General features: G+C 68.5%; 57 protein-coding genes, 1 tRNA gene and 1 riboswitch (1 of these 59 running past the window's edge). Of the genes, 27 read left to right on the plus strand and 31 right to left on the minus strand.

Features of this window, described 5'->3' with window-relative positions; all coding sequences use genetic code 11:
* Both ACO07Z_RS00005 and ACO07Z_RS00010 read left to right on the plus strand, forming a co-directional pair.
* The coding region (locus tag ACO07Z_RS00005) for an electron transfer flavoprotein-ubiquinone oxidoreductase (RefSeq protein WP_421696804.1) at window positions 1–1610 on the plus strand (1610 nt) is incomplete at its 5' end.
* Window positions 1611–1619: 9 nt separating this feature from the next.
* On the plus strand, window positions 1620–2651 hold the full coding sequence (locus ACO07Z_RS00010) for a hypothetical protein (RefSeq protein ID WP_421696805.1): 1032 nt from the start codon (window positions 1620–1622) through the stop codon (window positions 2649–2651).
* Window positions 2652–2674: 23 nt separating this feature from the next.
* On the opposite strand, the gene ACO07Z_RS00015 is transcribed toward ACO07Z_RS00010, so the two are convergent.
* Together ACO07Z_RS00015 and ACO07Z_RS00020 are read right to left on the minus strand one after the other, a co-directional pair.
* The gene (locus ACO07Z_RS00015) at window positions 2675–3136 is read right to left on the minus strand and encodes a hypothetical protein (protein WP_421696806.1); all 462 of its coding nucleotides are present in this window, start codon (window positions 3134–3136) and stop codon (window positions 2675–2677) included.
* Between the two features lie 101 nt (window positions 3137–3237).
* On the minus strand, window positions 3238–4656 hold the full coding sequence (locus ACO07Z_RS00020) for a DUF1254 domain-containing protein (RefSeq protein WP_421696807.1): 1419 nt from the start codon (window positions 4654–4656) through the stop codon (window positions 3238–3240).
* A 194-nt stretch (window positions 4657–4850) separates the two neighbouring features.
* Here ACO07Z_RS00020 and phnC point away from each other — a divergent pair, with 194 nt between their 5' ends.
* The 4 genes from phnC (at window position 4851) to ACO07Z_RS00040 (ending at window position 9769) form a co-directional block, all read left to right on the plus strand.
* On the plus strand, window positions 4851–5693 hold the full coding sequence (phnC, locus tag ACO07Z_RS00025) for a phosphonate ABC transporter ATP-binding protein (protein WP_421696808.1): 843 nt from the start codon (window positions 4851–4853) through the stop codon (window positions 5691–5693).
* A 14-nt stretch (window positions 5694–5707) separates the two neighbouring features.
* Window positions 5708–6712, plus strand: a complete 1005-nt coding sequence (phnD, locus tag ACO07Z_RS00030) for a phosphonate ABC transporter substrate-binding protein (protein ID WP_421696809.1) — start codon at window positions 5708–5710, stop codon at window positions 6710–6712.
* A 167-nt stretch (window positions 6713–6879) separates the two neighbouring features.
* The gene (phnE, locus tag ACO07Z_RS00035) at window positions 6880–7704 is read left to right on the plus strand and encodes a phosphonate ABC transporter, permease protein PhnE (protein ID WP_421696810.1); all 825 of its coding nucleotides are present in this window, start codon (window positions 6880–6882) and stop codon (window positions 7702–7704) included.
* Between the two features lie 310 nt (window positions 7705–8014).
* The gene (locus ACO07Z_RS00040; RefSeq protein WP_421696811.1) at window positions 8015–9769 is read left to right on the plus strand and encodes an ABC transporter ATP-binding protein/permease; all 1755 of its coding nucleotides are present in this window, start codon (window positions 8015–8017) and stop codon (window positions 9767–9769) included.
* A gap of 4 nt (window positions 9770–9773) precedes the next feature.
* On the opposite strand, the gene clcA is transcribed toward ACO07Z_RS00040, so the two are convergent.
* From clcA to ACO07Z_RS00055, 3 genes are all read right to left on the minus strand, one after another.
* Window positions 9774–11075, minus strand: a complete 1302-nt coding sequence (gene clcA, locus ACO07Z_RS00045; RefSeq protein WP_421696812.1) for a H(+)/Cl(-) exchange transporter ClcA — start codon at window positions 11073–11075, stop codon at window positions 9774–9776.
* A 121-nt stretch (window positions 11076–11196) separates the two neighbouring features.
* Complete coding sequence (locus ACO07Z_RS00050) at window positions 11197–12147, minus strand: ABC transporter substrate-binding protein (RefSeq protein WP_421696813.1); 951 nt, start codon at window positions 12145–12147, stop codon at window positions 11197–11199.
* A gap of 88 nt (window positions 12148–12235) precedes the next feature.
* Window positions 12236–12332: riboswitch (TPP riboswitch) on the minus strand.
* A 347-nt stretch (window positions 12333–12679) separates the two neighbouring features.
* A complete protein-coding gene (locus ACO07Z_RS00055; protein WP_421696814.1) occupies window positions 12680–13867 on the minus strand; it encodes a winged helix-turn-helix domain-containing protein in 1188 nt (395 codons plus the stop codon).
* Window positions 13868–14148: 281 nt separating this feature from the next.
* On the opposite strand from ACO07Z_RS00055, the gene ACO07Z_RS00060 reads away from it, so the two are divergent.
* The gene (locus ACO07Z_RS00060; protein ID WP_421696815.1) at window positions 14149–14919 is read left to right on the plus strand and encodes a siderophore-interacting protein; all 771 of its coding nucleotides are present in this window, start codon (window positions 14149–14151) and stop codon (window positions 14917–14919) included.
* 26 nt (window positions 14920–14945) lie between these two features.
* On the opposite strand, the gene ACO07Z_RS00065 is transcribed toward ACO07Z_RS00060, so the two are convergent.
* Entirely contained in the window at window positions 14946–15710 is a 765-nt protein-coding gene (locus ACO07Z_RS00065; protein WP_421696816.1) for an ABC transporter permease, read from the minus strand.
* A gap of 180 nt (window positions 15711–15890) precedes the next feature.
* Here ACO07Z_RS00065 and ACO07Z_RS00070 point away from each other — a divergent pair, with 180 nt between their 5' ends.
* The 3 genes from ACO07Z_RS00070 (at window position 15891) to ACO07Z_RS00080 (ending at window position 18277) form a co-directional block, all read left to right on the plus strand.
* Complete coding sequence (locus ACO07Z_RS00070) at window positions 15891–16736, plus strand: universal stress protein (RefSeq protein WP_421696817.1); 846 nt, start codon at window positions 15891–15893, stop codon at window positions 16734–16736.
* A gap of 160 nt (window positions 16737–16896) precedes the next feature.
* Window positions 16897–17997, plus strand: coding sequence for a choloylglycine hydrolase family protein (locus ACO07Z_RS00075; RefSeq protein ID WP_421696818.1), 1101 nt, complete (start codon window positions 16897–16899; stop codon window positions 17995–17997).
* A gap of 76 nt (window positions 17998–18073) precedes the next feature.
* On the plus strand, window positions 18074–18277 hold the full coding sequence (locus ACO07Z_RS00080; protein WP_244377948.1) for a hypothetical protein: 204 nt from the start codon (window positions 18074–18076) through the stop codon (window positions 18275–18277).
* A 25-nt stretch (window positions 18278–18302) separates the two neighbouring features.
* On the opposite strand, the gene ACO07Z_RS00085 is transcribed toward ACO07Z_RS00080, so the two are convergent.
* Window positions 18303–18668, minus strand: a complete 366-nt coding sequence (locus tag ACO07Z_RS00085; RefSeq protein WP_244377946.1) for an A1S_2505 family phage non-structural protein — start codon at window positions 18666–18668, stop codon at window positions 18303–18305.
* A 127-nt stretch (window positions 18669–18795) separates the two neighbouring features.
* Window positions 18796–18872: transfer RNA gene (locus tag ACO07Z_RS00090), tRNA-His, on the minus strand.
* A gap of 176 nt (window positions 18873–19048) precedes the next feature.
* Here ACO07Z_RS00090 and ACO07Z_RS00095 point away from each other — a divergent pair.
* A complete protein-coding gene (locus ACO07Z_RS00095) occupies window positions 19049–19252 on the plus strand; it encodes a DUF4089 domain-containing protein (RefSeq protein WP_421696819.1) in 204 nt (67 codons plus the stop codon).
* Complete coding sequence (locus ACO07Z_RS00100) at window positions 19249–20670, plus strand: AtzE family amidohydrolase (RefSeq protein WP_421696820.1); 1422 nt, start codon at window positions 19249–19251, stop codon at window positions 20668–20670. Before ACO07Z_RS00095 ends, ACO07Z_RS00100 begins: the two co-directional genes overlap by 4 nt.
* A 3-nt stretch (window positions 20671–20673) precedes the next feature.
* Here the strand turns inward: ACO07Z_RS00100 and ACO07Z_RS00105 are convergent, their stop codons facing one another.
* Both ACO07Z_RS00105 and ACO07Z_RS00110 read right to left on the minus strand, forming a co-directional pair.
* Window positions 20674–21441: a TIGR02186 family protein gene (locus ACO07Z_RS00105; RefSeq protein WP_421696821.1), complete on the minus strand. Its 768-nt coding sequence runs from the start codon at window positions 21439–21441 to the stop codon at window positions 20674–20676.
* On the minus strand, window positions 21438–22364 hold the full coding sequence (locus ACO07Z_RS00110) for a sulfite exporter TauE/SafE family protein (RefSeq protein ID WP_421696822.1): 927 nt from the start codon (window positions 22362–22364) through the stop codon (window positions 21438–21440). The genes ACO07Z_RS00105 and ACO07Z_RS00110 overlap by 4 nt, the downstream gene beginning before the upstream one ends.
* Window positions 22365–22695: 331 nt before the next feature.
* On the opposite strand from ACO07Z_RS00110, the gene ACO07Z_RS00115 reads away from it, so the two are divergent.
* Complete coding sequence (locus ACO07Z_RS00115) at window positions 22696–23976, plus strand: PQQ-dependent sugar dehydrogenase (RefSeq protein WP_421696823.1); 1281 nt, start codon at window positions 22696–22698, stop codon at window positions 23974–23976.
* A 71-nt stretch (window positions 23977–24047) separates the two neighbouring features.
* A complete protein-coding gene (locus ACO07Z_RS00120; protein ID WP_421696824.1) occupies window positions 24048–24380 on the plus strand; it encodes a c-type cytochrome in 333 nt (110 codons plus the stop codon).
* A gap of 164 nt (window positions 24381–24544) precedes the next feature.
* On the opposite strand, the gene ACO07Z_RS00125 is transcribed toward ACO07Z_RS00120, so the two are convergent.
* The 7 genes from ACO07Z_RS00125 to ACO07Z_RS00155 all read right to left on the minus strand — a co-directional run bounded on the left by ACO07Z_RS00125 (window position 24545) and on the right by ACO07Z_RS00155 (window position 31251).
* Window positions 24545–24796, minus strand: a complete 252-nt coding sequence (locus ACO07Z_RS00125; protein ID WP_421696825.1) for a hypothetical protein — start codon at window positions 24794–24796, stop codon at window positions 24545–24547.
* A 388-nt stretch (window positions 24797–25184) separates the two neighbouring features.
* Window positions 25185–25835 (minus strand): peptidase C15, encoded by a 651-nt coding sequence (locus ACO07Z_RS00130; RefSeq protein WP_421696826.1) that lies wholly within the window; start codon window positions 25833–25835, stop codon window positions 25185–25187.
* Complete coding sequence (locus ACO07Z_RS00135) at window positions 25835–26221, minus strand: response regulator (RefSeq protein ID WP_421696827.1); 387 nt, start codon at window positions 26219–26221, stop codon at window positions 25835–25837. Before ACO07Z_RS00135 ends, ACO07Z_RS00130 begins: the two co-directional genes overlap by 1 nt.
* Window positions 26222–26328: 107 nt before the next feature.
* Complete coding sequence (gene meaB, locus ACO07Z_RS00140; RefSeq protein WP_421696828.1) at window positions 26329–27330, minus strand: methylmalonyl Co-A mutase-associated GTPase MeaB; 1002 nt, start codon at window positions 27328–27330, stop codon at window positions 26329–26331.
* A 1-nt stretch (window position 27331) separates the two neighbouring features.
* Window positions 27332–28192 carry a branched-chain amino acid aminotransferase gene (locus ACO07Z_RS00145; protein WP_421696829.1) on the minus strand — a complete coding sequence of 287 codons (861 nt, stop codon included), beginning with the start codon at window positions 28190–28192 and terminating at the stop codon, window positions 27332–27334.
* 5 nt (window positions 28193–28197) lie between these two features.
* The gene (locus tag ACO07Z_RS00150) at window positions 28198–29595 is read right to left on the minus strand and encodes a dipeptidase (RefSeq protein ID WP_421696830.1); all 1398 of its coding nucleotides are present in this window, start codon (window positions 29593–29595) and stop codon (window positions 28198–28200) included.
* Between the two features lie 135 nt (window positions 29596–29730).
* Entirely contained in the window at window positions 29731–31251 is a 1521-nt protein-coding gene (locus ACO07Z_RS00155) for a helicase HerA-like domain-containing protein (RefSeq protein ID WP_421696831.1), read from the minus strand.
* 171 nt (window positions 31252–31422) lie between these two features.
* On the opposite strand from ACO07Z_RS00155, the gene folP reads away from it, so the two are divergent.
* Both folP and folK read left to right on the plus strand, forming a co-directional pair.
* The gene (folP, locus tag ACO07Z_RS00160) at window positions 31423–32265 is read left to right on the plus strand and encodes a dihydropteroate synthase (RefSeq protein ID WP_421696832.1); all 843 of its coding nucleotides are present in this window, start codon (window positions 31423–31425) and stop codon (window positions 32263–32265) included.
* Window positions 32255–32806, plus strand: coding sequence for a 2-amino-4-hydroxy-6-hydroxymethyldihydropteridine diphosphokinase (gene folK, locus ACO07Z_RS00165; protein WP_421696833.1), 552 nt, complete (start codon window positions 32255–32257; stop codon window positions 32804–32806). The genes folP and folK overlap by 11 nt, the downstream gene beginning before the upstream one ends.
* An 81-nt stretch (window positions 32807–32887) precedes the next feature.
* Here folK and ACO07Z_RS00170 read toward each other — a convergent pair whose 3' ends face one another.
* Window positions 32888–33280 (minus strand): hypothetical protein, encoded by a 393-nt coding sequence (locus tag ACO07Z_RS00170; protein ID WP_421696834.1) that lies wholly within the window; start codon window positions 33278–33280, stop codon window positions 32888–32890.
* 169 nt (window positions 33281–33449) lie between these two features.
* Between ACO07Z_RS00170 and ACO07Z_RS00175 the strand changes: the two genes are divergently transcribed.
* Complete coding sequence (locus ACO07Z_RS00175; RefSeq protein ID WP_421696835.1) at window positions 33450–34439, plus strand: zinc transporter ZntB; 990 nt, start codon at window positions 33450–33452, stop codon at window positions 34437–34439.
* 92 nt (window positions 34440–34531) lie between these two features.
* On the plus strand, window positions 34532–34891 hold the full coding sequence (locus ACO07Z_RS00180; RefSeq protein WP_421696836.1) for a hypothetical protein: 360 nt from the start codon (window positions 34532–34534) through the stop codon (window positions 34889–34891).
* A gap of 68 nt (window positions 34892–34959) precedes the next feature.
* On the opposite strand, the gene ACO07Z_RS00185 is transcribed toward ACO07Z_RS00180, so the two are convergent.
* Window positions 34960–35556: a superoxide dismutase gene (locus tag ACO07Z_RS00185; protein ID WP_421696837.1), complete on the minus strand. Its 597-nt coding sequence runs from the start codon at window positions 35554–35556 to the stop codon at window positions 34960–34962.
* Between the two features lie 185 nt (window positions 35557–35741).
* On the opposite strand from ACO07Z_RS00185, the gene ACO07Z_RS00190 reads away from it, so the two are divergent.
* Complete coding sequence (locus ACO07Z_RS00190) at window positions 35742–37052, plus strand: hypothetical protein (protein WP_421696838.1); 1311 nt, start codon at window positions 35742–35744, stop codon at window positions 37050–37052.
* Window positions 37053–37125: 73 nt separating this feature from the next.
* Here ACO07Z_RS00190 and ACO07Z_RS00195 read toward each other — a convergent pair whose 3' ends face one another.
* Together ACO07Z_RS00195 and msrB are read right to left on the minus strand one after the other, a co-directional pair.
* Window positions 37126–39228: a S9 family peptidase gene (locus tag ACO07Z_RS00195; protein WP_421696839.1), complete on the minus strand. Its 2103-nt coding sequence runs from the start codon at window positions 39226–39228 to the stop codon at window positions 37126–37128.
* Window positions 39225–39662 (minus strand): peptide-methionine (R)-S-oxide reductase MsrB, encoded by a 438-nt coding sequence (msrB, locus tag ACO07Z_RS00200; protein ID WP_421696840.1) that lies wholly within the window; start codon window positions 39660–39662, stop codon window positions 39225–39227. The genes ACO07Z_RS00195 and msrB overlap by 4 nt, the downstream gene beginning before the upstream one ends.
* A gap of 366 nt (window positions 39663–40028) precedes the next feature.
* On the opposite strand from msrB, the gene ACO07Z_RS00205 reads away from it, so the two are divergent.
* Window positions 40029–40451 (plus strand): MucR family transcriptional regulator, encoded by a 423-nt coding sequence (locus tag ACO07Z_RS00205; protein ID WP_244377917.1) that lies wholly within the window; start codon window positions 40029–40031, stop codon window positions 40449–40451.
* Window positions 40452–40488: 37 nt separating this feature from the next.
* Here ACO07Z_RS00205 and ACO07Z_RS00210 read toward each other — a convergent pair whose 3' ends face one another.
* A complete protein-coding gene (locus ACO07Z_RS00210; protein ID WP_421696841.1) occupies window positions 40489–40809 on the minus strand; it encodes a hypothetical protein in 321 nt (106 codons plus the stop codon).
* A gap of 194 nt (window positions 40810–41003) precedes the next feature.
* On the opposite strand from ACO07Z_RS00210, the gene ACO07Z_RS00215 reads away from it, so the two are divergent.
* Window positions 41004–41381 carry a helix-turn-helix domain-containing protein gene (locus ACO07Z_RS00215; RefSeq protein ID WP_421696842.1) on the plus strand — a complete coding sequence of 126 codons (378 nt, stop codon included), beginning with the start codon at window positions 41004–41006 and terminating at the stop codon, window positions 41379–41381.
* Complete coding sequence (locus ACO07Z_RS00220; protein WP_421696843.1) at window positions 41374–41919, plus strand: DUF6456 domain-containing protein; 546 nt, start codon at window positions 41374–41376, stop codon at window positions 41917–41919. Before ACO07Z_RS00215 ends, ACO07Z_RS00220 begins: the two co-directional genes overlap by 8 nt.
* On the opposite strand, the gene ACO07Z_RS00225 is transcribed toward ACO07Z_RS00220, so the two are convergent.
* Together ACO07Z_RS00225 and ACO07Z_RS00230 are read right to left on the minus strand one after the other, a co-directional pair.
* The gene (locus tag ACO07Z_RS00225; RefSeq protein WP_421696844.1) at window positions 41916–42350 is read right to left on the minus strand and encodes a SufE family protein; all 435 of its coding nucleotides are present in this window, start codon (window positions 42348–42350) and stop codon (window positions 41916–41918) included. The two genes, ACO07Z_RS00220 and ACO07Z_RS00225, sit on opposite strands and share 4 nt — an antisense overlap.
* A 71-nt stretch (window positions 42351–42421) precedes the next feature.
* Complete coding sequence (locus ACO07Z_RS00230; protein WP_421696845.1) at window positions 42422–42976, minus strand: DUF5330 domain-containing protein; 555 nt, start codon at window positions 42974–42976, stop codon at window positions 42422–42424.
* A gap of 201 nt (window positions 42977–43177) precedes the next feature.
* Between ACO07Z_RS00230 and ACO07Z_RS00235 the strand changes: the two genes are divergently transcribed.
* Together ACO07Z_RS00235 and ACO07Z_RS00240 are read left to right on the plus strand one after the other, a co-directional pair.
* Entirely contained in the window at window positions 43178–43846 is a 669-nt protein-coding gene (locus ACO07Z_RS00235) for a peptidoglycan-binding domain-containing protein (RefSeq protein WP_421696846.1), read from the plus strand.
* A gap of 5 nt (window positions 43847–43851) precedes the next feature.
* A complete protein-coding gene (locus ACO07Z_RS00240; protein ID WP_421696847.1) occupies window positions 43852–44199 on the plus strand; it encodes a DUF1491 family protein in 348 nt (115 codons plus the stop codon).
* A gap of 23 nt (window positions 44200–44222) precedes the next feature.
* On the opposite strand, the gene ACO07Z_RS00245 is transcribed toward ACO07Z_RS00240, so the two are convergent.
* The gene (locus ACO07Z_RS00245; protein ID WP_421696848.1) at window positions 44223–45323 is read right to left on the minus strand and encodes a DUF2336 domain-containing protein; all 1101 of its coding nucleotides are present in this window, start codon (window positions 45321–45323) and stop codon (window positions 44223–44225) included.
* 144 nt (window positions 45324–45467) lie between these two features.
* On the opposite strand from ACO07Z_RS00245, the gene ACO07Z_RS00250 reads away from it, so the two are divergent.
* Window positions 45468–45650 carry a hypothetical protein gene (locus tag ACO07Z_RS00250; RefSeq protein ID WP_421696849.1) on the plus strand — a complete coding sequence of 61 codons (183 nt, stop codon included), beginning with the start codon at window positions 45468–45470 and terminating at the stop codon, window positions 45648–45650.
* A gap of 11 nt (window positions 45651–45661) precedes the next feature.
* Here ACO07Z_RS00250 and ACO07Z_RS00255 read toward each other — a convergent pair whose 3' ends face one another.
* The 3 genes from ACO07Z_RS00255 to ACO07Z_RS00265 form a co-directional block, all read right to left on the minus strand.
* Window positions 45662–46207 (minus strand): DUF1254 domain-containing protein, encoded by a 546-nt coding sequence (locus tag ACO07Z_RS00255; RefSeq protein WP_421696850.1) that lies wholly within the window; start codon window positions 46205–46207, stop codon window positions 45662–45664.
* Window positions 46208–46217: 10 nt separating this feature from the next.
* Window positions 46218–46808: a DUF1214 domain-containing protein gene (locus tag ACO07Z_RS00260; protein ID WP_421696851.1), complete on the minus strand. Its 591-nt coding sequence runs from the start codon at window positions 46806–46808 to the stop codon at window positions 46218–46220.
* A 72-nt stretch (window positions 46809–46880) separates the two neighbouring features.
* Window positions 46881–49103 carry a transglycosylase domain-containing protein gene (locus tag ACO07Z_RS00265; RefSeq protein ID WP_421696852.1) on the minus strand — a complete coding sequence of 741 codons (2223 nt, stop codon included), beginning with the start codon at window positions 49101–49103 and terminating at the stop codon, window positions 46881–46883.
* A gap of 170 nt (window positions 49104–49273) precedes the next feature.
* Here ACO07Z_RS00265 and ACO07Z_RS00270 point away from each other — a divergent pair, with 170 nt between their 5' ends.
* Complete coding sequence (locus ACO07Z_RS00270; protein ID WP_421696853.1) at window positions 49274–49783, plus strand: YcgN family cysteine cluster protein; 510 nt, start codon at window positions 49274–49276, stop codon at window positions 49781–49783.
* Between the two features lie 9 nt (window positions 49784–49792).
* On the opposite strand, the gene ACO07Z_RS00275 is transcribed toward ACO07Z_RS00270, so the two are convergent.
* The 3 genes from ACO07Z_RS00275 to ACO07Z_RS00285 all read right to left on the minus strand — a co-directional run bounded on the left by ACO07Z_RS00275 (window position 49793) and on the right by ACO07Z_RS00285 (window position 53330).
* Window positions 49793–50368 (minus strand): LysE family translocator, encoded by a 576-nt coding sequence (locus tag ACO07Z_RS00275; protein WP_421696854.1) that lies wholly within the window; start codon window positions 50366–50368, stop codon window positions 49793–49795.
* Window positions 50369–50441: 73 nt separating this feature from the next.
* Entirely contained in the window at window positions 50442–51578 is a 1137-nt protein-coding gene (locus ACO07Z_RS00280) for an alpha-hydroxy acid oxidase (RefSeq protein ID WP_244377895.1), read from the minus strand.
* A gap of 66 nt (window positions 51579–51644) precedes the next feature.
* On the minus strand, window positions 51645–53330 hold the full coding sequence (locus ACO07Z_RS00285) for an L-lactate permease (RefSeq protein ID WP_421696855.1): 1686 nt from the start codon (window positions 53328–53330) through the stop codon (window positions 51645–51647).
* A 202-nt stretch (window positions 53331–53532) separates the two neighbouring features.
* On the opposite strand from ACO07Z_RS00285, the gene ACO07Z_RS00290 reads away from it, so the two are divergent.
* Window positions 53533–54056: the 5' portion of an FCD domain-containing protein gene (locus tag ACO07Z_RS00290; protein WP_421696856.1), read on the plus strand. 256 nt of this gene lie beyond the right edge of the window; the window shows 524 of its 780 coding nt (coding positions 1–524); the start codon lies at window positions 53533–53535; the stop codon falls past the right edge of the window.

The following is a 54056-nucleotide window of genomic DNA, read 5'->3' on the forward strand; positions in this document are numbered from 1 at the left end:
TGGTCGTCGGCGCGGGACCGGCGGGGCTCGCGGCGGCGATCCGGCTCAAGCAGCTGGACGAGAACCTCTCGGTCGTGGTGGTCGAAAAGGGTTCGGAGGTCGGCGCGCACATCCTCTCCGGCGCGGTGGTGGACCCTTCCGGGCTCGACGTGCTGTTCCCGGACTGGCGCACGGAGGCCGACGCGCCGCTGAAGACCCGGGTGACGGATGACCGATTCTATTTCCTCGGCCCCGCCGGCTCGCTGCGCCTGCCCAATGCGCTGATGCCGCCGCTGATGAACAATCACGGCGCCTATATCGGCTCGCTCGGCACGGTGTGCCGCTGGCTGGCGGCCAAGGCGGAGGGGCTGGGCGTCGAGATCTATCCCGGCTTCGCCGCCGCCGAGGTGCTTTATGAAGACGGCGCGGTCGTCGGCATCGCCACCGGCGACATGGGGATCGGCCGCGACGGCGCGATCACCGACCGCTTCACCCGCGGCATGGAGCTTCGGGCGAAGTACACGCTGTTCGCGGAAGGCGCGCGCGGCCAGCTCTCCAAGCAGCTGATCGCCCATTACGGGCTCGACGCCGGGCGCGAGCCGCAGAAATACGGCATCGGCCTCAAGGAATTGTGGACCGTGCCGGCGGACAAGCACCGGCCGGGGCTGGTGCAGCATTCCTTCGGCTGGCCGCTCGACAACGCCACCGGGGGCGGCTCCTTCCTCTACCATATGGAGGACCGGCAGGTGATGGTGGGCTTCGTCGTCCACCTCAACTACGCCAATCCTTATCTCTCGCCCTTCGAGGAGTTCCAGCGCTTCAAGACGCATCCGCTGGTGCGCGAGACGCTGGAGGGCGGCAAGCGGATTTCCTATGGCGCCCGCGCCATCACCGAGGGCGGCTACCAGTCGGTGCCGAAGCTGGTGTTCCCCGGCGGGGCGCTGATCGGCTGCGCCGCCGGCTTCGTCAATGTGCCGCGCATCAAGGGCAGCCACAACGCCGTGCATTCCGGCATGCTCGCCGCCGACGAGGTGGTGAAGGCGCTTGGCGAGGGGCGCCAGCATGACGAACTCGCGGGCTATGAGGCCGGCTGGCGCCAGTCCGCCATCGGGCGCGATCTGTGGAAGGTGCGCAACGCCAAGCCGCTGTGGTCGAAGCTCGGCACCGCCATCGGTATCGCGCTGGGCGGGGTCGATATGTGGCTGAACACGCTGCTCGGTGTCTCGCCCTTCGGCACGCTGGGGCATGGCAAGCCGGATTCGGCGACGCTGGTGCCGGCCGCAAAGGCGAAGCGGATCGACTACCCCAAGCCGGACGGCGTCCTCTCCTTCGACCGGCTGTCCTCGGTGTTCCTGTCCAACACCAATCATGAGGAGGACCAGCCGATCCACCTCAAAGTCGCCGACATGGCGGTGCAGAAAGCCTCCGAGCACGATGTCTATGCCGGGCCTTCGGCGCGCTACTGCCCGGCGGGCGTCTATGAATGGGTGGAGGAGGGCGCCGGGCCGCGCTACGTGATCAACGCGCAGAACTGCGTCCACTGCAAGACGTGCGATATCAAGGACCCGAACCGCAACATCACCTGGGTGGCGCCGGAAGGCGGCGGTGGGCCGAACTATCCCAATATGTGAGGAACGACCATGCGGAGCCGTGTTCTCGCCGCCCTGGCGATCGGGGCCAGCCTGTTGATGGGGGCCGGCCTGCCGGCGCGGGCGCAGGAGCGGCCCGATTACGCCCCGTACCGGGAAGGGCTGTTCCTGCGCTACCTCAATGCCGAGCCGGGCGAGATCGACGGCGTGCCGCGCATCGGCCTCTCCTTCGGCGGCCGGCCGCTGCGGGCGGTGATCGATTCCGGCTCCACCGGCATCGTGGTGGCGTCCTCCTTCGTGCCGGGCTTCGAGACCATGCCCTCGCTGGGGCCGGCCAAGCTGACCTATTCCAGCTCCGGCCGGGTGATGCTGGGCCAATGGGTGGTGATGCCGGTCACGCTTTCCGGCCGCGAGGGCGCGAGCGTCACCACCGATCCGCTGCCGGTGCTTGTGGTCACCGAGGTGCAGTGCCTCGATTATGCCCGTGTCTGCCAGCCCACCACCTCGCCGCGCAACATCGCCATGGTCGGCGTCGGCTTCGCCCGCGAGGGCGACAGCCAGAGCCAGAGCACGCCGGACAAGAACCCGCTGCTGCACGTGACCGGCGGCGACCGGCGGCAGGGCTATATTCTCTCGCCCGAGGGGGTGCATGTCGGGCTCACCGCCGCCAATACGCGCGGCGCCTTCCGCTATGTGAAGCTCGCCCGCCGGCCCGACGGCACGGACTGGGCGCCACTGCCCGCCTGCATTTTGCTGAACGGCACCACGCCGCCGGCCTGCGGCACGGTGTTGGTCGATACCGGCGTCTCGGTGATGTACATGACGGTGCCGGAAGCGCAGGCGCAGGGCGCGCAAGGCACGCTGCCCCCGGGCACGCAGGTCGCCATCAGCATCGGCACGGAAGAGAGCGCGTTCCCGCTCTACAGCTTCAGCGCCGGCGATGGCGGGCCGGTGACGCCGAGCGCCATCCATCTGCGGGTGGCGGCGGACCGCACCTTCGTCAACACCAGCTACCACCTCCTGAACGGCTTCGACGTGCTGTTCGACGGCGAGGGCGGTTATGTCGGGTTCCGGCCGCGCTGAGGCGCGGCCCGGTCACTGCACCATCAGAACAGGCTGAACAGGAACACGGCGAGCAGGATGGCGGCGGCCCAGAGGTCGGTCACCATGGCGACGTTCTCGTGCATGGTGCGGTGCGGGCGCATCAGGTGATTGATGCCGGCGAGGCCGAGGAACAGCCCGCCAATGAAGGCCACCGGCAGCGCCCAGATCGAGAACAGGATCGACAGCAGACCGGCGAGGCCGAGGGAGACATTGGCGAAGCCGAGTTCCTGCACCACCACATGCGCGCCCGGCGCGTCGACGCCGAGAATGCCCTTGAGGGTGAATCCGGGCTTGAGGATCTGCGACAGGCCCGCCAGCAGCAGCCGCACGCCCACCGCCCAGAAGGCGAACCATTTGGTGGCGATGACGATGAAGGCGCCGAGCCCGGTGATGTTGGGGTATTCCGCCGCGATGCTCATCAGCGGCGCCACGACCATCGTCACCGCGACCAACACGTAATACATGCGCCCATTCCCCCATATGGCGGAAGAGCCTTCTCCCGCATCCCCGTTCCCCGGCGGCAGTTGGAGCCGGGGAACGGGGCGCTGTCAATCGCGGGCGGCGTTCACGGCGTGCCGAGCGGCAGCACCGCGCCGGCGCGCGTGACCGCGGGCGGATTCCAGCGCCCGGTCAGCGCGTCGGTGCGCGGGGCGTAGAGGCGCATGGTGAGGTTGAACGGGCCTTTCGGTGCCGGCAGCCAATTCGATTCGCGGTCCGCGCCCGGGCTGTCCGGCTGGATGTAGAGCACCAGCGTGCCATCCGGCTCGGTCTTCAGTGGCATCCAGCTCGACAGGGCGAAACGGTCGAGCGGGTTCGCCACCTGGTAGCCGGCCGCGTCATAGAGCGTGACCGACCAGAACGCGTCCGCCGGCGGCTGTTGGCCGGGCGGGAAGCGCAGCGTGTAGCGGTGCGTCCCGTCGAGCGGGTGCCCGCCGGCATCGACGAAGTTGAGCGGGTAGATGGCGTCTTCCGGCAGGTTGGCGCCGAGGCCCTGCTGCGCGACGATGGCGCGCTTGAGGTAGTAATTGCCATACACGCCCATCGTGTCGACATTCATGCTCCAGCCGTCGACCACGGCGGCGAGCTTCGGCACTTTCCACGCCATCAGTTCCTGCGCGCGGGCGGGGGCGGCGTCGATGGCGGCCTTCACCGCAGGCGACTGCGCGCTCGCGTCGAAGGAGGCGCCGGGCACGAGGCCGAGGCGCTTCATCTGGGCGAGGATGGGCTCGTCGGTGAGGTGCGGCGGGTGCAGCTTCAGCAACTCGGCCGCCTTGGCGAAGAAGGCGGGGCCGCTCATGCCGTCCACCTGCAGCTTGGGCGGGGTCTTCACATCGATGGCGGGGTCGATCTTCTGCACCGGCGGCGGCTCCGGCGCCCGGCCCCAGGCGGCGAGCGGGGTGACGCGGAAGCCCGCCTGCACCTTGTGCACGGCGGCGTAGTCGGCCGGCCCGTCGGTCTTGGTGCGGCCGATGATCCAGACAATGGGCGTCGGCGCGGCGATGCGGGTGAGGCCGGCGGGCACGTCGCCGGTCCAGCCGGGCGGGGTGACGAGATAATCCGCCGCCGCCGTGCCGGTGGTGCGCCAACCCGGCGAGGCGAACACGTCGGTCCACATGTCCAGCATCGGCAGCAGGTAGTAGCGGCCCTGCGTGTCGGGGGCGGAGACCACCAGCGGCCCGGCGGAGAGGTCGAGCCAGGCGGAGGAATAGAGCGTGTCGAAATTGGGCCGCACCACCGTCTTCATCTCGGCGGTGGGAAAGCCCGGCACGTTGACGAACACGTTCATCGGCCCGCCGAGACCGGAGGATGGCGGCAGGTTGATGAGCTGCTGGCGCGTCACCTCCATGGTGACGAGCGGGTAGAGATAGATATAGGCGTCGCGCGCAATCGTCGCTTCATCCGGGCCCTCGCTGGCGCGCGCGGAGCCGACGGCCGCCAGAGCCACCGCCGTCAGGGCGGCGGCGAGCCTTCCAATCGTCTTCATGCCTTCCTCCTCGCAGCGCCTTCACGGCGCTTGGCGGCTTCATTGTACCGCAGAGGCTGCCCATCGTTTTGAGGCGGCGCAAGGCCCTGCCGCAAGGGGATGGGGGCTGTCATGAAACTGTAACCCCGGTTTCATCCACCCGTCACCGGGGACGACTACCCCAAGCCGGTCTTCAACAGGCCGGCGGAGCTCCGATGGCGGCAGCCCTTCAACTCGACCGAGTGAGCAAGACCTACGGGCAGATGCGTGCGGTGGAGAATGTCTCGCTCACCATTCAGCCCGGCGAGCGAGTCGCCCTCATCGGCGCCTCGGGCTCCGGCAAGTCGACGCTGATCCGGCTCGCGTCCGGCCTCATCTTGGCCGACCGCAACGGCGCCGGTTCCGGGGCCGTGCATTCCTTCGGCGTCAAGGTGCAGGAAGGCGGCAAGCTGAGCGGCGAGGTGCGCAGCGCCCGCCGCCATATCGGCCTCGTCTTCCAGCAATTCGCGCTGTCCGGCCGGCTTTCCGTGCTGACCAATGTTCTGGTCGGCGCGCTGGGGCGGATGAACGCGCTGCGCGGCACGCTCGGCCTGTTCAATGCCGATGAGCGCCGCACCGCCTATGCCGCGCTCGCCGAGGTCGGCATCGCCCAGCACGCCGCCAAGCGTGCCCGCGAGCTGTCCGGTGGCCAGCAGCAGCGCGTCGCGATTGCCCGCGCGCTGGTGCAGGGCGCCAAGCTGGTGCTCGCCGACGAGCCCATCGCCTCGCTCGACCCCAAGAGCGCCAAGCGGGTGATGGACACGCTGGTGACGATGAGCCGCGACCACGGCATCGCGCTGGTCGTCTCGCTGCATCAGGTGGATTACGCCACCGCCTATTTCGACCGCGTCGTGGCGATGAACGCCGGCAAGGTCGTGTTCGATGGGCCCGCCTCGCAGATCAACGCGGCCTTTTTGACCGAACTCTACGGCGCCAGCGCCGAGGAGCTGATCCTGCCCAGCCAATTCGTGGTGCCGGCGCCCGCCGATGCCGCCCCCTCCACCCAGACCGTTTCCTGACAGGAGCAACCCCCATGAAGCGTCTCATCGCCGCCGGCCTCGCGCTGGCCGCTCTCGCGAGCACCCCGGTTCGCGCCGAAGAGATCAAGGAGCTGAATTTCGGCTTCATCTCCACCGAGTCCTCGGCCAACCTCGCCAAGAGCTTCGAGCCTCTGCTCAAGGACATGGAAAAGGCCATCGGCATTCCGGTGAAGCCGTTCTTCGTCGGCGACTATGCCGGCGTGATCGAAGGCATGCGCTTCAAGAAGGTCGATATCGGCTGGTTCGGCAACAAGTCGGCGATGGAAGCGGTGGACCGCGCCAATGGCGAAGTGTTCGTGAAGACCGCCAAGCCGGACGGTTCCTCGGGCTACTACGCTCTCATCGTCACCAATGCCGACCGCAAGGACCTGAACGAGCTCAAGGACGTGCTCGACTGCTCCAAGGGCTTCAACTTCGGCAATGGCGACCCGAACTCCACCTCGGGCTTCCTCGTCCCCAGCTACTACGTCTTCGCGCTCAACAATGTCGACCCGAACAAGTGCTACAAGCGCGTCGTGGCCGGCAACCATGAAGCCAACCTGCTCTCGGTCGCCAACAAGCAGGTCGACTTCGCCACCAACAACACCGAAAACATCACCCGCCTGCAGATGACCCGCCCGGAAGAAGCCGCCAAGGTCAAGGAAATCTGGCGCTCGCCGCTGATCGCCGGTGACCCGATCGTGTGGCGCAAGGACCTGCCGAACGATCTCAAGGCGAAGATCTACTACTTCTTCATGAGCTATGGCCGCCTCGGCACCGACGAGGAAGTTGCCCACGCCCGCGAAGTGCTCGCCAAGACCTCCGACGGCTGGGGCCCGTTCCTCGCGTCCTCCGACGCCCAGCTGCTGCCGATCCGCCAGCTTGAGCTGTTCAAGGCCAAGGTGAAGCTGCAGAACGACGACAAGCTCTCGGCCGACGAGAAGGCGAAGAAGATCAGCGAGATCGACGCCAAGCTCGCCGCGCTGGTGGAAGAGCAGAAGAAGTTCCCCGCCATGTGAGTGTGGCCCGTATCCCTCATGGCCGGGCTTGACCCGGCCATCCAGATGCCGGGGCTGAACCCCTCGGTTCCTGGGTGCCCGGGTCGAGCCCGGGCATGAGGAGGGACGGGTCATGAAACGTCTTATCCCCGGCATAAGGCCGGGGATTTTCACCCGGGGAACTCCACATGTTTGCCGCCGCCGACGCCGCCCACCGCACCGCCACGCGCACCATGCCCGCCCCGCCGGTGACCCCGCTCGGCACACGCCTGTTCCGTCTCGCGGTCGGGGCGCTCACCATCGTGGTGCTGGTCGCCGCCTGGTACGAGGCGGAGATGAACCCGGCGCAGCTCGTCCGCGACGCCGGCAACATGGCGACGCTCGGTGCCGACTTCCTGCGCCCCGATTTCACCGACTGGGATGTCTATGCCAACGCCATGCTGGAAACGCTGGCGATCGCGATCTGGGGCACGCTGCTCGCCGTCATCGCCGGCATTCCGCTCGGCATCCTCTCGGCCGAGAATGTCGCCCCGCACTGGCTGGCCTTCGTCATCCGCCGGCTGATGGACGCCTGCCGCGCCATCAACGAACTCGTCTTCGCGCTGATCTTCATCGCCGCCGTCGGCCTCGGCCCCTTCGCCGGTGTGCTGGCGCTGTTCATCCACACCACCGGCGTCGTCGCCAAGCTGTTCTCCGAGGCGGTGGAGGCCATCGACCCCGCGCCGGTGGAGGGCATTCGCGGCACCGGCGGCACCTGGTTGCAGGAGATCATCTATGGCGTGCTGCCGCAGGTGCTGCCGCTGTGGATTTCCTATGCGCTGTACCGCTTCGAATCCAATGTCCGCTCCGCCACCGTCCTCGGCATCGTCGGCGGCGGCGGCATCGGCATGACCTTCAACGAGACCATGCGCGGCTTCCTCTATTCGCAGGCCTCGGCGATCCTGATCATCGTCATCATCACGGTGACGGTGCTCGACATGGTGAGCCAGCGCATCCGCAAGAAGTTCATCTGACCCCGCGCCTTCGGGCACTGGGACCCATCCGAAGCGCGGGCGCCCGGCGTCCGCGCTTTTGCCGTTTCGCACGCTAGAGTGCGATCCGATCAGATTGAATCAATCTGCTCGGTAAATCGCCCTCTAACTCCACGATAGAGAACGCGTTATCCGATCAGCTTGCGATGCAAGCTGATCGGCGCGTGCTCTAGGGGCGGCGGTAGCCCGGCATGGTGTGCAAGCTCTCCAATCGGTAATGTGGCGGACACGGTCCCGCCAGCTTCGCCCGGCGTAGATGAGCGGATCGCGACCTCTGCCCGGAGTAGCCCCCTTGCACGCCCTTCGTTCCCTGCTCGCCGATGTCTGGCGGCTCTCCATCCCCTATTTCCGCGGCGAGGATCGCTGGCGCGGCGGCGCCCTGCTGGCGGCGATCATCGCGCTGGAGGTCGGCTGGGTCTATGTGATCGTGCTGCTCAACGAGTGGAACGCGGTTTTCTACAACGCGATCCAGGAAAAGAACTACCCCGCCTTCGTCCACCAGCTCTGGATCTTTGCCATGTATGCCGCGGTGGCCATCGCGGTGGCGGTGTATCAGGTCTATCTGCGCCAGTGGCTGCAGATACGCTGGCGCACCTGGATGACGGAGAAATACCTCACCGCCTGGCTGGCGGACGAGACCCATTACCGCATGCGGCTGAAGGGCGACGAGGCCGACAACCCCGACCAGCGTATCGCCGAAGACATCAGCTCCTATGTCAATCAGACCCTCGGACTTTTTCTCGGCCTGCTCAACGCGGTGATGACGCTCGCCTCCTTCGCGGTGATCCTGTGGGGGCTGTCGGGCGATTTCAGCTTCAACCTGTTCGGCGCCGACTGGGACATCCCCGGCTATCTCGTCTGGGCCGCCTTCGCCTATGCGGCGCTCGGCACCTATCTCGCCCATCTTATCGGGCGGGTGCTGATCAAGCTGAACTACGACCAGCAGCGCTTCGGGGCGAATTACCGCGTCGATCTGGTGCGGGTGCGCGAGAATGGCGAGCAGATCGCGCTGATGCAGGGCGGCCCGGTGGAGCGCACCCGCCTGCTCTCGCGCTTTGGCGATGTCGTGCACAATTACTGGGGCATCATGATCGCGCAGAAGCGGCTGACCTGGTTCACCTCGGGCTATGGCCAGCTCTCGACCGTGTTCCCCTTCGTGGTGGTCGCGCCCGCCTATTTCACCGGCGCGATCCAGCTCGGCCAGTTGATGCAGACCTCCTCGGCCTTCGGCCAGGTGCAGGGCTCGTTCTCCTTCTTCATCAACGCCTATACGGACCTGGCTCAGTGGAAGTCGGTGGTTGACCGTCTGGTCGGTTTCGAGCGCTCGGTGCAGGAGACGCAGGCCGAGGCGTTGCGCAGCGATTTCCGCCGCGTGCCGGCGCATGGCCCGGCGCCGCTGTCGGCGCAGGCCATGGAGGTGCGGCTGCCGGACGGGCGCGCGCTTGTCGAGGTGGCGGCACTGGATCTGGCGCGCGGCGAGCGGGTGCTGCTCACCGGCCCCTCGGGCAGCGGCAAGAGCTCGCTCCTGCGCGCCATCGCCGGCATCTGGCCGTACGGCCACGGCGAGGTGGGGATAGCGCCCGGCGCGCGGGTGCTGACTCTGCCGCAGCGGCCCTATCTCCCCTTCGGCACGCTGCGCGGCGCGCTCGCCTATCCCGACCCGCTGGAGAACTATGACGACGAGCGCCTGCGCGAGGCGCTGGAAGCAGTCGGCCTGCCGGCACTCGCGGCGCGGCTGGACGAGAGCGGGCCGTGGGCCTCCATCCTCTCCGGCGGCGAGCAGCAGCGGCTCGCCGTGGCGCGCGCGCTGCTGGTGGCACCCGACGTGCTGCTGCTGGACGAGGCGACCTCGGCGCTCGACGAGGCGAGCGAGGCGGCGCTCTACCGCCTGCTGCGCGCCCGGCTGCCCGACACCGCGCTGCTCTCCATCGGCCACCGTTCGACGCTGATTGAGCAGCATGAGCGCCAGCTGGTGCTGACCCGCGAGGGCGAGGGGCCGGCGCGGCTCGTCGATCTGCCGCCAGCACCGGCGCCGGCGGCGGCGTGAGCGTTCAGCGCGAGGCGGCGGCGCGGGCCTCCGCCTCGATGGCGAGGGTGCGCTCCAGCAGGATCTCGTAGATCGGCCGCCCGCCCAGCGCCAGAAACACCATATGGGCGAAGATGGCAGTGATCATGACCGGCACCAGCACCGCATAGGCGCTGGTGAGTTCCAGCACCAGCACCATGCCGACCAGTGGCGCGCCGATGGTGGCGGCGAACAGCCCGCCCATGGCGGCGATGGCGAAGGTGGTGTGCGCGAGGTCCGGCAGGGTGAAGAACAGGTCCAGCGTGGTGCCGTAGCACAGGCCGATCGTGGTCGCCAAAGCGAGGATCGGCGCGAAGATGCCGCCGGCGACGCCGGTGGAATAGCTCGCCATGGTCATGACGAAGCGCAGCAGCACCACGAACACCAGCATGGCCAGCGGCAGGTTCTCGCGGGTCAGCTGCACCGCCAGCAATTCGCCGCCCTGCGTCGCCTCCGGCCGCACGAACATCAGCACGCCGACGGTGAGGCCGACAAAGCTCGGGAAGATGTAGAACGAGCTGCGCTGGCCGAGCCGGCGCACATGGTCGAGCGACCAGACCAGCGTGCGGTTGAACACGAAGCCGGCGCCGCCGAGGATCACCCCCAGCACGACGAAGGCCGGTAGCCAGACGTAAGGAATGGTGGCGGCTTCCAGCAGCATATAGGGCCGGCTGCCGGTGAGATATTCGGTGACGATGGCGCTGGCGATGGAGGCCAACACCACCGCGATATAGGAGCGCGAGGAATAGGGGAACTGCCGCCGCGTTTCCTCGATGACGAACAGCACCGCGGCGAGCGGGGCATTGAAGGCGGCGGCAAGGCCGGCCGCGCCACCGGCGGCGAGCAGGGCGCGCATGTCCTCGCCCGACCATTTCATCAAATCGGAGGCCGCCTTGGCGACCGAGGCGCCGATATGGATGGTCGGCCCCTCGCGCCCCAGCACCATGCCGGAGGAGAGCGAGAGCAGGCCGGCGACGAACTTCACCGGCAGCACGCGATGCCAGCGCACCTCGCGCAGCCCTTCCATCGCCCCCTCGATCTCCGGCACGCCGGAGCCGCTGGCTTCCGGCGCGAAGCGGCGCACCAGCCAGAGCGAGACTAGCGTCATGGCGGCGGCGACCAGCGCGGCGGCGGCGTAGAGCGGGAAGCCGTCCAGCCCCAGCCCGGTGTCGAGATAGGCCGGCCAGGCGGCGGTGAGTTTTTCGACGCCGACATGAAAGGCCGAGCCGAGAACGCCGACGACGGCGCCCACGCCGATCGCCACGAGGTGATACGCCAGATTGCCCATGCTGCCCTTCCGCGTCCCAACGGCCCCCGCATCGGTTAGCATCGCCGGGCGGGGATCGGAAGGCATGATGCGGCCGTCATGACCGGGCCGCGCCCGGCCATGACGGTGTGACGCCTCCGCCTCAGGGCAAAGCGGGCGTGTAGACGCTGGCCGGCTCGACCGTGTCGATCAGCCCGTGGCTCTTCATGAATTCGCCGAAGCGGACATAGCGGCCCTCATCCCGGGCCGCCGGGGCATGGGCGAAGCGGCGCAGCGTGTCGGTCCAGGCGGTGCGGTTCAGCTCGTCGTCGAGCTTCGGATTGGCCTTGACGAACACGCCCCAGGCCTCCTCGGGGTGGTTGAGGATGTAGATCGTCGCCTCCTCCACCGCCGCGAGGAAACGCTTGAGCCGCGGATCGGCGATCTTGTCCTTGTGGGTGACGTAGATCAGCTCGTCGAACACCGGCACGCCATGCTCCTCGGGGAAGAAGGCGACGCCCTCCTTGCCTTCCAGCCGGATCTGGGTGAGTTCGAAATTGCGATAGGCGCCGATCACCGCATCGACCTTGCCGGCGACCAGAGCGGGGGAGAGGGCGAAATTGACGTTGATCATGGTTACGTCGGTGGGCTTCAGCCCGGCGCTCGCCAGCATGGTGCCGAGCAGCGCGTCTTCCAGCCCGGCGACGGAATAGCCGACCGTCTTGCCCTTGAGATCGGCGAGCGACTTCACCGGGCCGTCCTTGAGCGCCACCAGCGCGGTGAGGGGGGTGGAGATGAGCGTGCCGAAGCGCACCAGAGGCAGGCCTTCCTTCACCTGCAGATAGAGGCTCGGCTGGTAGCTCACCGCGACATCCGCCTGGCCGGCGGCGACGAGGCGCGGCGGGGCGGCGGGATCGGCCGGGGCGACCAGCTCGACATCGAGATCATGGGCTTTGAACAGCCCCTTTTCCTGCGCGATGATCAGCGGCGCGTGGTCGGGGTTCACATACCAGTCGAGCAGCACGGTGAGCTTGTCCGCCGCCGCGGCCGGGGCCAGCGAGAGCGACAGAGCGAGAATGAGGCCGCCGGTGCGGGCGGCGAGGTTCTTGAACATGGATCTCCTCCCAGTTGGAGACCCGGCGCGAGCTTTCGGGGGAAATCCGGCGCGGGAGTCACGCACCGCGTGAGGGCCCCGCCGTCGCTCCGTCCCTTCGCCGGCATGACCCGGATCAGGTTCAAAGGGTCTGGCGGCTGCCATCTCAGCCCCTTGGCCTTTCGGCCGGCGGGACACCCCTCGGACGCGGGAAGGCTAGCAGAACGGCCGGGCAGGGGCAAATGGGGGGCGACATCACCGCTCCCTCATGCCCGGGCTTGACCCGGTACCCAGTGACGGGGGCGCGATGAAAAGTCTGGGTCCCCGGGTCAAGCCCGGGGATGAGGAAGAGTGGGGTGGGCACCCAGCGGCCGGGGCGGCGACGAGAAAGCTCTTGCGGTCGGTCAGCGTCATCCTGAGGTGCCCGGCCGCAGGCCGGGCCTCGAATGATGCCCACTGCGTGAGTGATTAAAGAACCATCCTTCGAGGCTCGCTGCGCTCGCACCTCAGGATGACGGAGCGCTTGATTGAGCCCGGGAAAGAGGAGGGCGCCTCACTCCCCCCGCCAGCCCTCGGCATAGACGATGCGTTCCACCCCGGCGAAGCGGGCGTGGCGGGTGAGCTCAGTGTCGAGCGCGTCGAGCCGCCCCTTGGTGGCGCGCACGCCCGGCTCCAGCCACAGCCGGCGCACATCGAGCGTGCCGGCCTTGCGGTCCGCCTTCATGTCGAGGCGCCCGACCATCCGGTCGCCCTCAAGGATCGGGAAGACGTAATAGCCATAGACGCGCTTTTCCGCCGGTACGAACACCTCGATGCGGTAGGAGAAGCCGAACAGCCGTTCCGCCCGGGCGCGGTCGCGCAGCAGCGGGTCGAACGGGCTCAGCACCCTCAGCCGCGCCAGCGGGGCGGGCAGCGACGCGAACAGGGCAGCGCTGCCGGCGAAGGCGTGCGACGCGCGGGGCTTGCCGTCCACCCCCTCGATCAGCACCGGCTCCAGCCGGTCGCGGTTCGTCTCCACCCAGGCTTTCGCCTCGGCCGGCGTGACGAGGTCCCAGAAGGCGGCGATCTCGCCATGGGTGGCAAAGCCCAGCCGCTCCAGTGCCGACGCGCAGGCCCAGTCGATGAAGGCGGCCTCATCGACCTCGGCGTCGCGGTGCCGGGCGGGGATGACCCGCTCGGTGAGGTCATAGACCTTCTGGAAGCCCTCGCGCCCGGCAATGGCCAGCGCGCCGGTGCGCCAGTGATATTCCAGCGCGGTCTTCTCCGGGTGCCAGTTCCACCAGCCGCCGGGCGGGCGCTTCTCGGCCTCGAAGTGCCGCGCCATCAGCGGCCCTTCCCGGCGCACCCGTTCCAGCACATGGTCGACATAGGTCTCGAAGCCGTTCTCATGCCATGAGCGCCAGCGTTCGGCGAGCGTCGCTTTCGCGCGGGCGAAGCGGTGCTTCCAATAGGGGAAGAAGGTGCTGGGGATGATGGCCGCGTCATGCGTCCAGTGCTCGAACAGCGCGTGGTCCTTCTCCAGCAGCGCCGTGAGATGCTCGCGCCTGTAGCTCGGGTTGCGGGCGAACAGAATGTGATGGTGCGCCCGCTCCACCGTGGCGATGCTGTCCACCTGCACGAAGCCGATGGCTTCTATCAGTTCCAGCAGCCCGGCCTTGCTCAGCGCCCCGCGCGGGCGGCTGAGGCCCTGGGTGGCGAGGAAGACGCGGCGGGCATCGCTATTGGAGAGGCGAATCGTCATGCCCCGATCTTAGGACGCGGCGGGCGACGGGAACAGATGGAGTACGAAACGCGCGCGCTCGTGAGCCGGCGGCCGTTGCGGGAGGCGGCGGCGCAAACTAAAATGGCCGCCAACTGCACGCGGAGCGCGGTGCAGGCCGGGAGTGCCGACGGCATCCCCGGTGAACCGCGCGCGTGCACGTAAGCGTTAACGTCACTCAACGCGCATGATCGAACGGCCTTCGGGGCGTGATCGGCGCGGCTTTGTCCTGCCGGTGCGGCCATGGCCGGAGAGGACCTGAGATGAACGTTGCCAACCCTGTTTTCCCCGCCGCCCCCACGCTGAACCGCCTGCGCTTCGAGCCGAAGCGGCGCCGCCTCACCGTGCTCTCCACGGAACGGGTCACGCCTTCCATGCTGCGCCTCGTGCTCGGCGGCGACGATCTCGCCGATTTCGTCAGCGCCGCGCCTGACGACCATGTGAAACTCGCCATCACCCGCCCGGACGGGACCGAGGAGCGGCGCGACTACACGCCCCGGCGCTTCGATGCGGCGCGGCGCGAACTCACCCTCGACTTCGCGCTGCACGAGGCCGGGCCGGCCACGCTCTGGGCGCTGCATGCGCGGCCGGGCGACCGGCTCGACGTGCTCGGCCCGCGCGGCTCCGCCGTGGTCGAGGACGCCGCGGTGGCGCGCTGGCTGCTGATCGGCGATGAGACGGCGCTGCCGGCGATTGGCCGGCGCATCGAGGAGGCGGCCGCAGGCGTGCGCCTCACCAGCGTTGTCGCGGTGACGGGCGCCGCGGAGGAGCAGCGTTTCGCCACGGCGGCGACGCTCGATGCGCGCTGGATTCACCGCCCGGCCACCGCGCTGAGCGAGGCCGCACCGTTCATCGCCGCACTTGAGACGATGGAACTGGCGCCGGCCACCTATGTCTGGCTCGCGGCCGAGGCGGCCGTGGCGCGGGCAGTGCGGGCCTATCTGACCGAGCGGCGCGGCGTGCCGATCGGCTGGATCAAGGCCGCCGGCTACTGGGTGCTGGGCCAGGCCGACGCGCATGAGAAGATGGGGTGACGCCGAAGATGGGGGGAGGCGCCCGCTCAGGCGGGCGCGTTCGCGCCGGTGGTCTCCGGCGCCCAGGGCAGCAGCCGCGTGAGCCCGCGATCCACCAGCGTGAACAGGATCAGCGCCATGGCGAGCAGCACGGCGAGCGCGGCGAACACCATGTCGGTCTGCATGCGGGCATTGGAATAGATCATGAGATAGCCGAGCCCGGCCGAGGCGCCGACCCATTCGCCTACCACCGCGCCGATGGGGGCGACGGCGGTGGCGACCTTCAGCCCGGAGGCCAGCGCCGGCAGGGCGGCGGGAATGCGGATGAAGCGCAGCGTCTTCAGGATGCCGGCGCCGTTCAGCCGGGCGAGATCGACCAGCCCGGCTTCAGTGCGGGCCAGCCCGTCGTGAAAGGCCGAGGCGACGGGGAAGAAGATGATGAGGCTCGCCATCACGATCTTGGAGGCGAGGCCGAAGCCGAACCAGATGACCAGCAGCGGGGCGATGGCGAAGACCGGCAGCGCCTGCGCCACCAGCAGAACCGGGCGCATGGCGCGGCGGGCGAGCGGCGAGGCCGCCATGGCGAGCGCGCAGGCGATGCCGAGCAGCGAGCCGCAGGCGAGGCCGAGCAGCATCTCGCCCAGCGTGATGCCGGCATTATGGGCGAGGATGCCGGCATTGTCCCACGCTGTCATGCCGATGCGAAGCGGGCCGGGCAGGATATAGGCGGGCACGGCGAGAAGACGCACCGCGCCTTCCCACAGGCCCAGCAGAACGAGAGTGACGGCGAGCGCGCGCCCGATGGCGGCCATGAGGCACATTCCTGCATTCGTTGCAGCCCTTATAGCCGCCGCCGGCCAAATGCGCGACGTTTGCGCTCGCGGGGAGAGCGCAAGCAGCGCCGGCCGGCGCGGAAAGACTTGACGGCCGTCAATGCGACGTCACTTCTTTGAAGGCAAAAAAGTCATCACCGGATGCGTGGAGGAAAGCAGATGATCAAGGATATTCTCGTCAGCCTGCGGGTGGCCGACGTTGGGGAAGATGTCGCCGGCGATTATGCGGTGTCTGCCGCCGCCGCGCTCGATGCCCATCTGACGGGCGTGGCCGTGAGCTACGAGATCGACGTGCCGCCGGTCTATACGGAAGCCTTCTCCACCGATTTCATCGAAGCGCAGCGCGCGGAAGCCCAGCGCCTCGCCCGCACCTCCGTCGAGCGCTTCGGCGAGGCGGCGCGCTCGCTCGGCCTTACCGGCGAGGTCCGGCTGGTCGATGGCACGCCCGGCGGCGCGGCCGAGCAGATCGGCGTGATGGCGCGCCTCTATGACCTCACCATCGTCAACCAGGCCGACCCGGACAAGCTCGGCCCGGAAGACGTGGTCACCGAGGCGGTGCTGTTCGATTCCGGCCGGCCGGTGCTGGTGGTGCCGCGCAAGCAGCAGAAGCCGTTCTCGGCCAAGCGCATCATGGTCGCCTGGGATGGCAGCCGCACCTCGGCGCGCGCCGTGGCGGAAGCGCGGGCGCTGCTCGGCCATGCCCATCTGGTCGAGGCGGTGGTGGTCGATACCGGCAAGCCGCTGCGCAAGAAGGGCGTCGACCTGCCGGGCGCCGACCTCGCCCGCCATCTCGCGCGGCACGAGAAGACGGTGGAACTGCGCACGCTGGTGCCGAGCGGGGATGAGAGCATCGCCGACGTGCTGCTCAAGGAAGTGGCGGCGCGCGACATCGACATCGTGGTGATGGGTGGCTACGGCCATTCGCGGCTGCGCGAATTCGTGCTCGGCGGCGTCACCCGCGACATGCTGGAACGGATGACGGTGCCGCTGTTCCTCGCCCATTGAGGCTGGCCGGCACCCCCGCGACATCAAGGCCCGGCGTCCGCGCCGGGCTTTTCGCTTCAGGGCCGTCCGCATGCCGACTTCAACATGTGAACGGACAGGCCTGCCGGATGAGGTTACCTGTCCGCCATGGGCCGACGACACGGAGCCCGGAGGAAACACCATGAAAAGGCTGCTCGCGACCACGCTGGCGCTGCTCGCCACCGTCAACCTGTCTCTCGCCTGCACGGCGGTCGACATCGTCGCCAAGGACGGCACCGTCATTGCCGGGCGCACCATGGAATGGGCGTTCGACATGAAGTGGCAGCTGGTGAGCCAGCCCAAGGGCACCGAACTGACGCTGGTCGCCCCCGCCGCCCTTGGCCTGCCCGCGCACAAGGTGGCGACGAAATATGCGGTGGTGGGGGTGAATGCCGGCATCATCCCCGGCGGGGCGCTGCTCGACGGGCAGAACTCGGAAGGCCTGTCGATGAGCGGCAATTTCCTGCCGGGCTTCACCCAGTACCAGACGGTGACGAAGGAAGACACGCAGTACCAGACCGTGCTGACCTTCGGCTCCTGGGCGCTGGGCAGCTTCGCCACTGTCGCCGAACTGCGCGCGGCGCTGCCGGCGATGAAGGTGTGGGCGGATGACACGCTGCCGAGCGGCCCGACGCCGCCGACCATCCATTTCGTCTTTGTCGACCGCAGCGGCGCGGGCATGGTGGTGGAATATGTCGGCGGCGAGGTCCGCATCCACGACAATGTCGCGCATGTGCTGACCAATGCGCCGACCTATGACTGGCACCTGACCAATGTCCGCAACTATCTGAACCTCAGCACAGTCGGCGTGCCGAGCCGGATGATCGGCAACGTCAACGTGACCGAAATCGGCCAGGGCGGCGGGCTGATCGGGCTTCCCGGCGACTACACCCCGCCCTCGCGCTTTGTCCGCGCCGCTCTGCTGCGCCACGGCGTGGTGCCGCCGCAGGACGCCGGCGAGGCGGCGCAGGCGGTCGCCCATATTCTCAACAATGTCGATATCCCGCTCGGCATCGCGCAGTCCCGGCTGCCGGACGGGTCGACGGTCTCCGATTACACCCAGTGGGTGGTGGTGAAGGACCTGACCCATAACCGGCTGATGATCGCCGACTACGCCAACCGGCTGAACTATCTCAGCATCGACCTCGCGCCGCTGTTCGCGCAGACCACGCCGGCGGCGCGGCTGGTGACCGAGCTGCCCTATCCCAAGGCCAGCGCCGGCGCCGAGGTTCTGGCGCCCTGAGACCTTGCCGGTCGGCCCCCGTCCGGCTGGCCGGCGGCTTGCATGGCGCTTGTCCCCCCGTGAGGAGACCGCGCCGATGCTCTCCATGCCGCCGCCCACGCCGTCGCGCCCAATTCCGTCGCCCCAGCCGCTGACCGCCGAGCGGGTGCGTGCCGCCGAGGCGTTCGCCCTCGCTTATGCCCGCAAAAGGGGCGGGCGGGTGCGGGTGCGGCCGGATGTGTGGCTGGAATTGCGGGCGGCCGGGGCGGACATGTCGCTCTATATCTGCGACACGCGCTGAGCCGCCGATGGGCGGCGCGCGCCGTTCAGCTGCGCCCGAGCGCGGCCTTGAACTCGTCCGGCAGCAGCACGTTTTCGGACGCCTGCGCAAACATCGGCGCGATGTCGGCCGGGGTGTAGCCGGCATGGCCGCAGCCGATCGGCGTGAGCTGGAAGCTGAGATCCGGCCGCGCGGCGGCGAATTTCAGGAAGCGGCGGACATATTTCTGGATGTCGGCCAGCGGCAGCGTCTCGATGTCCCAATCCTTGGTGGGAATGGCGAAGGCGGTGCCGGTGAGGCCGAAGCCGACGCCCCATTCCGCGCCCCGGTTGTCATGCGCCCAGCGCGCCGCCCCGCCCGCATGGATGCCGGCGAGATTCGAGCCGAAGACGAAGATCGGGTTGCGCTCCATGCCGCCATTCCTTGCCTATGCCGCTGCCGCCCGGCGCAGGCCAGCGAAGCGTCGTGAACCACGACGGCCGCCCGGCGCGCCAGGCACCGGCGATAAGCGACGAAAATGACGGGGGCAAGGACGATTCTGGTACAGCTGGGTGGGCTCGAACCACCGACCTCCGGTTCCACAGACCGGCGCTCTAACCAACTGAGCTACAGCTGCGTGCCAGAACGGCGCGGAACCTACTTTGGTGGCCGGCGCTTTGCAAGGCCGCCGCGCACGCTTCCGCAAAGGAGGTGGACAACCTTTTTGCACCGCCCTTCCGAGAGACGCACGCACGGCCCTCGCATGGCACGCTTCCTGTATCATCGGCGGCAGAAAACAGCATGGAGGCAGCGATGCGGACAGAGGCGGACGGTGAGGGCGGGACACCCTGCGGGGCGCTGCTCGATGCGGGGCTCGCCGTGGCGCGCCTGCCGCTGGAGCCGGAATTGCGGCCGCGCGTGCTGATGCATCTGGAAACCGCCACGGCGATGGCGGCGCTGGTGATGGCGTTCGCCCTGCCTGATGAGGCAGAGCCCGCGCCGGTGTACCGGCCATGAGCGCGCCTGTGTCCCCTGATGCCGCCGCCGCGACGCTTCTCGCCGGACCCGCCACCGACCTCGCCGCCGCCGTGCGCGAGGGGCGGGTGAGCGCCCGCGCCGTCACGCAAGCGGCGCTGGCGCGAATCGACGCGGTCGACCCCGTGCTGAACGCCTTCACCGATGTCACGCCCGAGCGCGCGCTGGCGGAGGCTGACGCGCTCGATGCCGCCCGTGCCGCCGGGCAGGCGCTCGGCCCGCTCGCCGGCGTGCCGTTCGCGGCGAAGAACCTGTTCGATCTCAAGGGCCTGCCGACGCGGGCGGGGGCGAAGATCAACCGTGACCGCCCGCCCGCCGCGCGCGACGCGACGCTGGTGGAGCGGATGAACGCCGCCGGGGCGGTGTGCCTCGGCGGGCTCAACATGGGCGAATATGCCTATGACTTCACCGGCGAGAACCGGCATGACGGGCGTTCGGCCAATCCGCACGACCCCGCGCATATGTCCGGCGGCTCCTCCGGCGGCTCGGGTTCCGCGGTGGGCGGCAAGCTGGTGCCGCTGGCGCTCGGCTCCGACACCAACGGCTCGATCCGCGTGCCGTCCTCCTTCTGCGGCATTTTCGGGCTGAAGCCGACCTATGGGCGGCTGTCGCGGGCGCGCAGCTTTCCCTTTGTCGCCAGCCTCGACCATCTCGGCCCCTTCGCCCGCCATGTCGGCGACCTCGCCGCCACCTATGACGCGCTGCAGGGTCCGGATGCCGACGATCCGGCACTGGCCGACGCGCCCGTCACGCCGACGCTCGCCACCCTCGATTCGCCCGGCGATCTCAAGGTCGCGGTGCTCGGCGGCTGGTTCGCCCGGCAGGGCACGCCCCAGGCCTATACGGCGGTGGCGCGCGCGGCGAAGGCGCTGGGCGCGACGCGAACGGTGGAACTGCCGGAGGTGGAGCGGGCGCGGGCGGCGGCCTATCTCATCTCCATGGCGGAAGGGGCGGCGCTGCATGAGGGGCGGCTGCGCGCGCGGCCCGACGATTTCGACCCGGCGGTGCGCGAGCGCCTGCTGGCCGGGGCGGTGCTGCCGGCGATGTGGATCGCCCGGGCGCAAATCTTCCGCCGCTGGTTCCGCGACCGGGCGCTGGAACTGTTCGCCGATTGCGACGTGCTGATCGCGCCCTCGACCCCGGTGCCGGCGCCGCGCGGGGGGCAGACGACCTTCGTGCTCGACGGGCGGGAAATGCTGGTGCGGCCGAATATCGGCATCTACACCCAGCCCATCTCCTTCATCGGCCTGCCGGTGGCCGCCGCGCCGATCCCGACCGACGACCCGCTGCCGATCGGGGTGCAGCTCATCGCCGCCCCGTGGCGGGAGGACAAGGCGCTGCAGGCGGCGCGGGTGCTGGAGCGGGCGGGCGTCGCCCTCGCCCCCGAGCCGGTGCTGTGAGGCTCAATCCCGGCGGAAGGCTATATTGGCGATGAAGCCGACGGTGAGCGCCATCAGCGCGGTGGCGAGGCCGTAGAGCCAGGGATGATCCTGCGCCGTCGTGGCGACCGTCTGCTCGAAATCGACCTTCGCCACTTCCAGCGGCAGCGTTCCCCGGCCGACCAGGGCGCCGCCGCTGAAGGTCTTCACCACGACTTCATAGGTGCCGATGGGCGCGGTGCCGGGAATGGGGATGGTGGCGCGGAACACGTTCGGGGCGATGAACTCCACCCCGGCCGGGCGCTCGAAATACAGGCCCTGCGCCTGCTTGACCCGCAGAAAGGCCTGCCGGAACGGGTCCTGCGGCACCACATCGGCATAGTCCGAGCCGATGCGCTGCAGCAGCCGGTTATTGTCCAGCCCCGCCTGTTCCCAGCGCAGCGTCTCCGCATCGGCCATGTCCGCCGGGGGTCGGCTGGCGAGCACGGCGAGATAGGAGGGGGCGGCGAGGAAGCTGCGGCCGTCCACATTCACCCACAGGCCGAAGCGGCGCTCCTTGCGCCAGGTGGTGAAGCTCTCGCTCGGTCCGCGCACGGTGACGACGACATCCGGCGAAGCGGACGGCGGCACAGCGCCGGGATCTATGACGCCGAACAGCACCAGCGTGTCGCCGGTGAAGTTCGAGGTGATGGTGACGCGGGCTTTCGACAGCGACAGCACCAGATCCGCCCGCGCCGGCGTGCCGGCGACGAGCAGGAGCAGGGCGAGAAGCGATGCGGCCATCCCCCTCATCGCGCCGCCTCATTGATGGAGACGGCGTAGAGGTCTGCCGGGGTGACGATCTGGTCCACCGCCACGCGCAGGCCGACGGCGAGCACCAATAGGCCGAGCAGCAGGCGCAGCTTTTCCGCCCGCATCGCCTGCCCGGCACGGGCACCGAACTGCGCGCCGATGGTGCCGCCGACCATCAGCACCAGCCCCAGCACCGCATCGACCGTCTGGTTGAGCACGGCGTGCATGAGGATGGCGGCGGTCATCGTCACCAGCGTCAGCATCAGCGCGGTGGCGATGGAGGTGAGCGTCGGCACGCGCAGCAGATAAATCAGCGCCGGCACCAGCAGGAAGCCGCCGCCAATGCCCATCAGCGCGCCGAGAAAGCCGATGGCGAAGCCGATCGTCACCACGGGAATGACCGAGACATAGATGCGCGACTGGCGGAAGCGCACCTTGAACGGCATGCGCAGAAACCAGGGATGCGCTCCCGGCCGCTTCACCTGCGCCTTCTCGCCCCGCCATTCGCGCAGCAGTGCCCGCAGGCTTTCCGCCACCATGAGCGAGCCGATGGTGCCGAGCAGGACGATATAGGTGACGGCGATGACGAGATCGAGCTGGCCGAGCCGTCGCAGCAGCATGAAGCTGACGACGCCGGCCAGCGTGCCGGTGAGGCCGCCGGCCAGGAGCACAAGCCCCAGGCGGACATCCACCAGCCCCCGTCGCAAATAGGTGAGGGTGCCGGAAAAGGACGAGGCGGCCATGTGGGTGGACACGCTCGCCACCGCCACCGCCGGCGGCACGCCGAGGAAGATGAGCAGCGGCGTCATCAGGAAGCCACCGCCGACGCCGAACATGCCGGAGATGAAGCCGACCGCGATCCCCAGCGCCAGCAGCGTGAAGATGTTCACCGGCAGTTCCGCTATCGGCAGATAGATGGTCACGGGCAGATCCGGCAGCGTCGGGGGCGCACGACACCCATGCACAGCCCATAGCAGGATTCGGCCGGCAAGGGTTTAACGCCGGTGCGAACCGGCGGTGGCCATGGCGTGCGCGGGGCGGTTCTGTAATACATTATGTGCGATAATGCTTCATATCTGCCTGGCGAGACTGTAGTAGCGGGCTGTTGATCTCGTCTTCTTGGTAAAAAATTTTGGCCGCGAAGGTCATTTCGCGGGAGATGAGCCAGTATTGCTGACTTAACGTTCAGGGAGGTCGTGCTAGCGTGCCGTCGCAACGGACCCGAACGAGGTCCGGCACCCTAGGAGGAACCCCATGTCTCTTTTCCGGCGCGGTTCGCAGACCGCGGCGCTGCTCGCCACCACCATGTTCGCGGGCGCGGTGATGCTGTCGGCTTCGGCTCAGGCCCAGTCGACCGACAACATGCAGAAGCTCTCGAATTTCCAGCAGACCGGCGCCTCCATGGAAATGGAAACGGTGCCGCAGACCGGGCCGCGCGCCGAGGCGTTCAAGAAGACGCTGGCCGGCATCAAGCTGCCGGACGGCTTCAAGATCGCGCTTTACGCCATCGTGCCGGATGCACGCGAAATGGCGGTGGGGCCGACCACCGGCGCCGTCTTCGTCGGCACCCGCAAGTCGAAAGTGTGGGCGGTGACCGACCGAGACAAGGACCGCGTCGCTGATGAGGTGAAGGTCTTTGCGCCCTCGATCCAGTTCAAGCTGCCCAACGGCGTGTGCTTTTCCAAGGACGGCTTCCTGTTCGTCGCCGAGCAGAACCGCGTCCTGCTCTTCCCCGCCGCCGAATTCTTCTATGAGGGGCCGGATGTCGCCGCCTTCGAGGTGGTGAAGCAGGGCGAACTCATTCCGCCCTCGGAGGAATCCTACAACCACACCGCCCGCGTCTGCCGCATCGGGCCGGACGACAAGCTGTATATTACCCTGGGCCAGCCCTTCAACGTCTTCGCGCCGGAGAAATACGACCTCTACAAGAAGAACGGCATCGGCGGCATCGTGCGGATGGACCGCGACGGCAAGAACCGCGAAGTCTATGCGTGGGGCATCCGCAATTCGGTGGGCATGGACTTCAACCCGAAGGACAAGACCCTGTGGTTCACCGACAACCAGGTCGACGGCATGGGGGACACCATTCCGCCGGGTGAACTGAACCGCGCCACCAAGTCCGGCCAGACTTTCGGCTTCCCCTATTTCGGCGGCGGAAGTGTCCGTACCGTCGAATACAAGGACCAGACGCCGCCGGCCGATTCCGTGCCGCCCCAGGTGGAGATGGAAGCGCATGCCGCCGATCTCGGCATGACCTTCTACACCGGCAAGCAGTTCCCGGCGAAGTATCAGGGCGGCATCTTCTCGGTGCAGCACGGCTCGTGGAACCGCACCGATCCGGTCGGCGCGCGGGTGATGTTCACCACGCTGAACGAGGACGGCACCGCCGCCAAGACCGAGCCCTTCGCCGAGGGCTGGCTGGTGAACGGCGAATATCTCGGCCGTCCGGCCTCCGTGGCGCAGCTGAATGACGGCTCGCTCCTGGTGGCCGACGACACGTCGGGCGCGATCTACCGCATCTCCTACGAGAAGTAAGCGGCCGCGCCTCATCGCCCCTGCGCCGCAAGACCGGCGCGGGGGCCCTTATCTCTTGCCGGGAATCGTCAATGAAACGCATGTACTGCGTGCCGCTGCTTCTGACGGCGGCACTCGGCGTCACCCACGCTGTGGCGCAGGACGCCAAGGCGGGGCGCGCCAAGGCTTCGGCCCAATGCGCCGTCTGTCACGGCATGGACGGCATCGCCCAATTGCCGACGGCGGCCAATCTGGCGGGCCAGCAGGAAGTCTATCTCGCCAAGGCGCTGGAGGATTTCCGTGCCGGCCGCCGCGTCAACGAAATGATGACGGTGGTGTCGAAGGACCTGACCGACGCCGACATCGCCAATCTCGCGGCGTGGTACGGGTCAATCAAGATCACCGTGCAACTGCCGGAGCGTTGAGCGCCGGGTCGACCCGAGGGCGGATGCGGCGCGAGAGCGTTTTCGAGCGAAGTGGATACCGGTTCGCGTGAAGAAAACGCGAAGATCTAGGCGGTGTCCGCCCTTTCTTTATCCGTTGCTCAGAGCCTGTCCGAAAATTCGATAGTAGGATGGGGAACTGGCACCTAATTGTAAGTCAGCTCTTTTCGGGCTCGTTGCCACTCCTCCCAGCAATTTTCGGGATCGATATCGAGGTAACCTCTTGCCTCATCCATCTTCCGAGCAACGTCGGGCGGAACGGCAATCGCATGACAATTGTCGCGGATTTGGATCACCTCTTCCTCTGTCAAAGGGCTTCCCTTGGCTCGCTCCCGGTTAATTAGAGTGGAGACAAGACTGGGAACTGGATAGATAATGAGGTATTCGTCATTGCTCATGGAACACCTTTCAAAGCGGTGACTCATCTTGGCTTGAAGGCGGCTGTAGAGCCCTGAGCAAACAGCCCGTTTCTGCGAAAACAGCGAGGCTGAATTCAGAGGGGCGATCTCGCCCGCCAATGCAACACCGGAGAATAGCAATGCTATTCCGAGCAAAAGAAACCTCACATCCTACCTCTCCGCTGATTAACGCGACGATAGAACGCGCCTGAGCCTGACGTCAAATTCAGTCCGGCAACCGATGACATAGTTCTCCCGCAGATGGCCGGAATTGTCGCCTAACTACTGATTCCAGGACGAATTATGCTAAGGCGTTTTCTCTACGCTGCATCCATCATGACACTTGTCAGACGCATTGCTCGCGCAGCATGAATTATCGGACGGACTCTCAGGCGCGCAGCCGGCTCTGCCGGAACTGCGCCAGCAGCGCGGCGAGTAGCGTTTCCAGCCCTCGCGCCAGCTGCGGCAGCGCGAGCCGGCCGGGACGCGGCCGCGGCACATGCACGAACACCGCGAGCGGCGGCCCGCCATCGGCGCGACGGCCGGTGCGCGCCCAGCCATAGGCGCGGAAGGCCAGCGCATTGCAGACATAGCGGCCGGCATGGCGCGAGAGATGGGCGGGGACGCCAGCCGCGCGCAGCGCCGCCAGCAGCGGCGCCGGGCGGGCGGCCAGCGCCCTCTGCGCCGGTGCGCCGGGCTCCAGCACATGCGCGACCGGGCGATGGCCGGCGGCATCGGGAAACGCGCCGGTCGCATTCCGGCCGACGATTTCAATCGACACACGCCGGCGCCGGGCGGCAACGCCGAGCATCAGCACGATATCCGGCTGGGTCTGCGCGAGCAGGGCAGGGAAGGCGGCGGCCTCGTCCCAGCGCGTGGCGAGCAGGCGCAGCTCAGTTGCGGCGCCCCCGGCCGGGCGGCTGCGCGCGAGGTGGCGGGCCAGCTGGGCGGACGGATTGGTCGGCATGCCGGGAAAATGGCCGAAGCCGGTGATGAGCAGGCGCGGCAGAGCCAGTGCCTTCGCCTGCCCGGCGCGCATCAGGCCGCGCGCGCCTCCAGCGCCCGCGCCAGAGCGCCCTCGAGATCGGCCAGCTGGAACGGCTTGTTCAGCACCGGGCATGTGCGCCAGGCGGCGTCGATGGCGCTGTCGTTGTAGCCGGTGGAGAAAACGATGGGGATGCCGTGGCGGGCGATCGCCTCGGCGATGTCGTAGCTGTTGCGCGTGCCGAGATTGAGGTCGAGCATGGCGACATCGATCTCGTCATGGCGGGTGGCGACGAAATTCAGCGCATCGTCGAAGCGCGACTCATTGCCGACGACGGTGGCGCCCAGTTCCTCAAGCATGCCCTCGATCATCATCGCGACGAGCGTTTCGTCCTCGACCACGAAGACGCGCTGGCCCGACAGCGTGGGCTGATCCTGCATGATGATGTGTCACTCCTTCTGGTCGGGCTTGCCTGTTCGGTGCCGACCAGCAACCGTCGCCATTTTGAATATTCTTCCCTCATTTCGGCTTTTTTGCGAGTCCGGCCTCACAGATCCGGCCAGCCGAACAGATCGGCGATCTTCGCGGCGCCGAGCGTGGGGGAAAGCGCGCCCGCCGCCACCGCCTGTTCGATCGCCGGCAGCTGCGCCCGCAGCGCCGGTGCGCGGCGCAGCGCCTCGCGCACCCGCTCGTCGAACAGGGTCCACATCCATTTCACCTGCTGGCCGCTGCGGCGCGCGGTGAACGCGCCCGCTTGCGTCGCGCGGTCGCGATGCGCCTCAACCGTCGCCCACAGGGCATCGACCCCCTCGCCGGTGAGGCCGGAATAGGTAAGCACCGGCACCGACCAGAACGGCTCGCGCCCGCCCAGCACATGCAGCGCCGCGCGGTATTCGCCCGCCGCCGCCTTGGCACGGGCGAGATTGGCGCCGTCGGCCTTGTTCACCGCGACGATGTCGGCCAGCTCGATGATGCCCTTCTTGATGCCCTGCAACTCGTCGCCGGCGCCGGGCAGCATGAGCACGAGGAAGGTGTCGGTCATGTCCGCCACCGCGGTTTCCGACTGGCCGACGCCGACCGTCTCCACCAGCACGACGTCATAGCCCGCTGCCTCGCACAGCAGCATGGTCTCGCGGGTGCGCGCCGCGACCCCACCGAGCGTGCCGCCGGCCGGGGAGGGGCGGATGAAGGCGCGCTCTTCCAGCGACAGGCGGGCCATCCGCGTCTTGTCGCCGAGAATGGAGCCGCCGGTGCGGGTGGAGGAGGGGTCCACCGCCAGCACCGCCACGCGGTGCCCCCGGGCGATGAGATGGCTGCCGAGCGTGTCGATGGTGGTCGACTTGCCCACCCCCGGCACGCCGGTGATGCCGAGGCGCAGGGCGCGCCCGGTCTGCGGCAGCAGCGCCTGCAAGAGCTCGCCCGCCAGTGCGCGATGCGCCGGCTTGCGCGATTCCACCAGCGTGATCGCCCGGGCAAGCGTGGCGCGGTGGCCGGAGCGGACACCCTCGATGAGCGCGTCGAGGGCGGGCAGCGGGGCGGCGTGCGTCACTTCAGGAATGGGCGAACTCCCAGTAGAGGTCGCGGGCGCGGCGATAGACCGGGCCGGGCTGGAGATCGCGCGCCTCGATCCGCGTCACCGGCGTCACCTTGGAGTAGTTGCCGGTGGAGAAAATCTCATCCGCCTCCAGAAAGTCGCGCCAGGTGAGCGCAGCTTCCACCACCTCGATGCCCGCCTCCCGCAGCAGATTTGCCGTGCGGGTGCGGGTGATGCCGGCGAGGAAGGTGCCGTTCGGCGCCGGGGTGAAGGCGACGCCGTCCTTGGCGAGGAAGACATTGGCGGTGGCGAGCTCGGCGACATTGCCCAGCATGTCGCAGAGCACCGCATTGTCGAAGCCGCGCGCATGCGCCTCGACCAGCGCCCGGGCATTGTTGGGGTAGAGGCAGCCGGCCTTGGCGTCGGTGACGGCGCATTCGATGGTCGGCCGGCGGTAGCGCGACAGGGTGATCGCCGTGCCGTGGTCGGGGCTCGGCATGCCGGCCTCGTAAAGGCTGAGGCACCAGCGGGTGGATTCCGGGTCGGCGTCCACCGTGCGTGCGCCGGGATATTCCGCCCAGTACATCGGCCGGATGTAGAGCGCGGCGCCGGGCGGGAAGCGCTTCACGCCCTGATGCGCCAGCTCGACCCATTTCTCCACCGAGACCAGCGGCTTCAGCCCCATCGCGACCGCCGAGCGGTTGACCCGCGCGCAGTGCAGATCGAGGTCCGGCGTCACCCCCTCAAAGGCGCGGGCGCCGTCGAACACCGAGGTGCCGAGCCAGGTGGCATGGCTGCGCACGCCCAGGATCGGGATGTTGCCCTCCTGCCAGCTGCCGTTGAAGAAGGTCCAGGTCTGCGTCCAGTGATGCGACATGTCCGCTACTCCGCCAGCGCCGCGAGGATGCGGACCCAGCTGCGAATGCCCTTGTGGAAGGAGGTGAGGTCGTATTTCTCGTTCGGCGAATGGATGCGGTCATCGTCCAGCGCGAAGCCGACCAGCAGCGTGTCCTGCCCAAGCACCTTCTTGAACTGGCCGACGACGGGGATGGAACCGCCCTCGCCATAGGTGACGGCCGGCGCGCCCCATTCCTCGCCCAGCGCGCTCGCAGCCTTGGCGAGCAGCGGGTTGTCATGGGCGACGGCCACCGCGCGGTTGCCCTCGCCGCCGAGGAATTCGACCGTGCAGTCGGGCGGCAGCTTGGAGCGGATATAGGCGCGCACGCAGTCGCGCACATGGGCGGGGTACTGGTCCGCCACCAGCCGGCAGGTGATCTTGGCGGTGGCGATGGAGGGGATGACGGTCTTGCCCCCCTCGCCGATATAGCCACCCCACAGGCCGTTGACCTCGAAGGTCGGGCGGGTCGAGACCATCTCGATCAGCAGCCGGTCCTTCTCGCCGATGGGATGGGAGAGGCCGACGGGGCCGAGGAAGTTCTCCGTCGTCAGGTCGAGCTTCGCCCAGGAATCACGCATGTGCTCGGACGGCTCGACCACATCGTCATAGAAGCCGGGAATGGTGATGCGCCCGTCCGGGCCGTGGACGCCGGCGATGATCTTGGAAATGACATGCAGCGGGTTGGCGGCGGCGCCGCCATAATAGCCGGAATGCAGGTCGCGGTCGGCGGCGCGCACGACGAACTCGTCATGCATCAGCCCGCGCAGCGAGAGGATGATGGCAGGCGTTTGCGCGTCCCACATCCCGGTGTCGCAGACGAGGGCGAGATCGGCTTTCAGCTCGTCCTTATGCGCTTCCAGGAACGGGCCGATATTGGCCGAACCGCTCTCCTCCTCGCCTTCGACCACGATCGCCACATCGACCGGGAGGCGGCCGATGGTGCTGATATAGGCGCGGCAGGCCTCGACGAAGGTCATCACCTGACCCTTGTCGTCGGACGAGCCACGGGCGACGATCCGCTTCACCCCGTCCGCCGTTTCGACGATGCGCGGCTCGAAGGGCGGGCTGTCCCACAGTTCCAGAGGATCGACCGGCTGCACGTCGTAATGGCCGTAGAACAGCACCCGCCGCTCCGCGCCCTCGGACGACGTGCCGGTGACGATGGGATGGCCGGGCGTGTCGTTGAGCTTGGCGACGAGGCCGAGCGTGGCGAGGTCGTCCGCCAGCCACTGGCCGGCGCGGCGGCAATCGGCGGCATAGGCGCGGTCGGTGGAAATGGAGGGGATGCGCAGGAAGTCGAACAGACGCGCGAGCGAGGCGTCGAGATCGGCGTCGACGGCCGCGAGCACGCGGTCGAGGTCTGTCCTGGAAAGAGCGGCCATGGCCGGGAGTCCTTGTCGTTTCAAAGAGGCTTTTCCGCCTCATCCCCGGGCTTGACCCGGGGACCCAGACACCTTGCGCCTCCGTCAAGGACTGGGTGGCCGGGTCAAGCCCGGCCATGAGGGTCTCATTGGTGTCTACCGCCGGCGGGCACCGCCGAGCACGTTGCGCAGAATGGCCTTGGTCACTTCATTGGTGACCTGCCGCGTCACCTGGTTGACCATTCGCTCGCCCATGCTCATGCCGCCGCGCGGGCCGCGCCGGAACAGGCCGCCAAGCGTGTCCGCCAGCCAGCCGCCGCCGCTCTGCGTCTCCGCCTCGGCCGGCGCGGCTTCGGGCGCGGTGGCCTGCTCGGCGCGCTTGGCGAGGATTTCATAGGCGGATTCGCGGTCGAGCGTTTCGTCATAGGCGTGCCTCACCGGGCTTTGCGCCATCGCGATCTTGCGCAGCTCCGGAGTGATGGGTCCGACGCGGGCGGCGGGCGGGGCGATCAGCGTGCGCTCGACCATGGACGGGGTGCCATTGCCCTCCAGCATCGAGACCAGCGCCTCGCCCTTGCCAAGCTGGGTGATGACCTCGGCCGTGTTCAGCTTCGGGTTGGGGCGGAAAGTGTCGGCCGCCGCCTTCACCGCCTTCTGGTCGCGCGGGGTGAAGGCGCGCAGCGCGTGCTGCACCCGGTTGCCGAGCTGGGCGAGCACGCTGTCGGGAATGTCGAGCGGGTTCTGGGTGACGAAATACACGCCCACCCCCTTGGAGCGGATGAGCCGCACCACCTGTTCCACCTTCTGCAGCAGCGCCTTCGGCGCCCCGTCGAACAGGAGATGCGCCTCGTCGAAGAAGAACACCACGCGCGGCTTTTCGGGATCGCCGACTTCGGGAAGCTCTTCGAACAGTTCGGACAGCAGCCACAGCAGGAAGGAGGCGTAGAGCCGGGGCGAGGCCATCAGCTTGTCGGCGGCGAGCAGCGAGATGGTGCCGTAGCCCGAGCGCGGCTCGACCCGCATCAGATCGGTGATCTTCAGCGCCGGCTCGCCGAAGAATTTGTCGGCGCCCTGATTTTCCAGCACCAGCAGCGCCCGCTGTATGGCGCCGACGGTGGCGGGCGAGACATTGCCATAAGTGGTGGTAAGCCTGCCCGCATTCTCCGCGACGAAGGCCAGCATCGCCCGCAGATCCTTGAGGTCGAGCAGCAGCAGGCCCTGCTCGTCGGCGATGCGGAACACGACGTTCAACACGCCTTCCTGCACCTCGTTGAGGTCCAGGAGCCGCGCCAGCAGCAGCGGCCCCATTTCCGAAACGGTGGCACGCACCGGGTGCCCCTGTTCGCCGAACAGGTCCCAGAACAGGACGGGGAATTCGTCCGGCACATAGTCGATGCCGATCTCGGCGCAGCGCTTGACGATCCAGTCCTGACCCTCGCCGGGCATGCCGATGCCGGAGAGGTCGCCCTTGATGTCGGCGGCGAAAACCGGGACGCCGGCGCGGGAAAAGCCTTCCGCCAGCGTCTGCAGCGTCACCGTCTTGCCGGTGCCGGTGGCGCCGGTGGCGAGGCCGTGGCGGTTGGCGAGCTTCAGCGCGAGATATTCGGCCTTTCCCGTGCCACCCCCGCTCAATGGGCTTCGCCCGACGAAGATCTGGCCCTCGGTGTCACCGGACATGGCTGCCTCCTGCGCACGCTCGCGTCCTCTCCTTTAGAGCGCAGCCGGGGGCGGTTCGGCAAGCCGGGCGAAAGTTCGGCGCGCGTGAATGAGGCCACCCTGCCGCGTCGGCGCTTGCCTTCGCGGCCCGCTCGCGCGATGTGAAAGCCAAACGCCAACCCTTGGGACGCCATGGCCGCTCTTGTTCCACCCACCCAACGCCTGCTCGATGCGCGCGGCCGCCGGCTGGACTATGCCGGCCGCACGCTGGTGATGGGTATCCTCAATGTGACCCCCGATTCCTTCTCCGATGGCGGGCGCAGCGCCGCGCTCGACGACGCGGTGGCCAATGCCCACCGGCTGGTGGCGGAGGGGGCGGACATTCTCGACATTGGCGGCGAATCGACCCGCCCTGGCCACACCCCGGTGCCGGCGGAGGAAGAGCTGCGCCGCGTGCTGCCGGCGGTGGAGGCGCTGGCCGGCCTGCCCGTGCCGCTCTCCATCGACACGCAGAAGGCGGCGGTGGCCGAAGTGGCGCTGAAGGCGGGGGCGAGCCTTCTCAACGACATTTGGGGGCTGATGGGCGACCCGGACATGGCCCGCGTCGCCGCCGCCTATGATGCCGGTGTGGTGGCGATGCACAACCGCGCCACTGTCGACCCGGAAGTCGACATCGTCGCCGACATTCTCGGCTTTTTCGAACAGGCGCTAGAGCGGGCGGCGCGCGCTGGCATCCGCCCCGAGCGCATCGCCCTCGACCCCGGCATCGGCTTCGGCAAGACCTTCGAGCAGAACCTGAAGGCGCTCGCCTCGCTGGAGACGCTCGGGCGGCTCGGCTTTCCGCTCCTGCTCGGCACCTCGCGTAAATCGCTGATCGGCAAGGTGATAGAAACCACGCCGGCCGAGCGCCTGCCGGGCACCATCGCCTCCAATGTGCTGGGCATCCGCGCCGGCTGCGCCATCATCCGCGTGCATGACGTGGCCGCCCATGTGCAGGCGGCACGGGTGACGGAGGCGATCCTCCATGCCCGCTAAGCCGACGCCCGATTTCTTCGTCCGCCGGCCGCGCAAGGTGGAGAAGGCGGTCGCCTATCTCTGCCTCGGCTCCAATCTCGGCGACCGCGCCGGCACCATGGCGAAGGCGGTGGGGCTCATCGCCCGCGCGGGGTTGAAGATCATCGCCCGCTCCTCGCTCTACGAGACCCCGCCCTGGGGACCGGTGCCGCAGGGGCCTTATCTCAATATGGTGGTGGCGGTGGAGACGGAGCTTTCCGCGCGCGAGCTGCTCAACCTGCTGCTCGGCGTCGAGCACGCCTTCGGGCGCGACCGCACGCGCGAGGTGCGCTTCGGCCCGCGCAAGATCGACATCGACATATTGCTCTATGGCGAGGAGGTGATCGCCGAGCCCGACCTCGAAATCCCGCATCCGCGCATGATGGAGCGGGCCTTCGCGCTGATCCCGCTCAGCGAGCTGGCGCCGGAGCTGAAGGTCGGCGGCGCGTCGGTGGCTGCGGCTCTTGCCGGGCTCGACCGCAGCGGCATCGTCAAGGTCGAGCCGCAGCCGGCGAGCGACTGAGCGCGGGACCAGAACACGCGAAGGGCGGCGGATCGCTCCGCCGCCCGCTCGTTCCGTCGCGCCTTGGGGGAGAGAGGGCGCTCAGCGGCACACCTCGACATCGCGGTAGTAGGGCTGGCCCCAGCTGTTGTAGACGGTGCGGGTCTCGGTCCAGCAGCTCGGGCGATAGTAGTTGTTTGCGGCGCCGGCCGCGATGGCGCCGACGGCGAGGCCACCGATGATGCCGGCGGCGATGGCGGCGCCATTATTGTTGCGGCGCGGGCCGTAATAATAGCCGGGCGCACCCCAGCCGGGACCGCGCCAGCCGGGACCCGGACGGCCCCAGCCATGGCCGCCATGGCCGTGGCCACCCCAGCCCGGGCCGCGCCAGCCATCGGCGGCGGCGGGAACGGTGGCGAGGAGGGTGGTGCCGGCGAGGGCGAGGGCGACGAGCTTGCTTGTCTTGGTGATGCCAGTCTTGGTGATGCCGGTCATGGCGGTATCCTCGGGTGCTCAGCGGGCCGGTTCGGCCCTTGATGAACACACCCTAGCCAGCACCGGCCGAACCCAAGCTGAACCCGCTGTTGCAATAGGTTCATCAAACTGAACGCATTCCACTGCAGGCGTTCATCTGCCATTCATTCGGGAAACGCAGGAGCCAGCATTGCCCGATTACGACAAGGAAGGCCTCGTTTCCGCCTGGACCTTCGACGGCAATGGCGGCGCGCGGCGCATCGGCTGGGAGGAGGTCGCGCAGGGCGTTCCGTCCGGCGAGCGCTTTCAGTGGATCAACCTTCAGCTTCTGGAGCATCGCCACGGCCGCAGCACCTGGCTCGACCTGCACAGCGGTGTCGATCCCTCCATCGTCGAATCCCTGGTGGCGGCGGAAACGCGGCCGCGCTGCGCCCTGTTCGACAATGGCGCCTTCCTCAACCTGCGCGGCATCAACCTGATGCCCTACTCACTGCCGGACGAGATGCACTCGATCCGCTTCTGGGTGGAGCCGCACCGCATCGTCTCGGTGCGGCGGCGGGCGCTGTCGGCGGTGGGCGATTTCGAGGACGCCATCCAGCGCGGGCGGGCGCCCCGCACGCCGGGCGAATTCGTCGCCGATCTGTCCATGCGCCTCGTCGACCGCATGGACACGGTGATCACCGCCCTGGCCGAGCAGGCGGACGAGTTGGAAGAGCAGGTGCTGAGCGCCACCTTGTCCAATCTCAGCCCCAAGGTTTCCGAGGTACGGCGCGTCGCCATCATCCTGCGCCGCTACATCGCCCCGCAGCGGGAGGCGCTGAATCATTTCTCGCTGGAAGACGCCGAATGGCTCTCGCCACGCGACCGCAACCGGCTGCGCGAGGCCGCCGACCGCGTGACGCGCTTCGCCGAGGAGCTGGATTCGGTGCGCGATCGCGCCGCCGTCATCTACGACCAGATGGTGGAAAGGCGGGCCGAGCAGATGAACCGTTCCATGCTGGTGCTGGCGGCGGTGACGGTGATCTTCGCGCCGCTGACGCTGATCACCGGCCTGATGGGCATGAATGTGGAAGGCATTCCCGGCGCGCAGGACCCGAACGGCTTCTGGGCCGTGACCGTGCTGGCCGCGGGGCTCGGCGTCGGTCTGGTGGCCTGGCTGCGGACGATCCGCTGGCTGTAGCCCCTTCCCGTCGAGCGGCGGGGGCATAGAATGATGCGAAGCGGGCCGCGATAGTGCGCGGCCAGGAGGAAAGTGCCATGGGCGGGAAATGGATGGCCTCAGTCGCACTCGTCGCCGGGCTGATGCTGGGGGCGGTCGGCGGGCCGGCGGGGGCCTATGAATTCACCGGGACCTTTCCCGGCGGCGACTGCCGCAAGATGGCGGCCTCGACCCCCGGGGCGCAGCTCTGGTACGGCCATTTCACCGGCCGCCGGCAGGCGCCGTGGAATTTCGATTTCATCGAGGGCCGCACGGTCGATGGCTGCTTCCGCACCAAGGCGGAATGCGACAATTGGCTGTACCAGTGGCGCTCGGCCTGGCAGTTCAATTTCTGGAACGACTATTGCGTGAAGGGCTGGCCGCCCAAGGCGCGCCCGGCGGGTCCGCGCACGGAGGTTCCGTTCGGGCAGTGACCGGCGACAGGCCATGAAAAAGGGCGCCGTCGACCTGCGACGGCGCCCGATTTCGAGGTGAGGACCGCTCAGACGGCCTTGGAATACAGCTCGGCGACGTAGTCCCAGTTCACCAGGTTCTCGACGAACGCCTTGAGATAGTCCGGGCGGCGGTTGCGGTAGTCGATGTAGTAGGAGTGCTCCCACACGTCGACGCCGAGGATCGGGGTCGCGCCCTTCACCAGCGGGCTCTCGCCATTCGCGGTCTTGTCGATGACGAGCTTGCCGTCCTTCACCGCGAGCCACGCCCAGCCGGAGCCGAACTGGGTGACGCCGGCCTGGATGAAGTCTTCCTTGAACTTCTCGACCGAGCCGAGGTCCTCGACGATCTTCTTCTCAAGCTCGCCGGGGATCGCGCCGCCGCCATTCGGCTTCAGCCAGTTCCAGAAATGCAGGTGATTGTAGTGCTGGCCGGCATTGTTGAACAGGCCGGCATTCTTGCCGAAGGAACCCTTGACGATCTCTTCCAGCGACTGGCCTTCCCACTCCGTGCCCTTCAGCAGATTGTTGCCGTTGTTCACATAGGCGAGGTGGTGCTTGTCGTGGTGATATTCGAGCGTCTCGCGCGACATATAGGGGGCGAGGGCATCGTAGGAGTAGGGAAGCTCGGGAAGCGTGAAGGACATGGAATCTGTCTCCGCAGAAATGAAATCCGGCCGCGCCGCCTCGGCGCCCCTTGCGGGTGCGCAGGCACCGTGAAAGATCGGCTCCGACTAGATAGGGCGCCGCAGGGCGGGCGACAACCAAAAGCATCGCGCGCGGCCGAATTCTTCCCCGCCGAAACCCCTTGGCGCCGCCGCGGCGGACAAGTGTGCTGCCGGCTTTCGTTAAAGCTGTACTGGACGTAAGGTCTCGTACAAGAAGGGCCGACGGCGAATCGGTCCGGCGGAGTTTCTTCATGGGTGCAGTAGTCATCGGAATCGGCGCGGCTCTGGCCGTGCTCGGCCTCGTCTTCGGCCTAATCGGGTTCGGCTCGGCGGAGACGACTTCCGGCGCGGGCCTGATGATGGTCGGTAGCTCTGTTTTTGTCGGCGGTCTTCTGATGGTCGCCCTCGGCTTCATTCTGCGGATCTTGATCGACATCGCCAACAAGCTGGAAGGGGCGGTGCACTTCGAGGCGCTGGAGGACGAGCACCCCGCTGCGGCGGTCGAGACGACGGCCGTCGCATTCGCCGCGGAGGCCATCGCCCCGCCCGCGCCGGCCTTTGACGAGGTGACACCCGTGCGGGTGCCGGAGGATCTTGCGCCGCTCGACGAAACGCCCGCGCCGCCGGCCTGGTTCGGCCGCAAGCGTTCGCCGGCGCCGTCGCGGGCGGAAGACCCGGCCTTCGAGCCGGAGCCGGATTACGCCCCCGAGCCGGCGCTGGCGCCGCCGCGCGAGCCGGAGTTCGAGCGCGAGGCCGAGCCCCTGCCGCCCTTCCGCTCGCCGCTGACCGGCGCCGCGCGGCCGGAGCCTTTCCATGCCGAGCCGGTTCGTTCCGAGCCGGTTCGCCACGAGCCTGCCCGCCAAGAGACGCCGCGCCACGAGCCTGCCCGCCACGAGCCTGTTGCTCACGAACCGTCACGCGTCGAGACGCCGCGCGTCGAGGCTCCGCGTTCCGCGCCGGTTCGCCCGGAGCCGCTGCGCCCCGAGCCCCTGCGGCCTGAGCCACGCATCGAGCCCGTTCGGGCGGACCTTCACCGTGCCGAACCTCACCGTGCCGAACCTCACCGGGCCGAACCTCACCGGGCCGAGCCGGAGGCGCCGGAGCCTTCGTCGGCTGAACCGCGCCGCGAACTGCCGGGCTTCCTGCGCGGCTCGGCCGGCGCGGCGCCGGTGCCGGAGCGCCCCGCGCCCGTTCCCGCCCTCGAGGAGCCCTTGCCCGCACCCGCGCATGAGGCTTTCCCTGCCGAGCCGGCAGCGGCGCCGGCTGCCTTCCTCAGCGACACGGACCTGCTGACCGAGGAACCCACGCCGGCTGAGCCTTCCGTCACGGTGCTTAAATCCGGCACGATCGGCGGCATGAGCTACACGCTCTATTCCGACGGTTCGATAGAGGCGGACCTGCCGGACGGCGTGCTACGTTTCGCCTCGCTGCAGGATCTGCGTGACCACGTGTCCGGTAGCCTCGCCCGCGAGTGAAGCCGCACCGATTTGGACGTGCAAAGGGCGCCCACGGGCGCCCTTTCTGTTTCCGGGATCGAGGGCGGCTGCGTCAGCGCCCGGCGGTGGCGAGCGCGAAGGCGTAGATCATCGCCGTTTCCTCCAGCCGGTCGAACCGGCCGGAGGCGCCGCCATGGCCGGCTTCCATATTGGTGCGCAGCAGCAGCGGGCGCCGGTCGGTCTTGGTCGCCCGCAGCTTCGCCACCCATTTCGCCGGTTCCCAATAGGTCACGCGCGGGTCGGTCAGCCCCGCCAGGGCGAAGAGGGCGGGGTAGTCCTGCGCCGTCACATTGTCATAGGGCGAATAGGCGCGGATGGTGGCAAAGGCCTGCGCATCGGTGATCGGGTTGCCCCATTCCGGCCACTCCGGCGGGGTGAGCGGCAGGGTGTCGTCGAGCATGGTGTTGAGCACGTCGACGAAGGGCACTTCCGCCACGATGCCGGCGAACAGGTCGGGCCGCATATTCGCCACCGCGCCCATCAGCATGCCGCCGGCCGAGCCGCCATGGGCGACGATGCGGTCCGGCGCCACGATCTTCTCGGCGATGAGGTGTTCGCCGGCGGCGATGAAATCGGTGAAGCTGTTGGTCTTCTTCGCCAGCTTGCCCTCGCGGTACCAGCGCCAGCCCTTCTCCGTGCCGCCACGAATATGGGCGATGGCGAAGACGAAGCCGCGATCCACCAGCGACAGGCGCGAGACGGAGAAGCTGGCGGGCATGGAGACGCCGTAAGCGCCATAGCCATAGAGCAGGCACGGGGCGCTGCCGTCGAGCGGCGTGTTGGCAGCGTAGAGCAGCGACACCGGCACAAGCTCGCCATCCGCCGCCGGCGCCATCAGCCGCCTTGTGACATAGCGCTTGGGATCGTGGCCGGAGGGCACCTCCTGGCGCTTGCGCAGCACGCGGGCGCGGCTCGCCACATCGTAATCCCACACCTCGGAAGGGGTGGTCATGGAGGAATAGGTGAAGCGGATTTCGGTCTTGTCGAAGCCGAATCCGGGATCGAATCCGAGCGAATAGGCCTCCTCGGCGAAGGCGACGGCATGTTCGGCACCGTCTGCCAGCGCGCGGATGACGAGACGCGGTAGCCCGTCTTCCCGTTCCAGCCGGATGAGATGGCCACGCAGCACGCACACCGACAGCAGCAGGCGGCCGGGCTTGTGCGGCACCAGATCGCGCCAGTGGGCGCGGCCGGGCGTGCTGAGCGGGGCGGCGACGATCTTGAAATCCTCGGCGCCGTCGGCATTGGTCTCGATGATCAGGCTCTCCACCCCGTCGAGCGCGGGATGGTGCTCGACACCATAGCGCAGGCCGGCCTTACGCGGCTCGACACGCACGGGGGCCTCAAGTGGGGCGTCGAGGTCGAGGAGCCAGACTTCGCTGGTGTCGTGATCGCCGCAGGAGATGAGGCCGAAGCGGCGCGATTGGGTGTGGCCGAGCGAGACGAAGAAGCCCTTGTCCGGTTCTTCATAGACCAGCACATCCTCGGCCGAGTCGGTGCCGAGCCGGTGGCGGTAGACGAAGCTCGGGCGATGCTCGGCGTCGCGGCGGATATAGAACAGATAGGCGCCATCCGCGCTCCACAGCACGTCGCCGGTGGTCTCGGTTACCGCATCGGGCAGGTCGGTGCCGGCGTCGATGTCGCGGATGCGCAGCGTGTAATATTCCGAGCCCGCCTCGTCGGCGGTCCAGGCATAGAGGCGGTGGTCGGGTGACTGGCGGGCGTCGCCGAACTGGAAATAGGCCTTGCCTTCCGCCAGCGCGTCGCCGTCGAGCAGCACGGTTTCCCCGGCGATGGCGCCGGCCGGGCGGCGGCAGATGAGCGGATGCTGGCCGCCTTCGCGGAAGCGGGTGAAATAGGCGAACGGACCATCGGCGGACGGCACCGAGGCGTCGTCCTCCTTGATGCGGCCGCGCATTTCCGCCACCAGCTGGCGGCGCAGTTCGGCATGGGGGGCGAGCCACGCCTCGGCGCCGGCGTTCTCGGCCTCTAGCCACTCGCGAATGTCGGGGGCAAGCAGGGCGGGGTCGCGCATCACCTCGCGCCAGTTCTCCGCCCGGAGCCAGGCATAGGGGTCGCTCAACGTCTGCCCGTGGAACGAGCGGACCAGCGGCGTGTGGGTGGAAGAGGGGCGTGCGGCGGTGTCGGTGCTCACGCCTTCGCTCCTTCGCTTGCCGCATCATCGGCCTCGAAGGCGAGGGCGACGCCATTGATGCAGAAGCGCTGGCGGGTCGGGGGCGGGCCGTCGGGGAAGACATGGCCGAGATGAGCGTCGCAGCTGGCGCAGCGCACCTCGACCCGGTGCATGCCATAGGAATGGTCGTGATAGGCGCTGACCGCCTCTTCATCGACCGGCTGGAAGAAGCTCGGCCAGCCTGTGCCCGATTCGAATTTGGCGTTGGAGCGGAACAGCGGCGCCTCGCAGCACACGCAGCGGTAGAGGCCCGGCTCCTTCTGTGCCAGGTGCGGGCCGCTGAAGGCGCACTCGGTGCCGTGGCCGCGCGTGACGCGATACTGCTCCGGCGTGAGCTGGGCACGCCACTCCGCGTCCGACTTCACCACGCGGGGACGGCGAGAGATCTGGTCCATGGGAAAATCCTTGAGGTTTTCCGATGAGATAATCGCTGTGGCGAGCAGCGGCAAGTGTTCTCGCCCTTCACGAAGTTTTGCCTGGCCGATCGCCGGCGGGCGCGGCGCGTCGCCGCGCGCTTACGCTTTGGCTGAGCTTGCGACAGGCGGGTGACAGCCTCCGTGGTGTTCCGCATTGCACGCGGCATTGCGCCCCGGCTGCTCGAAAAACCTTGTCGGCGAGCGTTTTCAAGTTTATCTGTGTCCTTGTGGTTGCCTGTCGCGCGAATACGTCAAAAGATGACGTATTTTGACGTACAACTATCGTCGGTGTGCCGCGATCGGGGACTGCACGAGAATTCTGCAACTTGTATTGAAGAATGTATCATGAGCGATATCAACGACGCCGACAGCTATATCGAACTCGCCGCCGATATCGTCTCGGCGTATGTGAGCAATAATGCGGTCTCGGCCAATGAACTTGTCACCCTCCTTGCGGAAGTGCACGGCGCTCTGCAGCGCGTGAACAAGGGCGAGGTGGAGACGGTGGTTGAGCCGCTGAAGCCCGCCGTGCCGCCGAAGAAGTCCGTGATGCCCGACTACATCGTGTGTCTGGAGGACGGCAAGAAGTTCAAGTCGCTCAAGCGGCATCTGCGCACGCAGTACAACCTCACCCCCGAGGCGTATCGCGAGAAGTGGGGCCTGCCGGCCGACTACCCCATGGTTGCACCCAATTACGCCGCCGCCCGTTCGGCGCTGGCGAAGGAAATGGGCCTCGGCCAGCAGCGCCGGCGCAGCACGGCGGGCTGAACCGCGCCGTCCCAGTGCGAATCGACGTGAAAGGCCGTCACCCCGGGTGGCGGCCTTTTTCGTTGCGCGCGCCGGCGGTGGGCCGGGGCGGCGTGTCCAGCTCCGCGAGCAGCCGCGCCAAGGCGGCGTGGCGGGCGGCATCATAGCCGAGGCCCGAGCCGGCGGCGCGGCGCTCGGCGCGCAACAGGCGCCGCAGCACCGTGCGGCATTCTTCGCTGCCACGTCCAAGAAAGGGCCGTAGCGCGGCGGCCCGGCGGGCGATGACGGCGTCGCGCTCCTCACAGCGCGCGGCGCGGATGCGGCGGCCGGCGGCGGCAGGACGGTTCGATTCAAGGGGCTGGGACGGTTGCGATCGCATGGGGAACCTCGCTCTACCAGCGCGAGTATCGCCGGTGGCGAAGGGGTGCGGATAGAAATCCTATCGCGCTCCGCCGCTCCTTCTCGCCTTCACAGCATGATCGAGTCGGGACGTTCGCAAGGTGTGTTCATCTTTTGTTCTTGTCAGGTCAGGAGTCCGATAATAGGCTTTAATTCCTTGATCGGAGATGTCCCATGCCTGTGCCCCCTGCCTCCCCGCCATCCGTGCGGCCGACAGCCGAGCCGTGCCTGCTCGCGGCCCGGCTCGCGGCGGATGCCACCGCCATTCCGCTGCCACACGTGCTGCATCCGCGCCGGCTGGATCGCCGCTGCGCCTCCGCCCGCGCCCTGGCCATGTATCTCGCCCATGTCGGGCTCGGCCTGTCGATGAGCCGCGTGGCGTCCGGCTTCGGCCGGCACCGCTCCACCGTCGCCCATGCTTGCCGCCGCATCGAGGAGCGGCGCGAGAGCGCCGGCTGGGACCGCTGGGTCGCGGCGCTGGAAGAGGATGCGCGGCGCCTGTCGTCCCCCGGAGGCGCCGGCGCGCAACCGGCGGGAGGCCCCCATGGCTGAGCGTCACATCGACCATATCGAGGTGGAGATCGACGGTGTGCGCCGCGCCGTCGCCGTCGATCTCGACGAAAGCCCGCTCGGCTGGCTGGCGCGGCGGCGCGGGCGCGACGGCCGCAGCTTCATCGCGCCGGTCCAACTCATCGCCGGGGAGCGGCTGCGGGCGGACTTCACCCGTGCCGGCATGGCGCCGCGGCTCACCGCCAATTGGGACGCGGTGACGCGCACCGACCGCGCCGGCGGCGGCGCCGGGCTCAACGCTTCCGAGGCCATGCTCGCCGCCCGCCAGCGCGTGGGACGGGCGATGGAGGCGGTGGGGCCGGAATTCTCCGGCCTACTGGTCGATGTCTGCTGCTTCCTGAAAGGTCTGGAACAGGTGGAGCAGGAACGCCTCTGGCCCGCGCGCACCGCCAAAGTGGTGCTGGCGCTGGGGCTCGACCGGCTGGCCCGGCACTATGGGCTCAGCGCGGCGGCGCAGGGGCCGGCGCGCGCCCGCACCCGCGCCTGGAAGGCGCCGGAGCCACCGGCCGGCAAGGATTAGGCGGCCGCGCCTTCCAGCGCCGCGCGGGCGTCGGCGCGGATGCGCTCGACCATGGAGCGCAGCCCGTTGGAGCGCTGCGGCGTCAGATGGTCCTTGAGGCCGATGCGCGCGAACACGGCGCCGGGGTCCGCCGCGAGAATGTCGCGGGCCGTGCGGTCCGAATAGAAGGCGAGCAGGATGGCGACGAGGCCGCGCACGATATGGGCGTCGGAATCGCCATGAAAGGCGAGGCGGAGATCGTCCGCGCCGCCGGCGGGCTCGCTCACCAGCCAGACCTGGCTGGCGCAGCCCTGAACCTTGAACCGGTCGCTGCGCTGCTCCTCCGGAAAGGGCGGCAGAGCGCGCCCCAGCTCGATGAGGTAGCGGTAGCGGTCGTCCCAATTATCGAGGAGCTCGAAGTCCTCGATGATGCTGTCGATCTTGGATGTCATCACGCGCCTCTCCGGCCGCATATAGGGGCGCGGGGCGGCCGAGCGCAATGCGCACGGGGCCGCTTTGCCGCTCAGGCGGGGCGTTTCGGCGGCAGCGGCACCCCGCCGGATGTCCCGCCGGATGCGGCCGGGGCGGCGGGAGCCGCGCTCGGCGGGGCCGCCGTGGGGGCCGGGGTGGCGGCGCCGGTCCGCTCCGCGGGGGCCATGCCGGCCGGGGGACGCGGGCCCTGCCAGGCGGGGCTGAGGTCGTGAGTGGTCAGCGTATCGCCGGCCCGTCCGCCATTGGCGCGCGCGGCCGCCTTGCGCTTCTCCTCCACGATCTGGTCGGAGAGATAGCTCAGCGCGAAGCGGGCGCCGGCCTCGGCCCGCTCGCCGATCAGTTGGATCAGGCTGGCGCCGATGGCGCAGGCCTGCGGCTGGCGGCCGCAGAAGCCACCCGCATCCGCCGCCGCCGCGCTGGCAGCCGAGAGCGCGTCGAAGGCATTGACCTTCGGGTCGCCCGTGGTCGCCGCGCCGGTCGCCGCCGGTCCGTTGCCCGGCGCGTGCGAAGCCGGCCCGCCGACCACGGCGGGCAGCAGCAGGAAAACGACGGTGAGCCAGAAACCGATGCGCAGCAAAAAAAACATGGGCGGTCTCGCGGGAGTCTCATGCGGGAGGATAAAGGCTCCGGGTTGCCCAAGCTGTGTCGAAAAACCGCGAAATTGCGGCTTCGTGGAAAGCCGATGTTAAGCACGCGGCGGGCTTTTAGGGTTCGCTTAAGCCCCGCATGGCACTGTCTCCCCACAGCGCCGCGTGTCCTTCGATTCGGATTTCCAGAACACGGTTCCATGCCCCGTTCCTATGCCAGCGATCTTCTGGTGGACGATATCGACCTCCACGGCGAGCGCGTCGCGGGGCGCCCTTACCGGCAGGGGCGGCGGCGCTCCGACCTGTTCATGCTCGTTCTCGCCGCCGGTGCCAGTGCCGCCGTGCTGTTCAACGCGCTGGCGCTGCAGCAGGGCCGGCCGGGCACCGCAAGCCGGAGCGCGACGGCCGCGCCCGATATCCGCCAGGTCAACACGCCGCGCCCCACCTCGACGTCGCCGGCCGTGACACCCGCCGCGCCGCCCGCCGCTTCCGTCACCGCTCCTGCTGCGCCGCTGCCGCTCGACGCCGTGCCCGCGCCGGTGGCGACGCCGGTGCCCCCGGCCAAACCCGCCGTCCCGCGCGCAGCGCCGGCCGCCGCCCCCGCCGCGCCGATGGCGGAGAAGGCCGCCGCGTCCCCCGCCGATCTGCTGCCGCCGGGCGACGTGCCGGTATCGCCGCGCGTGATGGATATTCAGAAGGCGCTGGCGCGTCTCGGCTATGGCCCGATCCGCATCGACGGCATTTTCGGCGCCGCCACCGAGGAGGCGATCCAGCGTTTCGAGCGCGACCGCCGCCTGCCGGTGACGGGCCAGATGTCCGACCGGGTGATCCGCGAGCTGACCGCCGTCTCCGGCTTCACCATCCGGTAAGCGCCATGCGGCTGAAAAGCGGGATCTTCGTGTCCGCCCTCCTGCGCCGGGCCAATGGCGCCGGCGCCTTCGCCGCCGTGCGCCGACGCGGGGCGGAAGAGGCGGGCGCGGTGTTCGTCATCGTCGCGACGCAGGATGGCAAGGCCGCGCTCTATGGCCCGGCGCTGCCCTCGCTCGACGCCGCGCCGCAGGAAGAGGGCGTGCGGCTTTTCACCCCGCTGGTGCCGCCCGGCAGCCCGGAGAGCGAGGCCGAGGCGCGTATGGCGCGCGAGGCGCGCTATGATTCGGATTTGTGGCTGGTGGAGATCGAGGACCGCGCCGGGCGCTGCTTCCTCGATCTGGCTGCCGACTGAGCGGCTCAGCTTTTCAGCCCATCTCAGCTCTTGCGCTGGCGGCCCTCAGTCGAGGCGGTGGTCGCTGCGGTGGCATAAGGCGCGTTGAAGCTGCGCATGGACGGGGCCTCTTCCGTGCGCTCGCGCTGCGGGCGCCTTCCGGGGCGCCAGGAGGCGACCAGATGCTGGGCGCTGGCGAGGGGCAGCTCGTCGAACATTTCTGCCAGCCGCGCCATCTCGCCGGCCGAACGGCCGGCCACCGGGTGAAGCCGGAACAGCACCCGCGAGAGGATGGCGAAGGACAGGCCGAGGGCGCGGGCGACCACGGCCAGCGCCTGCCCGGTCTCGTCGGCGATGATGCGCGCGGCATTCTCCGGCGTGACATGCAGCGCGCGCTCCATGAGCGACGCGAGGGCGCGCGCATCCTTGGCCTTGGCGGCGTCGAGCAACTCGTCGATGAAGCCCGCCGCCGCTGCCGTCGGCCGTTCGGACAGGGCCAGCGGCGGCAGGGTGACGAGCCGGGCGATGAGGCTGGCGCGCTCCTCCGGCCCGGCGAGGAAGAACTCCGGCACCGGCAGCGGCGCCGGCTCCGTGGCGGGCACGTCCACCGGCGCGACCTGCGGCGGAGCGGCGGGGCGTTCGTCGGCAAGGGGGGCGGGTATTTCCGCCGCCGCCGCTTCGCCCGCACTCTCCGGGTCGGAGACGTGGCTGCGGCGATGGGTGAGCTCGGCGAGGCGCTTGGCGAGGGCCGGGGTCACTTCGCGCCGCGCGGCCATGGCGGCGAGGTGGGCGGGGCCGAGCTGCTCGGCCAGTTCGCTGAGATCCTTTTCCCCCAGCACCGGGGACAGGCGCAGGATCGGCCCGGCGAGCGACAGCGGCCCGGCGGCGAGGTGGCGGGCGAGCGCGCGCGGCAGCGCGGGATGGGCGGCGAGTTCGCGCACATGGCGCGCCGCCACCGCGAGATCGACCCCTTCGATCAGACGGATGGCGAGCGTGGTGAAGCGGGCCTCCGCCGCTTCGCCGGGCACCGGCTGGCGCAGGAATTCGCGCACCAGCAGCCGCAACATCGCCGGCCGCGTGTCCTGGAACGGGCGGCGCGCCGTGTCGTGCGCAGATGTGGGGCCGGAACCGGAGAGAGAGGGCATGGCAGGCGGACAGCTCGCATGTGGCACGTCGCGCCGACCCGAACGGGGGCGCGAAACCAAATTAGCCCGCGAACGTTAGAAAGCCGTTAACCATGCTTGTTCCGTACTGGGCCCATGCCGTTTGGCGGGACAGGGGAGGGCGCGATGGGTGCCTTAGTGCCGTTTCCGACAGTGAAGGCGCAGCAGCCGAGCGTGGCGCCGCAGGGCAGGCCGGTAAGCCTGAAAGGGCTGTCCGATACCCCGGCCAAGGTGATCATTCTGCCCGTGGTGCAATATGTCCGGCCCCCGGCGACGGCGGCCGTCGGCGCCGCCTGCGAGCCACGCTGAAGCCAGCCGATTCAGGCCGCTGGCGCGCAATTGGCCAGCTGCATGCGCGCGCGGACCTCGTCGCGGGCGCTGCGCTCGCGCACCAAGGCGCGGATGAGCACGATGCCCTCCTCGCTGGGTGATTCGACGATCAGCCGGTCGGCGGCGGTCACCTCGTCGTCTTCCGGCAGCGCCGCACGCTGCTTGGCGTTCATCAGATCCAGCTCGATGATGGAACGGCCGGCCGAGCGGTCATTGATGGCGTAAAAAGGCAGGCCGTAGCGGGTGTAGAACGACACCGAGGTGTAGTCTTCCGTTGTCGGCACCCGCACCTTCAGCGGTCCCCCGGTGAGATCGTAGAGGCAGACCGCCGAGATGAAGGCGGGATCGGTGGATGGCAGCACCGCGCCGAGGTCGGAGGGATCCTCGACCGGCACCACCTCGTTCGGACCCGCGAGCGCCGCAAGTCGCGCATAGGCGTCGCGTTCGGCGAGATAGGGCAGCACCAGCACGGCGCCAAGATGCACGATGAGGCCGAGCACGAGGCCGGCCAGGGCGGCGAGAATGAAACGGCTCATCGGCGCGGGCTCATGAGCTGCGCTCCCAGGGGCAGTGCTCGGTGACGACGCGGGGCATTTCGGGAGCGTCGCTGGTGCGGTTGGCGAGGCCGACCGCCGTGTCGTAGAGGCGGAAGGCGAGAGTGACGCGGTCGCGGGCGCCAGTGGGCAGCCAGTTGCCGGCACGCGCCCGCGGCCCCAGCACCACGTCGAGCGTGCCGTCGCGATTCCACACCACCTCCGCGCTGGTGAAGCCGCTGCGCTCGGCGGCATTGTCGATCAGCCTTCCCTGCGCGTCGGTAAGCGTGAGTGTCCAGAAGCGCGCCTGCGGCAGGCTGCCCGAGATGCGGATGTCGCAGCGCCCGTCGAGCGCCCGGCCAGCGGAATCGGTGGCGGCGACGAAGGCAATGCCGTCCGCCAGTTCCAGCGGGAGTTCGCCGGCGCGGGCGAGGGCGGCGCGGGCATAGGGGTCGGCGGTCTCGGTGCCAGCGCGCGGCCAGGTCTCCCAGGGGCCCGAGCGCACCAGACCCGGCCCGTAGCCATTGACCGTGGTGACCCAGGTCAGGCCGAGCCCGACGACGGCGCCGATGGCCAGGATCAGGAGGAACAGCAGGGAGCGCACAGGCAGAAGCTCTCCGGTGGAGCGGGGCGCCCATGGATGGGCGCTTGCGGCGGGAAGGTCAATCGCGACGGGTCAGTTGCTTCCTACCAGGCTGGTGCCGGGCGAAGCGGCGGCGCTCGGCCGGGGCGGGGGCACGGCCGCCGCCTCGCCGAGGCGGGCGGAAAGGTCCATCAGCCGCGCCGCCGAGGCCGGCGACAGCGTCACCGGACGCTGCACGCCGTCGATCTGCAGCGCGGAGGCCTGCGCCGCTGCGCCGTCGAGCACCGGGGCGGGCTGGTTGCCGAGGCCGGGCGTCGGCTTCATCTCGATGCCCTGATGGGCGAAGGCCATCACCTTCTGCCAGGTCATCGCCGGCAGCGAGCCGCCGGTCATCTTGCGGGTGGACTGATAGTCGTCATTGCCGAACCAGATGGCGCCGACATAATTGCCGGTGAAGCCGACGAACCAGGCGTCGCGATAGGCATTGGTGGTGCCGGTCTTGCCCGAGACCTTGGTGCCGGGAATCATGGCGCGCCGGCCGGTGCCGTTTTCCACCACGCTGTTCAGCATCGGGTTGATCATGGCGATGATGTCCGGCGGAATCAGTTCCTTCGGCGCCGGGCCGTTTTGGGCGAAGCTCCACACCGGGTCGCCATTGGGCGTGCGCATCTCCACCACGGCATGCGCGTCGACGGAATAGCCGCCATTGGCGAAGACGGAATAGGCGGTGGCCATGTCCACCACCGTCACCTCGGCGGCGCCGAGCGGCAGGGCGCGCGTGATCTTGAGCTCGGTCTTGAGCCCCATGGAATGGGCGAGATCGACGATGCGCCCGCGGCCGATATTCTCGGCCAGCTTCACTGCCACCGTGTTCAGCGAGCGGGTGAGGGCGTTGATGAGGGTGATCGAGCCGGCATAGGAGCGGCCGTAATTCTGCGGGCACCAATTGCCGATGCAGATCGGCCCGTCGACGACGATGGTGCTCGGCTTGTACTTCCCCGTCATCAGCGCCGCCGTGTAGACGAAGGGCTTGAAGGACGAGCCGGGCTGGCGCAGCGCGTCGGTGGCGCGGTTGAACTGGCTCTCGCCATAGTCCCGCCCGCCGACCATCGCCCGCACCGCGCCGTTCGGCTCCATCACCACCATGGCCGACTGCTTCGCGCCATAATCCTTGCCGAACTGGCGCAGGCTGTCGCGGATGGCGGTGTCGGCAGCCTTCTGGATGTTGGGGTCGAGCGCCGTGCGGACGATGAAGGAGCGCTCGGCATAGGTCTTGGGCAGCGTCTCGACGATCTGCTTCACCTGGTCGAAGGCGTAGTCGAGGTAATATTCCGGCAGGTCGTCCTGCTTGCGGTCGACGGGTGTCGCCGGGTTGCGGCGGGCGCCGAACACCTGGCCCTCGGTCATGAAGCCGGCATCGACGAGATTGTCGAGCACCACGCTGGCGCGCCCGCGCGCGGCCGGCAGATTGATGTGGGGGGCGAATTTCGACGGCGCCTTGAACAGGCCGGCCAGCATCGCTGCCTCCGCCATGTTCACGTCGCGCGCCGACTTGCCGAAATAATACTGCGCCGCTGCGTCCACGCCGAAGGCGCCGCCGCCCATATAGGCGCGGTCGAGATAGAGCTTGAGGATCTGGTTCTTGGTGAGGTGGAACTCCAGCCACAGCGCCAGGAAGGCTTCCTTGATCTTGCGCTCCAGCGTGCGCTCATTCGACAGGAACAGGTTCTTGGCCAGCTGCTGGGTCAGCGAGGAGCCGCCCTGCACCACGCCGCCGGCGCGCGCATTCGACAGGACGGCGCGGAAGGTGCCGGGAATGTCGATGCCGAAATGCTCGTAGAAGCGCCGGTCCTCGGTGGCGAGCACCGCCTTGATGAGGTGATCGGGGAACTCTTCCAGCGGCACCGTGTCGTTGTGGCGGATGCCGCGCTCGCCGATCGTGTTGCCGTAGCGGTCGAGGAAGGTGACGGACAGCTCGGCGCGCTTCAGCCAGTCGTCCGAGGTTTCCTGGAAGGCCGGCACCGCCAGCGCCAGCATCAGCACCGCGCCCACCGCGCCCCAGGTCATCGCCTCGGAGCCGAGCGCGATGGCATAGCGGGCGGGGCCCTGCACATTGAAGCGTTCGGTGAAGGCGACGAAGCTGTCCCAGCCCGAGCGCAGATTCACGCCGCCGGAATAGATCGACGAATCGATCCAGGAATCGATGGCCAGCAGCACATGGCGCAACCGCCGGCGGAACGCCGAGGGCGGACGCTGGCCGGAGGCTGGCTCCCGGGGCGTTTCCTGCGGGGAATGGTCGGACGGCGTGTCGTTCAAGCCCATGCTCCAGGGGGCCTGCGAGCCCCGCCTGCTCTTATAACCGACCCCTTGCCGCGCGACGAGGGCAGCATCAAGGCTCGCCACGGCGCGGCCGCGAGGATATCTAAGGAGTGATTGCCGGTTCGTGAAGTGTGCCGGCGCCCGAGCCTGCGGGACTTTTCCGACCGATGCACGACGATCCGACCACCCTCGCGGCGGCCCCGTTCTGGCGCCGCAAGACGCTTGAGGAAATGACCGCCGAGGAGTGGGAAAGCCTGTGCGACGGCTGCGGCCGCTGCTGTCTCGTCAAGCTGCAGGACGAGGATACCGAGGCGATCGCCTATACTGATATTGGCTGCCAGCTGCTCGACGACTTCAACTGCCGCTGCCGCAATTATCCTGAACGTCAGAAGCATGTGCCCGACTGCGTGCGGCTGACGCCGGAGACGGTGCGTGCGCTCGACTGGCTGCCGCCGTCCTGCGGCTACCGGCTGGTGGAGGAGGGGCGCGATCTCTACTGGTGGCACCATCTCGTCTCCGGCGATCGCGAGACCGTTCATGCCGCCGGCGTTTCCGTGCGGGGCAAGGTGGCGGCGCTGGAGGACGAATTGCCGCTGGAAGACTATGTCGACCACATGGTGCGCTGGCCGCTGCGCCTGCCGCGCGGCGCGGTGCGGCGCAAGGCGAAGGACGCGTAGGCCGCTCCGTCAGCGCAGCAGCGGCGCGCTCACCAGCAGCACGGCGAAGGCGCTGACAATGGCCGCGCCGAGGCGGGGCACCAGCGCGCCGCGCCCCTTGGCCTGCGCCGCGCGGCCGAGCAGCGCGCCGACGCTGATCCAGCCGAGCGCGACGCTGGCGCAGAGCATGGCGAAGGCCGCGAGATAAAGCGGCGCCTCCTCGCTCTGTAGCGGCACGATGCCGAGCGCGAACGCGATGGCCTTGGGGTTGAGCAGCGTGGTGACGAAGATGCGCCCGGGCGTGATCGCGCCGCCGGCCGCCGTTAGATCGGCGCCGCGCCAGAGCTTCCACGCGACCTGCATCAAATAGGCGCCGACAATGAGCCGCAGTACCTGCGCGAAGGCGGGCGCCCCGGCCACGACCGGGCCGAGCACGGTGCCGATGAGCACGATGGCGATGAGATAGCCGGCAGTTTCCGCCGGCAGCAGCGGCAGTGCACGCCGCAGCCCGACCGACGCGCCGGCCGTGGCCAGCAGCGTGTTGGTCGGTCCGGGAGTGGCGAGCAAGGCGAGTACCGCCAGCGCAAACAGGAGCGGATCGGTCATGCCACCTGTCTAGCCGAGCGCCGGCGGGGCGGCATCGGGGGCAGTGCTTACGCGTCCTGCAGCGGCCCGCCGCTCACAGAGCGAGCACGCTCCGGTCGACCTGCTCGATGTCCTTGACGCCCGTGAGTGCCATCGACACGTCGAGTTCCTTGCGGATGATCTCGATCGCCTTGGCCACGCCGGCCTGGCCGCCGGCCGCCAGCGACCAGAGGAAGGCCTTGCCCATCATGCAGCCCTGCGCGCCGAGCGCCCGGGCCTTGAGAATATCCTGGCCGGACTGCACGCCGCCGTCGAACCAGATTTCACTCCGGCCGCCGCCAATGGCGTCGACGATCTTCGGCAGCGCCTTGATCGAGGAGACGGCGCCGTCGAGCTGGCGCCCGCCATGGTTCGACACCACGATGGCATCGGCACCGGTGGCGGCGGCGATCTTGGCGTCCTCGACATCGAGCACGCCCTTGAGGATGAGCTTGCCCGGCCAGATGGAGCGCACCCATTCGACATCCTTCCACGACAGGGAGGGGTCGAACTGACCGGCGATCCACTGCGACAGGGTGGAGAGGCTGTCGCTTTCCTGCCGCACGGCGAGATTGCCGAAGGAATGGCGCTTGCCCATCAGCACGCTGGCGATCCAGCGCGGCTTGGTGGCGATGTCGAGCGCATTGGCCAGCGTCAGCTTCGGGGGAACGGCGAGGCCGTTCTTGATGTCCATGTGGCGCTGGCCCTGAATCTGCAGATCGAGCGTCAGCACCAGCGCCGAGCACTTCGCCGCCTTGGCGCGCTCGATCAGCGATTCCGAAAATTTGCGGTCGCGCATCACATAGAGCTGGAACCAGAACGGCTTGTCGACCGCGCCGGCCACATCCTCGATCGAGCAGATCGACATGGTGGAGAGGGTGAAGGGAATGCCCGCCGCCTGCGCCGCGCGGCAGCCATGGATTTCGCCGTCGCCATGGAACAGGCCGGTGAGGCCGGTGGGCGCAATGGCGAGCGGCAGCGCCACCTTCTCGCCGATCATGGTGGTGGCGGTGGAGCGGTCGGACACGTCGATCATCACCCGCTGCCGCAGCGGGATGGCGGCAAGGTCCGCCTTGTTGGCGCGCAGCGTCGTCTCGTCATAGGAGCCGCGGTCGGCATAGTGGAAGATGGCGCGGGGCACCTTGCGCATCGCGATGGCGCGCAGGTCCTGGATGTTGGTGACGGTCGCCATGCGCGCGCTCCTTCTGCCGTTAGGTCATGATGTGAGGGGAGGCTGATACGCCTCCCCCCGCCGGCGTCAATGGTGAATGACGAGGTTGCTGAACGGCCAGACATAGGCCTGTAGCGTCACCAGCATGCCCACCAGCACCGCCAGCGCGATGGAATGGAAGAACACGTAGCGCAGGATCACGCCTTCCTTGTTCACCCAGCCGGTGGCGGTGGAGGCGACGACGATGGACTGCGCGTCGATCATCTTGCCCATGACGCCGCCCGAGGAATTCGCCGCCGCCATCAGGGTCGGCGACAGGCCGAGCTGCTCGGAGGTGATCTTCTGCAGGCCGCCGAACAGCACGTTCGAGGCGGTGTCCGACCCTGTCAGCGCGACGCCCAGCCAGCCGAGCAGCGTGCCGAACAGCGGGTAGAACGGCCCGGTCGTGGCGAAGGCGAGGCCGAGCGTGGCGTCGAGGCCGGAGTAGCGGGTGAGGAAGCCCAGCGCCAGCATGATGGCGATGGTGGCGAGCGAGAAGCGCACCTTCCATAGCGTGCGGCCATAGATGCGCACCAGACCCACCGGCGAGAAGCCCATCAGCAGGCCGGCGATCACCGCCGACACGAAGATGCCGGAACCCGTCATCGACAGGATGTTGAAGGTGAACACCGCCGCTTCGGGATGTGCGGTCGCCACCACCGGCGGCACCTTGAAGACGAGGTTGTGCAGACCTTCGAACGGAATCTTCTGGATGAACATCCCGTCGAGCCAGCCCTTCATCTGCGGGACGCCCCAGGCGAAGACGAACACGGTGAGGATGGCCCAGGGCAGCCAGGCCTTCACGAGATCGCCGGTCGACGGGCGCTGGCTGAGGGACGGGTCGATCTTGGCCTTGGCCGCCACATCGTCCGAGCCGTCATTGCCCTGCCGGCCCTTCAGCGCCGTCGAGGTCCAGATCGTCTTCGGCCGCCAGACGCGCAGGAACAGCACCAGGCTGACCATGGAGACGATGGCGGCGACCACATCCACCAGCCACGGCCCATGGAAGTTGGAGACCAGGAACTGCGGCACGGCGAAGGTGATGCCGCAAACCAGGATCGCCGGCCAGATCTCCAGCATGCCGCGCCAGCCCGCGAACGCCCAGATCAGCCAGAACGGCACGATGAGCGAGAAGAAGGGCAGCTGGCGGCCGATCATCGCCGAGAGGTCGAGCAGGTCGAGCCCCGTTACCGCCGCCAGCGCGATGACCGGCGTGCCGAGCGCGCCATAGGCGACCGGCGCGGTGTTGGCGATGAGCGAGAGGCCGGAAGCGGCGAGCGGCGAGAAGCCGAGCCCGATCAGCAGCGCCGCCGTCACCGCCACCGGCGTGCCGAAGCCTGCCGCGCCCTCGAAAAAGGCGCCGAAGGAGAAGGCGATGAGCAGCAGCTGGAGGCGACGGTCGCCGGTGATGCCGGCAATGGAATGCTGCAGCGTGGTGAAGGAGCCGTTGGCTTCCGTCAGCTGGTGCAGGAAGATGATGTTGAGCACGATCCAGCCGATCGGCATCAGCCCATAGGCCGCGCCGTAACCGGCGGCGAGGCCCGCCTTCTCCGCGGGCATGCCGAAGAAGAAGACGGCGATCACAAAGGCGGCGACAAGCCCGGCAAAGGCCGCGACATGCGCCTTCATATGCAGGAAGCCGAGGCCGACGAGCATGACGACGATGGGCACAGCGGCGAACAGCGTCGACAGCGCCATGCTGCCGAACGGATCATAGACTTGATTCCAGGTCACGGGCGTTTCTCCGGGGATGGACATGTGCGGTTGGGTCCGCTTTTGCCGGATTGGGCCCGGCCTTTGCCGCGCCAGCCTCCTTTGGTAAGGAGATCGTTATGAAGTGTTGTTTGGTAAGTTTTATTTACCGAGCAAGTCAATTGGACAACGATTCGACTTTCGTGGCATTTACCGAAGGTCAAGCCGAAGGATCTTCGGCGACATGAAGGGAGACGCGCGCGTGGAGCGCCTGCACACACCGAAGCTGGCGGAGGCGATCGCCGAGCATATCGAGCGGCTGATCCTCGAAGGCGTGCTGCGCCCCGGCGAGAAGCTGGCCAGCGAGCGCGACCTCGCCGAGCGGCTGGAGGTCTCCCGTCCGTCCTTGCGCGACGCCCTCGCCCTGCTGGAACAGCGCGGCCTTTTGGCCACCAGCCGCGAGGGCACCCGCGTGACCGAGTTTCTTTCCGGCCTGACCGATCCGCTGGCGGGGTTGCTGCAATCCAACGAGCAGGTGACGGCGGATTACTTTGAATACCGCACGGCGGTGGAGCGCATGGCGGCCGGGCTGGCGGCGGTGCGTGCCACCGCGCCCGAGCGGCAGGCGATCCGCGAGTGCCTTGCCGAAATGCAGGCCGCGCACGCCGCCGGCGATCCCAACCGCGAGGCGGAGGCGGACATCGTGCTGCACCGGCTGATCTATGCGGCCTCGCACAACCTCGTCATTCTGCACGTCATGCGCGCCTT

It is taken from the genome of Ancylobacter sp., from assembly GCF_965229075.1.
Lineage (GTDB): Bacteria > Pseudomonadota > Alphaproteobacteria > Rhizobiales > Xanthobacteraceae > Ancylobacter.

Coding starts and splice junctions, on each gene's coding strand:
- ACO07Z_RS00010 (WP_421696805.1), top strand. CDS start 1,620: ATGCGGAGCCGTGTTCTCGCCGCCCTGGCGATCGGGGCCAGCCTGTTG.
- ACO07Z_RS00015 (WP_421696806.1), bottom strand. CDS start 3,136: ATGTATTACGTGTTGGTCGCGGTGACGATGGTCGTGGCGCCGCTGATG.
- ACO07Z_RS00020 (WP_421696807.1), bottom strand. CDS start 4,656: ATGAAGACGATTGGAAGGCTCGCCGCCGCCCTGACGGCGGTGGCTCTG.
- phnC (WP_421696808.1), top strand. CDS start 4,851: ATGGCGGCAGCCCTTCAACTCGACCGAGTGAGCAAGACCTACGGGCAG.
- phnD (WP_421696809.1), top strand. CDS start 5,708: ATGAAGCGTCTCATCGCCGCCGGCCTCGCGCTGGCCGCTCTCGCGAGC.
- phnE (WP_421696810.1), top strand. CDS start 6,880: ATGTTTGCCGCCGCCGACGCCGCCCACCGCACCGCCACGCGCACCATG.
- clcA (WP_421696812.1), bottom strand. CDS start 11,075: ATGGGCAATCTGGCGTATCACCTCGTGGCGATCGGCGTGGGCGCCGTC.
- ACO07Z_RS00050 (WP_421696813.1), bottom strand. CDS start 12,147: ATGTTCAAGAACCTCGCCGCCCGCACCGGCGGCCTCATTCTCGCTCTG.
- ACO07Z_RS00055 (WP_421696814.1), bottom strand. CDS start 13,867: ATGACGATTCGCCTCTCCAATAGCGATGCCCGCCGCGTCTTCCTCGCC.
- ACO07Z_RS00060 (WP_421696815.1), top strand. CDS start 14,149: ATGAACGTTGCCAACCCTGTTTTCCCCGCCGCCCCCACGCTGAACCGC.
- ACO07Z_RS00065 (WP_421696816.1), bottom strand. CDS start 15,710: ATGGCCGCCATCGGGCGCGCGCTCGCCGTCACTCTCGTTCTGCTGGGC.
- ACO07Z_RS00070 (WP_421696817.1), top strand. CDS start 15,891: ATGATCAAGGATATTCTCGTCAGCCTGCGGGTGGCCGACGTTGGGGAA.
- ACO07Z_RS00075 (WP_421696818.1), top strand. CDS start 16,897: ATGAAAAGGCTGCTCGCGACCACGCTGGCGCTGCTCGCCACCGTCAAC.
- ACO07Z_RS00080 (WP_244377948.1), top strand. CDS start 18,074: ATGCTCTCCATGCCGCCGCCCACGCCGTCGCGCCCAATTCCGTCGCCC.
- ACO07Z_RS00085 (WP_244377946.1), bottom strand. CDS start 18,668: ATGGAGCGCAACCCGATCTTCGTCTTCGGCTCGAATCTCGCCGGCATC.
- ACO07Z_RS00095 (WP_421696819.1), top strand. CDS start 19,049: ATGCGGACAGAGGCGGACGGTGAGGGCGGGACACCCTGCGGGGCGCTG.
- ACO07Z_RS00100 (WP_421696820.1), top strand. CDS start 19,249: ATGAGCGCGCCTGTGTCCCCTGATGCCGCCGCCGCGACGCTTCTCGCC.
- ACO07Z_RS00105 (WP_421696821.1), bottom strand. CDS start 21,441: ATGAGGGGGATGGCCGCATCGCTTCTCGCCCTGCTCCTGCTCGTCGCC.
- ACO07Z_RS00115 (WP_421696823.1), top strand. CDS start 22,696: ATGTCTCTTTTCCGGCGCGGTTCGCAGACCGCGGCGCTGCTCGCCACC.
- ACO07Z_RS00120 (WP_421696824.1), top strand. CDS start 24,048: ATGAAACGCATGTACTGCGTGCCGCTGCTTCTGACGGCGGCACTCGGC.
- ACO07Z_RS00125 (WP_421696825.1), bottom strand. CDS start 24,796: ATGAGCAATGACGAATACCTCATTATCTATCCAGTTCCCAGTCTTGTC.
- ACO07Z_RS00130 (WP_421696826.1), bottom strand. CDS start 25,835: ATGCGCGCCGGGCAGGCGAAGGCACTGGCTCTGCCGCGCCTGCTCATC.
- ACO07Z_RS00135 (WP_421696827.1), bottom strand. CDS start 26,221: ATGCAGGATCAGCCCACGCTGTCGGGCCAGCGCGTCTTCGTGGTCGAG.
- ACO07Z_RS00145 (WP_421696829.1), bottom strand. CDS start 28,192: ATGTCGCATCACTGGACGCAGACCTGGACCTTCTTCAACGGCAGCTGG.
- ACO07Z_RS00150 (WP_421696830.1), bottom strand. CDS start 29,595: ATGGCCGCTCTTTCCAGGACAGACCTCGACCGCGTGCTCGCGGCCGTC.
- ACO07Z_RS00155 (WP_421696831.1), bottom strand. CDS start 31,251: ATGTCCGGTGACACCGAGGGCCAGATCTTCGTCGGGCGAAGCCCATTG.
- folP (WP_421696832.1), top strand. CDS start 31,423: ATGGCCGCTCTTGTTCCACCCACCCAACGCCTGCTCGATGCGCGCGGC.
- folK (WP_421696833.1), top strand. CDS start 32,255: ATGCCCGCTAAGCCGACGCCCGATTTCTTCGTCCGCCGGCCGCGCAAG.
- ACO07Z_RS00170 (WP_421696834.1), bottom strand. CDS start 33,280: ATGACCGGCATCACCAAGACTGGCATCACCAAGACAAGCAAGCTCGTC.
- ACO07Z_RS00180 (WP_421696836.1), top strand. CDS start 34,532: ATGGCCTCAGTCGCACTCGTCGCCGGGCTGATGCTGGGGGCGGTCGGC.
- ACO07Z_RS00185 (WP_421696837.1), bottom strand. CDS start 35,556: ATGTCCTTCACGCTTCCCGAGCTTCCCTACTCCTACGATGCCCTCGCC.
- msrB (WP_421696840.1), bottom strand. CDS start 39,662: ATGGACCAGATCTCTCGCCGTCCCCGCGTGGTGAAGTCGGACGCGGAG.
- ACO07Z_RS00205 (WP_244377917.1), top strand. CDS start 40,029: ATGAGCGATATCAACGACGCCGACAGCTATATCGAACTCGCCGCCGAT.
- ACO07Z_RS00210 (WP_421696841.1), bottom strand. CDS start 40,809: ATGCGATCGCAACCGTCCCAGCCCCTTGAATCGAACCGTCCTGCCGCC.
- ACO07Z_RS00215 (WP_421696842.1), top strand. CDS start 41,004: ATGCCTGTGCCCCCTGCCTCCCCGCCATCCGTGCGGCCGACAGCCGAG.
- ACO07Z_RS00220 (WP_421696843.1), top strand. CDS start 41,374: ATGGCTGAGCGTCACATCGACCATATCGAGGTGGAGATCGACGGTGTG.
- ACO07Z_RS00225 (WP_421696844.1), bottom strand. CDS start 42,350: ATGACATCCAAGATCGACAGCATCATCGAGGACTTCGAGCTCCTCGAT.
- ACO07Z_RS00230 (WP_421696845.1), bottom strand. CDS start 42,976: ATGTTTTTTTTGCTGCGCATCGGTTTCTGGCTCACCGTCGTTTTCCTG.
- ACO07Z_RS00235 (WP_421696846.1), top strand. CDS start 43,178: ATGCCCCGTTCCTATGCCAGCGATCTTCTGGTGGACGATATCGACCTC.
- ACO07Z_RS00240 (WP_421696847.1), top strand. CDS start 43,852: ATGCGGCTGAAAAGCGGGATCTTCGTGTCCGCCCTCCTGCGCCGGGCC.
- ACO07Z_RS00245 (WP_421696848.1), bottom strand. CDS start 45,323: ATGCCCTCTCTCTCCGGTTCCGGCCCCACATCTGCGCACGACACGGCG.
- ACO07Z_RS00250 (WP_421696849.1), top strand. CDS start 45,468: ATGGGTGCCTTAGTGCCGTTTCCGACAGTGAAGGCGCAGCAGCCGAGC.
- ACO07Z_RS00255 (WP_421696850.1), bottom strand. CDS start 46,207: ATGAGCCGTTTCATTCTCGCCGCCCTGGCCGGCCTCGTGCTCGGCCTC.
- ACO07Z_RS00270 (WP_421696853.1), top strand. CDS start 49,274: ATGCACGACGATCCGACCACCCTCGCGGCGGCCCCGTTCTGGCGCCGC.
- ACO07Z_RS00275 (WP_421696854.1), bottom strand. CDS start 50,368: ATGACCGATCCGCTCCTGTTTGCGCTGGCGGTACTCGCCTTGCTCGCC.
- ACO07Z_RS00280 (WP_244377895.1), bottom strand. CDS start 51,578: ATGGCGACCGTCACCAACATCCAGGACCTGCGCGCCATCGCGATGCGC.